Source organism: Seonamhaeicola aphaedonensis (assembly GCF_003386195.1).
GTDB classification, from domain to species: domain Bacteria; phylum Bacteroidota; class Bacteroidia; order Flavobacteriales; family Flavobacteriaceae; genus Seonamhaeicola; species Seonamhaeicola aphaedonensis.
Window position 1 is genome coordinate 1 of sequence record NZ_QRDX01000003.1, and the last position, 57671, is coordinate 57671.

The 57671-nt window shown below is 34.2% G+C and carries 46 protein-coding genes and 2 pseudogenes (1 of these 48 running past the window's edge); 6 read left to right on the plus strand and 42 right to left on the minus strand.

The genetic code is table 11. The features are described from left to right. A pseudogene (locus DFQ02_RS15315) lies at positions 1-158 on the minus strand (type IX secretion system membrane protein PorP/SprF); the annotation flags it as partial. Between the two features lie 163 nt (positions 159-321). On the opposite strand from DFQ02_RS15315, the gene DFQ02_RS05800 reads away from it, so the two are divergent. The 3 genes from DFQ02_RS05800 to DFQ02_RS05810 all read left to right on the plus strand — a co-directional run bounded on the left by DFQ02_RS05800 (position 322) and on the right by DFQ02_RS05810 (position 4356). After that, entirely contained in the window at positions 322-1224 is a 903-nt protein-coding gene (locus DFQ02_RS05800; protein WP_116040066.1) for a NifU family protein, read from the plus strand. Positions 1225-1365: 141 nt separating this feature from the next. Further along, positions 1366-3402, plus strand: coding sequence for a thioredoxin domain-containing protein (locus tag DFQ02_RS05805; RefSeq protein WP_116040067.1), 2037 nt, complete (start codon positions 1366-1368; stop codon positions 3400-3402). Positions 3403-3543: 141 nt separating this feature from the next. Further along, positions 3544-4356 (plus strand): mechanosensitive ion channel family protein, encoded by an 813-nt coding sequence (locus DFQ02_RS05810; protein WP_116040068.1) that lies wholly within the window; start codon positions 3544-3546, stop codon positions 4354-4356. Here the strand turns inward: DFQ02_RS05810 and tsaB are convergent, their stop codons facing one another. The 27 genes from tsaB to DFQ02_RS05945 form a co-directional block, all read right to left on the minus strand. Then, a complete protein-coding gene (gene tsaB, locus DFQ02_RS05815; RefSeq protein ID WP_116040069.1) occupies positions 4357-5028 on the minus strand; it encodes a tRNA (adenosine(37)-N6)-threonylcarbamoyltransferase complex dimerization subunit type 1 TsaB in 672 nt (223 codons plus the stop codon). It lies immediately after the preceding gene. 6 nt (positions 5029-5034) lie between these two features. Next, positions 5035-6459, minus strand: a complete 1425-nt coding sequence (locus tag DFQ02_RS05820; RefSeq protein ID WP_116523805.1) for a TolC family protein — start codon at positions 6457-6459, stop codon at positions 5035-5037. 7 nt (positions 6460-6466) lie between these two features. Further along, on the minus strand, positions 6467-7597 hold the full coding sequence (locus DFQ02_RS05825; protein WP_116040070.1) for an efflux RND transporter periplasmic adaptor subunit: 1131 nt from the start codon (positions 7595-7597) through the stop codon (positions 6467-6469). Positions 7598-7611: 14 nt separating this feature from the next. Continuing rightward, positions 7612-8862 (minus strand): ABC transporter permease, encoded by a 1251-nt coding sequence (locus DFQ02_RS05830; protein ID WP_116040071.1) that lies wholly within the window; start codon positions 8860-8862, stop codon positions 7612-7614. Then, entirely contained in the window at positions 8855-10084 is a 1230-nt protein-coding gene (locus DFQ02_RS05835; protein WP_116040072.1) for an ABC transporter permease, read from the minus strand. The genes DFQ02_RS05830 and DFQ02_RS05835 overlap by 8 nt, the downstream gene beginning before the upstream one ends. Further along, positions 10077-10778 carry an ABC transporter ATP-binding protein gene (locus tag DFQ02_RS05840; RefSeq protein WP_116040073.1) on the minus strand — a complete coding sequence of 234 codons (702 nt, stop codon included), beginning with the start codon at positions 10776-10778 and terminating at the stop codon, positions 10077-10079. The genes DFQ02_RS05835 and DFQ02_RS05840 overlap by 8 nt, the downstream gene beginning before the upstream one ends. A gap of 88 nt (positions 10779-10866) precedes the next feature. Continuing rightward, on the minus strand, positions 10867-11085 hold the full coding sequence (locus tag DFQ02_RS05845) for a hypothetical protein (protein WP_116040074.1): 219 nt from the start codon (positions 11083-11085) through the stop codon (positions 10867-10869). A gap of 46 nt (positions 11086-11131) precedes the next feature. Continuing rightward, positions 11132-11659, minus strand: a complete 528-nt coding sequence (locus DFQ02_RS05850; RefSeq protein WP_116040075.1) for a DUF420 domain-containing protein — start codon at positions 11657-11659, stop codon at positions 11132-11134. Positions 11660-11696: 37 nt separating this feature from the next. After that, positions 11697-12455, minus strand: coding sequence for an SCO family protein (locus DFQ02_RS05855; protein WP_116040076.1), 759 nt, complete (start codon positions 12453-12455; stop codon positions 11697-11699). Between the two features lie 59 nt (positions 12456-12514). Beyond that, on the minus strand, positions 12515-13231 hold the full coding sequence (locus tag DFQ02_RS05860) for a hypothetical protein (protein ID WP_116523806.1): 717 nt from the start codon (positions 13229-13231) through the stop codon (positions 12515-12517). 102 nt (positions 13232-13333) lie between these two features. After that, entirely contained in the window at positions 13334-13714 is a 381-nt protein-coding gene (locus DFQ02_RS05865; protein WP_116040077.1) for a cytochrome C oxidase subunit IV family protein, read from the minus strand. 22 nt (positions 13715-13736) lie between these two features. Beyond that, entirely contained in the window at positions 13737-14720 is a 984-nt protein-coding gene (locus tag DFQ02_RS05870; protein ID WP_116040078.1) for a cytochrome c oxidase subunit 3, read from the minus strand. Positions 14721-14867: 147 nt separating this feature from the next. Beyond that, positions 14868-15449, minus strand: coding sequence for a cytochrome c oxidase subunit 3 (locus DFQ02_RS05875; protein WP_116040079.1), 582 nt, complete (start codon positions 15447-15449; stop codon positions 14868-14870). Between the two features lie 3 nt (positions 15450-15452). Continuing rightward, complete coding sequence (cyoE, locus tag DFQ02_RS05880; RefSeq protein ID WP_116040080.1) at positions 15453-16346, minus strand: heme o synthase; 894 nt, start codon at positions 16344-16346, stop codon at positions 15453-15455. A gap of 106 nt (positions 16347-16452) precedes the next feature. Further along, positions 16453-18552 carry a gliding motility protein RemB gene (locus tag DFQ02_RS05885; RefSeq protein ID WP_116040081.1) on the minus strand — a complete coding sequence of 700 codons (2100 nt, stop codon included), beginning with the start codon at positions 18550-18552 and terminating at the stop codon, positions 16453-16455. A 130-nt stretch (positions 18553-18682) separates the two neighbouring features. After that, a complete protein-coding gene (locus tag DFQ02_RS05890) occupies positions 18683-19450 on the minus strand; it encodes an energy transducer TonB (protein ID WP_116040082.1) in 768 nt (255 codons plus the stop codon). Positions 19451-19605: 155 nt separating this feature from the next. Further along, positions 19606-20325, minus strand: a complete 720-nt coding sequence (locus DFQ02_RS05895) for an energy transducer TonB (protein WP_116040083.1) — start codon at positions 20323-20325, stop codon at positions 19606-19608. 61 nt (positions 20326-20386) lie between these two features. After that, the gene (locus DFQ02_RS05900) at positions 20387-20761 is read right to left on the minus strand and encodes a VanZ family protein (RefSeq protein ID WP_116040084.1); all 375 of its coding nucleotides are present in this window, start codon (positions 20759-20761) and stop codon (positions 20387-20389) included. Next, complete coding sequence (gene gcvH, locus DFQ02_RS05905; RefSeq protein WP_116040085.1) at positions 20754-21134, minus strand: glycine cleavage system protein GcvH; 381 nt, start codon at positions 21132-21134, stop codon at positions 20754-20756. Before gcvH ends, DFQ02_RS05900 begins: the two co-directional genes overlap by 8 nt. 64 nt (positions 21135-21198) lie before the next feature. Then, positions 21199-28437, minus strand: a complete 7239-nt coding sequence (gene sov / locus DFQ02_RS05910) for a T9SS outer membrane translocon Sov/SprA (protein ID WP_394342995.1) — start codon at positions 28435-28437, stop codon at positions 21199-21201. 6 nt (positions 28438-28443) lie between these two features. Next, positions 28444-29025 (minus strand): Holliday junction branch migration protein RuvA, encoded by a 582-nt coding sequence (gene ruvA, locus DFQ02_RS05915; RefSeq protein WP_116040087.1) that lies wholly within the window; start codon positions 29023-29025, stop codon positions 28444-28446. Positions 29026-29072: 47 nt separating this feature from the next. Continuing rightward, a complete protein-coding gene (locus DFQ02_RS05920) occupies positions 29073-31370 on the minus strand; it encodes an NADP-dependent malic enzyme (protein ID WP_116040088.1) in 2298 nt (765 codons plus the stop codon). A 130-nt stretch (positions 31371-31500) separates the two neighbouring features. After that, complete coding sequence (locus DFQ02_RS05925) at positions 31501-33066, minus strand: alpha-amylase family protein (protein ID WP_245940211.1); 1566 nt, start codon at positions 33064-33066, stop codon at positions 31501-31503. A gap of 7 nt (positions 33067-33073) precedes the next feature. After that, a complete protein-coding gene (locus DFQ02_RS05930; RefSeq protein WP_245940212.1) occupies positions 33074-34084 on the minus strand; it encodes a carbohydrate kinase family protein in 1011 nt (336 codons plus the stop codon). Continuing rightward, entirely contained in the window at positions 34038-35387 is a 1350-nt protein-coding gene (locus tag DFQ02_RS05935) for an MFS transporter (RefSeq protein WP_116040090.1), read from the minus strand. The genes DFQ02_RS05930 and DFQ02_RS05935 overlap by 47 nt, the downstream gene beginning before the upstream one ends. 1 nt (position 35388) lies before the next feature. Continuing rightward, on the minus strand, positions 35389-35760 hold the full coding sequence (locus DFQ02_RS05940; RefSeq protein ID WP_116040091.1) for a glutaredoxin family protein: 372 nt from the start codon (positions 35758-35760) through the stop codon (positions 35389-35391). A gap of 96 nt (positions 35761-35856) precedes the next feature. Beyond that, positions 35857-38484 carry a TonB-dependent receptor gene (locus DFQ02_RS05945; RefSeq protein ID WP_116040092.1) on the minus strand — a complete coding sequence of 876 codons (2628 nt, stop codon included), beginning with the start codon at positions 38482-38484 and terminating at the stop codon, positions 35857-35859. Positions 38485-38654: 170 nt separating this feature from the next. Here DFQ02_RS05945 and DFQ02_RS05950 point away from each other — a divergent pair, with 170 nt between their 5' ends. Then, positions 38655-39692 carry a LacI family DNA-binding transcriptional regulator gene (locus DFQ02_RS05950; RefSeq protein ID WP_116523808.1) on the plus strand — a complete coding sequence of 346 codons (1038 nt, stop codon included), beginning with the start codon at positions 38655-38657 and terminating at the stop codon, positions 39690-39692. Here DFQ02_RS05950 and queG read toward each other — a convergent pair. The 10 genes and pseudogenes from queG to DFQ02_RS06000 form a co-directional block, all read right to left on the minus strand. After that, positions 39689-40612: a tRNA epoxyqueuosine(34) reductase QueG gene (gene queG / locus DFQ02_RS05955; RefSeq protein ID WP_116040093.1), complete on the minus strand. Its 924-nt coding sequence runs from the start codon at positions 40610-40612 to the stop codon at positions 39689-39691. The genes DFQ02_RS05950 and queG overlap by 4 nt on opposite strands. Positions 40613-40649: 37 nt before the next feature. After that, on the minus strand, positions 40650-41672 hold the full coding sequence (ruvB, locus tag DFQ02_RS05960; RefSeq protein ID WP_116040094.1) for a Holliday junction branch migration DNA helicase RuvB: 1023 nt from the start codon (positions 41670-41672) through the stop codon (positions 40650-40652). Between the two features lie 123 nt (positions 41673-41795). Continuing rightward, positions 41796-43586: a cytochrome c oxidase subunit I gene (locus DFQ02_RS05965; RefSeq protein ID WP_116040095.1), complete on the minus strand. Its 1791-nt coding sequence runs from the start codon at positions 43584-43586 to the stop codon at positions 41796-41798. Positions 43587-43614: 28 nt separating this feature from the next. Then, the gene (locus DFQ02_RS05970; protein WP_116040096.1) at positions 43615-44694 is read right to left on the minus strand and encodes a cytochrome c oxidase subunit II; all 1080 of its coding nucleotides are present in this window, start codon (positions 44692-44694) and stop codon (positions 43615-43617) included. Positions 44695-44725: 31 nt separating this feature from the next. After that, positions 44726-46102 (minus strand): quinol:cytochrome C oxidoreductase, encoded by a 1377-nt coding sequence (locus DFQ02_RS05975; RefSeq protein WP_116040097.1) that lies wholly within the window; start codon positions 46100-46102, stop codon positions 44726-44728. Between the two features lie 20 nt (positions 46103-46122). Next, positions 46123-46674 (minus strand): c-type cytochrome, encoded by a 552-nt coding sequence (locus tag DFQ02_RS05980; RefSeq protein ID WP_181896364.1) that lies wholly within the window; start codon positions 46672-46674, stop codon positions 46123-46125. A 9-nt stretch (positions 46675-46683) separates the two neighbouring features. Next, positions 46684-47217, minus strand: a complete 534-nt coding sequence (locus tag DFQ02_RS05985) for a DUF3341 domain-containing protein (protein ID WP_116040098.1) — start codon at positions 47215-47217, stop codon at positions 46684-46686. Between the two features lie 39 nt (positions 47218-47256). Continuing rightward, positions 47257-48678: pseudogene (gene nrfD / locus DFQ02_RS05990) on the minus strand (NrfD/PsrC family molybdoenzyme membrane anchor subunit); the annotation flags it as partial. Positions 48679-48706: 28 nt separating this feature from the next. Further along, positions 48707-51796, minus strand: coding sequence for a TAT-variant-translocated molybdopterin oxidoreductase (locus tag DFQ02_RS05995; RefSeq protein ID WP_116040100.1), 3090 nt, complete (start codon positions 51794-51796; stop codon positions 48707-48709). Positions 51797-51825: 29 nt separating this feature from the next. After that, positions 51826-53118 (minus strand): c-type cytochrome, encoded by a 1293-nt coding sequence (locus tag DFQ02_RS06000; protein WP_116523810.1) that lies wholly within the window; start codon positions 53116-53118, stop codon positions 51826-51828. A gap of 210 nt (positions 53119-53328) precedes the next feature. On the opposite strand from DFQ02_RS06000, the gene DFQ02_RS06005 reads away from it, so the two are divergent. Beyond that, on the plus strand, positions 53329-53730 hold the full coding sequence (locus tag DFQ02_RS06005) for an SPOR domain-containing protein (protein WP_116040101.1): 402 nt from the start codon (positions 53329-53331) through the stop codon (positions 53728-53730). Positions 53731-53759: 29 nt separating this feature from the next. Here the strand turns inward: DFQ02_RS06005 and pckA are convergent, their stop codons facing one another. Both pckA and DFQ02_RS06015 read right to left on the minus strand, forming a co-directional pair. Continuing rightward, on the minus strand, positions 53760-55376 hold the full coding sequence (pckA, locus tag DFQ02_RS06010; RefSeq protein WP_116523811.1) for a phosphoenolpyruvate carboxykinase (ATP): 1617 nt from the start codon (positions 55374-55376) through the stop codon (positions 53760-53762). Positions 55377-55437: 61 nt separating this feature from the next. Then, the gene (locus DFQ02_RS06015) at positions 55438-55833 is read right to left on the minus strand and encodes a DUF423 domain-containing protein (RefSeq protein ID WP_116040102.1); all 396 of its coding nucleotides are present in this window, start codon (positions 55831-55833) and stop codon (positions 55438-55440) included. A 139-nt stretch (positions 55834-55972) separates the two neighbouring features. Between DFQ02_RS06015 and DFQ02_RS06020 the strand changes: the two genes are divergently transcribed. Next, positions 55973-56443: an Lrp/AsnC family transcriptional regulator gene (locus DFQ02_RS06020; RefSeq protein ID WP_116040103.1), complete on the plus strand. Its 471-nt coding sequence runs from the start codon at positions 55973-55975 to the stop codon at positions 56441-56443. Between the two features lie 61 nt (positions 56444-56504). Here the strand turns inward: DFQ02_RS06020 and DFQ02_RS06025 are convergent, their stop codons facing one another. Further along, entirely contained in the window at positions 56505-57347 is an 843-nt protein-coding gene (locus DFQ02_RS06025; protein ID WP_116040104.1) for an alpha/beta hydrolase family protein, read from the minus strand. Further along, on the minus strand, positions 57344-57671 hold the 3' portion of the coding sequence (locus DFQ02_RS06030; protein WP_116040105.1) for a PD-(D/E)XK nuclease family protein. 2423 nt of this gene lie beyond the right edge of the window; only the last 328 of its 2751 coding nucleotides appear in the window; its start codon lies off the right edge, out of view; the stop codon is at positions 57344-57346. Before DFQ02_RS06030 ends, DFQ02_RS06025 begins: the two co-directional genes overlap by 4 nt.

Below are 57671 nucleotides of genomic sequence, written 5' to 3' on the forward strand. Positions count from 1 at the left end.
CTAACTTTTGCACAGTTAGCTGCACCCGCCATAGATGGATGAATTAAATAATAATTATCCGTTAAATAATCAGTATAAATGGGTAAGCCTTCTTGTGAAATAGCAGTGTTAGTAAATAATGCTACCACTAACACTCTTATTATATTTTTTAATCTCATAAACTTTATTACCAAGTAGGTTCAGTGTTATACAAACGTCTTGATTATTAAAAAATTACAAAAAAAAAGGATAAAGACATACTTTACCTTATAAGTTGACACTACTTCAAATATATGCATATCTAAAGTTTTCTTTTAGTATTTTTGTGAAAAATTAGCTAAAATGAATACTTTCAAGGTTTCTGTGCAAGAAACGTCAAATAACAATATTATAAAATTTGAGGTAAATCAGTTTATTACCAAAAATCAAAGCTTTGAATTTAACAACATTGATGAAGCAAAACCCTCTCCATTATCTCAACAGTTGTTCTATTTACCTTTTGTGAAAAAGGTTTATATCTCAGGAAATTTTATAGCCGTAGAACGCTATAACATTGTTGAGTGGGAAGACGTACAAGATGAAGTAGCCGAACAAATTGAAGCTTACTTAAACGATGGTGGAATTGTTATCAATGAAGCCGAGGCTCCTAAAAAAATACCTGTTACCGTTTACGCCGAAGCTACTCCAAATCCGTCGGTAATGAAATTTGTTGCCAATAAAAAAATTGTAACCAACCTGTGTGAGTTCACGTCTATTGACGAAGCTAAACTCTCGCCTCTAGCGACAGAATTGTTTCATTTTCCGTTTGTAAAAGGTGTTTTTATTGAAGAAAATTATGTTTCAATTACTAAGTATGATATTACTGAATGGCAAGATATCACCATTCAATTGAGAGAATTTATCAAACAATTTATTGAAAGCGGAAAACAAGTGGTGCTTCCAGAAGCTGCTGAAAAACTTGAACAAACTACAAAACAAAAAGATTCAAATTTTGAAGCCTTAGATGATGTTTCTAAACAAATAGTAAATATTTTGGAAGAGTATATTAAGCCAGCTGTTGCCAGTGATGGTGGGAATATTCAATTTTTATCATATGATAAAGACACTAAATATGTAAGCGTGCTACTTCAAGGTGCTTGTAGCGGATGTCCTTCATCAACATTTACCCTAAAAAATGGTATAGAAAATATACTTAAGCAAATGCTTCCAGATAAAGTGGATGCTGTTGAAGCTATCAACGGATAATTTTAAATGTTTTTAGAATTATAAAGAGGCGTTCATGAAATGAACGCCTCTTTAGTTATATCTTTATTTTTCAGGAACTTTTGAACACACCACTACTTCAAATTAGTTTATTGATAAAAAAATGGTTATAATGTAAATGATATGAAATATAAATACACTAACGACCTTATTAACGAAACAAGTCCGTATTTGCTTCAACATGCCCACAACCCTGTAGATTGGAAAACTTGGAAGAACAATGTTCTGGCAAAAGCAAAAGCAGAGAAAAAACTTATACTTGTTAGTATAGGCTATTCTGCATGTCATTGGTGCCACGTTATGGAACATGAAAGTTTTGAAGATGATTTGGTGGCCTCTGTAATGAATAAAAACTATATAAACATAAAGGTTGATAGAGAGGAACGACCTGATGTTGACCAAGTATACATGAATGCTGTTCAAATTATGACTGGTAGTGGCGGTTGGCCATTAAATGTAGTGGCTTTACCAGATGGAAGACCCGTTTGGGCGGGCACTTATTTTCCAAAAAATCAATGGATAAACATTCTAGAACAAATATCAAAACTTTACTTAGAACAACCTGACAAACTTTACACCCAAGCCGATAAAGTTGAAAAGGGACTCAAGTCTATTGATGTGATTAAAACCAATACAGACCAACCAAAATTTGATATTGAATTTATAGAATCAGCCGTAAAAAAATGGTCATTTATGTTTGACCACAAGCTTGGTGGACTCAATAGAGCACCTAAATTTATGATACCCAATAACTATCACTTTTTATTGAGATATGCTTACCAAAATAATAATCAAGAACTTTTAGATTATGTAAATCTCACTTTGACTAAAATGGCTTATGGTGGTTTATATGACCAAGTTGGAGGTGGTTTCTCTAGGTATTCTGTAGATGAAAAATGGCATGTACCTCATTTTGAAAAAATGCTCTATGATAATGCGCAATTGGTAAGTTTATATGCCGACGCTTATCTCATTGATAAAAATGAATTATACAAAAATGTTGTTGAAGAAACACTTCAATTTATAAAAAGAGAGTTAACCACTCATGAAGGGGCTTTTTATTCTGCCTTAGATGCCGACAGTTTGAATGGACTTAACGAATTAGAAGAAGGTGCTTTTTATGTTTGGAATAAAAAAGAACTCAAAACTATTTTAGAAACTGATTTTGACTTGTTTTCTGATTATTACAATATTAATAACTATGGTTTATGGGAACATGACAACTATGTTCTTATAAGAAAAGACGATGATGTTTCCATCGCTAAAAGACATAATATAACTAAAGAAGCTCTTAACAAAAAAGTAAAATCATGGAAAAGTAAACTGCTTAACATTAGAAATGAACGTTCAAAACCTAGATTAGATGATAAAACTTTAGCCTCTTGGAACGGTTTGATGTTAAAAGGCTATGTTGATGCCTACCGGGTATTTCAAAATGATGAATACCTAGAAATAGCACTAAATAACGCAAATTTTATTTCCAATAAATTAATAAGAGAAGATGGTGGTCTCAATCACACTTACAAAGAAGGATTGAGTAAAATTAATGGTTATATGGAAGATTACGCAACCATAATTGATGCCTTTACTGCGCTATATGAAAACACGCAAAACACAAAATGGCTCCATACCGCCAGAAATTTAACTAATTACACGTTTGACCATTTTTATGATGTTAATAAAGGTATGTTTTTCTTCACTTCAAATGAAGACACTGCTTTAGTTTCAAGAAGTATGGAGTATAGAGACAATGTTATTCCAGGTAGTAATTCTATAATGGCTAAAAACCTTTTCAAATTAGGACATTATTTCGATAATGATTATTACAACAAAACAGCTATGACTATGTTAAATAATATAAAGCCCGAAATTCAGGAATATGCCTCGGGTTACTCAAACTGGTTAGATTTAATGTTGAATTATACTAATCCGTTTTACGAAATTGCTATTTTAGGTGAAGACACCAATAAAAAAATAAAGGAGCTTAATAAAACCTACATACCAAACAAACTAATTGCTGGCAGCACCAAAAAGAGCAGCATGCCTTTACTTTTAAACAGGTATAATTCTGATAAAACATTAATTTATGTTTGTGTAAACAAAACCTGTAAACTTCCAGTTATAGAGGTTACTCAAGCCATTGGATTAATGAAAAAATAATATTTTTTGTGACCTTAAACGCTTTCGTGGGTCACATCAAATAGAAAATCAAATAAATATTTTACTATTTTTTAATCTTTTAAAAGTTGAATTAATTTAAAGTAGTTATTAATTTTACAATTCAAAAACATAAAACAAATTATGGAAGTAAGTAAGTATCTTGAAATTGCAGAAAGTTTTATTGTAGAATACGGTATCAAAGTTGTTGGTGCTATTGCCATATGGATAATCGGTTCATGGATTATTAAAAGAGTTAATAGAGGCATTGCTAAAGTAATGACAAAACAGAATTATGACGAAAGTTTACAAAAATTCCTCCTTAATCTTATTGGCTGGGGCTTAAAAATCTTACTATTCTTAGCTATTCTTTCCCAACTTGGGGTAGAAACCACCTCGTTTGCAGCCATTTTAGCAGCTGCAGGTTTAGCAATTGGTATGGCACTTCAAGGATCTCTTGGTAATTTTGCAGGTGGTGTATTAATCATGATTTTTAAACCAATCAAAATTGGGGATTTAGTTGAGGCTCAGGGAGAAATAGGTGTTGTTAAAGAAATTGAAATCTTCACTACAAAATTAACAGGATTGTCAAACAAAGAAATTATTATTCCTAATGGCGCCCTTTCAAATGGAAACATTATCAATTATACTAGCGAGGGAACAAGACGTGTTGATTTAGTATTTGGCGTTAGTTATGACGCTGATATTAAACAATCTAAAGAGGTTATGATGAATGTATTAACCTCACACCCTAAAGTATTAAAAGATCCTGCACCTGCTGTTACCGTTCTAGAATTAGCAGATAGTTCTGTGAATTTTGCTGTAAGACCTTGGTGTAAAACGGAAGACTATTGGAATGTTTATTTTGATGTTACCGAGAATACCAAATTAGCGCTTGACAAAGCAGGTATTGAAATTCCATACCCTCATCAGGTTGAAATTCAGAAAAAAGGATAATTAAGATTTTGGTTTTAAAGCCACAAAATCTTTTAAATAATATGGCTCAAAATAGGCGACGTCTTCGGTGTTGCCTATTTTATATTTATTGTAGGCTAAAGCGCTCATTTCATTAGCAGAGGGTAGTCTTTCTTCAATAAAAACAGCATTATCATTTTTAATAATTTCCTTTGTTTTCATAACTCCATTCCCAATAAAGTATACTGTATTTTCTTTTAAATAGTCTTTAAATGACTCGGTTACTAATATTTCGGCTTGGGTATTTCTTATTTGATTGTGATTTGAATTGTAGACAGCCGAATACACCTCAAGCCTTCTAGCGTCTAACATAGACACTATAACTCCCTTTTTACAGTTTACTTGTTGTGCTAAAACATCCAATGTAGGAACAGAAATTAATGGTTTATCTAAGGCAAAGGCTAGCCCTTTAGCTGCAGAAACACCTATACGTAAACCTGTATAAGACCCAGGCCCCTTACTAATGGCAATAGCATCTAAGTTGTTAGCACTAACTTTAGCAGTGTTTAAAACCTCTTCTATAAATATATGCAACTTTTCGGCATGCGAATAGCCATTTTTATAGTCTTCCTTTAAGGCAATAGTCTTGCCGTTTTTTGAAAGTGCCACAGAGCAATTAGTTGTTGCCGTTTCTATGTTTAAAATATAAGCCAAAAATGATTACTGTGTTATTGGAATTCCAAAATAGAACTCTAAAATTTTTAATCTAAAAATATAGTCGTACTTGGTTCTAACTACTTCAGCCTGAGCATTTTCAAATTGAATTTTAGATTGATTAAAATCAAATGAATTCGTTACTCCAAGCACGTACCTATCATTTATATATTTAAAAGCTTGCTCTCTAGCATTGGCTGTTTTTGTGGCCGCATCAAAGGCTTGTTTTGCATTTTTGGCATCATTATAAGCCTGATATACAGCTGCTTCTAAATCAAGATTTGCTTGCTCTAATTGAAATTTAGACCGCTCCAAATTCACTTTATTTCTTTCTACATTATTTTTTGATACAAACCCGTTAAAAATAGGCACATTAAGTTGCAATCCAAAATTATGACCATCGTTTCTAGCAAATTGATCAAATAATGGATCTGGACCACCTATAATAGACCTAAAATTTGGAGCTAATACGTTTTGATTAGTTCCTTCTACAGTACCAATTACAGATGTTGGATTGTTAGAGTCAAGCTCAAAACCAGAAACTTGGTCGCTATAAGATGCCCTTGTACTGTAACTGTAAAATCCCAAAAGGGTTGGTAAAAGAGCGCCTTTTGCTAACTTTACATCGTATTCTGCTAACTCTAAATTTGCTTGAGCAATTTTGATATTATTTAGTTCTTGCTTAGCACGTTCTGCTATAACTGATGGACTTTGTTCTAAAATATCCTCGGTTATTAAATCATATGAAATTATTTCAACATCAAAGTATTGATAATCATTTAGTTGCAATAATTGGGCAAGGTTTAACTTAGATAAAAATAAATTGTTTTGTGCAGAGATAATTTGTTGCTCCTGATTGGCATCTGTTGCCTGTAATTCGAGAATATCGCCTTGAGGAATAACACCAGCATTTATAAGCTCTTGTGTTTGTTTTAAATTCTCCTTTGTCAATTGATTTTGACCATTCAATACTTTTAGCTGTTCTCTATTAAAAAGAATCTGCAAGTAAGCATTAGCAATAGCTAAAGCTGTGTCATCTTTCATTCTATCTAATTGATATTGGCTTGCCAAAATTGCTAAATTAGAACGGTGCAATGAATTTATGTTTCTTAAACCTCTATAAATATCTATATTGGAATTTAAACCAAAAGAGGTAAACTGAGTAGTGAGATTTTCTAACAAACCTGTGGTTATGTTTTGGTTTAAACCAATATTCCAAGAATGGTTACCTGATGCATTCAAAGACGGTAAAAAATTACCAAAAGCATCTTTTTTATTAATCTCTGCCTGCTCAACATCTAAACCAGATTGTTGAACTGAAATATTATGCTCCATAGCATATTCTACGCACTCCTGAAGCGTCCATTTTTTTTGTTGCGAAAAACTTAAAACAGATAGTAGAAGTAAGCCAATTAAAAATACACTTTTCATAACCTTGTTATTTTTCTTCCTCATCTTCGTTGTTATCTTTATCATCTGATGCCCTATTCCATACTTTTAATTCATCCCCCTCTTTAACACCTTCTACAACCTCCACATTAATTCCATCTGATAATCCTAATTCAATATTTTGTTTTTTGAATTTACCTTCTGCCACCTTAATTTCAACGAATGGTTTTTCTGTGATTCGGTTATATTGCACAAGTGCTTCTTTAATACTTAGAACACTATCCTTGTTTTCAATATCAATTTCGGCATTGGCACTATAACCCGCTCTTATATTATTATTAGCTTCAATTTCAACATCTGCTTTAATAGTAAATTGAACTGCGCCTGCATTATCGGTTGTGCCTTTTGGTGCTACAAAAACCAATTTGGCCGGAAACCTTTTCTGGTTTAAAGCCCCAATAACAATATCAATAGCCTTCCCTTCTTCTAACAATGCCACTTCAGATTCATCAACCTGACCCTCAAAAATCATTTTATTCATATTTGCAACTGTGGCAATGGTAGTTCCTGAGTTAAAATTATTACTTTGAATTACCTGATCACCTTCTCTTACAGGAATTTCTAAAACGGTTCCAGATATTTGCGCCACAATATTTGTATTGGCAGAAATTTGACCAGATATAGAACCTTGCTTAACAATTTGATAATCATTTTTTGCTTGTCTTAAAGCTTCTTCAGCTTGATTTAAAGATAACTCACTATTTTCAAGATCTTGTATTGAAATGACACCCTTCTCTAAAAGAATCTTATTTCTTTTAAAAAGTGTATTAGCATTATCAAAGGATAAACGTGCTGTATTTACCCTACTATTTGCGCTTGCCAAAGATTGCTCATTAGGTACGATTCTGATTTTGGCAATTAAATCACCCTTTTGAACAAGGTCTCCTTCTTCAACAAAAATAGCATCAATAATTCCGGTGATTTGAGGTTTTAATTCTATTTCTTCCTCTGGATTAAGACTTCCTGTAGCTACTATTTTAGAGTTAATTGTAGTGAAAAAAGGCTTTTCAACATCAAAATCATCGCGTTGGTTTGAATTGGCATCTTTAAAATATTTTAAAACAGCTACAAATGCAAGTAGCAATACAATACCTAAAATAACTTTTACTGATTTATTCATTTTTATTTTATTTTTTACTCTTCTCTAAGGGCATCAATTGGCTTAACGCTAGTTGCTTTATTCGCAGGAATTAAACCTATTAAAGTACCCAGAATTACAACGATTAATAATGATAAAAAAACCATTCCTATAGAAACCGAGGGGTTCCGCATCCAAGGTTCATTACTGTTTAACATGGCATTATTAATCAACATTAAAATAACACCTCCTGAAATAATCCCTATAAATCCGGCAATAATTGCCAATGTAACCGACTCTACAATTATTTGTCTCTTTATCATTATTGGGGTGGCCCCTAATGCTCTGCGGATTCCAATTTCTTTAGTACGCTCTTTAACTGTAATTAGTAAAATACTTCCTATGGCAAATACCCCAGCAATTAAAGTGGCAATACCCACAAACCATGTTAGAAATTGCATACCTTTTAAAAAGCCTGTGAACTGACTAAACCTATCACCTAAATTAAAACCGAAAAAAGCCCTGTTATCATTAGGATTTACTTTTTTCAGATTTTTAAGTAGTAATTTTACGTCTGCTTCTACTTGATTGATATTATATTCAGGCTTACCAGTAATCATCATCCAATCAATTCTATCGCCACGATTGTATAGTTGTTGAAATGTTGTAAATGGCATATGGACATCTAACTGAGGACCACCAAAATTGACCAACTTAAAAACTCCAATTACTTTGAAATTAGTCTTGCTAACTGAAATTAATTCACCTATAGGGTCTTCATCTTTTTCAAATAACTGTTTATAAACATCTTCAGAGATGACTACCACTTTCTTTTGTTCATCAATATCACTTTGATTTATAAAACGTCCTAAGGTTAAGTCTGGTTTAGCTACCTCATTTAGTATAGGGAAATCTCCAGTAGTGTTAAATGAGCCAGAAAATATTTTTCTACTTAAAACAGCATTACCCATTATTCTTGGGACTACCAATTCTATACCCTCAACATTTTCTTCAACCTTTTTTACATCATCTAACCTCAAAATAACGGGTCTACCCTCTTCATAACCTTTAAATGGCATACTTGTTTTACCACCTCCCACAAATACACTATTAGTAGCAAAATCTTCAAAAAGCACATTAAAGTTATTTTCAATACCTCTTGCGGAACCCAGAAGACCAATAAGTAGCAAAATACCCCACCAAACACCTACCATAGTCAAAATAGACCTAAGTGTATTTTTTTTTAGGCTTCCCTGTACTTCTTGCCAAGTATCTTTATCAAATAAAAAACCAAATATTTTAACCATTACGAAGCGCTATTATTGGTTTAATTCTTGATGCTTTTTGTGCGGGAACAAATCCTGCCAAGGTTCCAGCTGCAATTAATACAATTGTTGCTGTTAAAATGATATTAGGATGCACTTCTGGATTAGTGATATAATACTCTTTTAAACTAGGGCCTACCCATTTTAAAACACCCACTCCTATTAGCAAACCTAAATATCCTGCCAAGGCAGTAATTAAAACAGATTCTATTAAAATAATTGAAACGATTGATTTTGGTGTGGCCCCTAATGCTTTACGAATACCAATTTCTTTAGTACGCTCTTTTACAATAAAAATCATAATATTGCTAATACCAACGATACCTGCAATTAAAGTACCTAAGCCAATAATAAAAATTAAAATACCTAGGCCACCTGTCATGGTTTCAATACCTTTTGTTTGTAATGCCATATTGTTAACTCTAATAGCACGCTGGTCTGTTGGAGCCACGTTCTTTCTTTTTCTTAGATTTTTAGTTAAATCTGTGCCAAAAGTTAATGCCTCATCCGAAGACATTTTTCTGTTATAGGTAAGATTAATTTCTCCTACTGCATCCTTACCAATATAAATTTGTTGTACGGTAGTGGTAGGTAAATAAGCTAAACGCTCTTGAGAATCGCCGCCGTTGTCTGTAAAAACTCCAACTACTTTATAATTTATACCCTCTAAATTTATATATTGACCAATGGCTGAAATTTTGCCAAATAAATCCTCTTCAATCAATCTACCAATAATAATGACTTTTAAATGGTTTTTTATATCATTGAGATTTATAAACCTACCATCTTTAATTTTAACCTTTTCAATATGTTGAGCATCAGGGTGAACACCTATCACATTGTAACTTCCTTTTTTATTGATATATGAAACTTGAAAATTACGGTTTAGTTTTGGAGTTATATATTCAATCTTGTTTCTATATTCGTTTTTTATATGTTCAAAATCTTCATTATAGAGAGATACTTTCCTGCCTACTTGAAGCCCTTTGTATGGTTTTGATGTTCTTCCACTGTAAATATAAATAGCGTTATCTGCAGTTTTTACAAAAAGTTCATCAAAAGTATTTTCTAAACCATTAGCAATACCAAAAAGTATAGTAAACAGCATAATGGCAAATGCCACTGTAAAACCAGACAAAAGGCCTCTGGCTCTATTTTTATTGATACTTTGAAATATTTCCCGCCATAGATCTAAATCAAACATGTTGTTTGGCTCTTACTTGTTTTATTGTAGTATCTTCCATTATAACCCCATCACGAAGTCTTATAATTCGTTTACACATATTAGCAATATCCTCTTCGTGAGTTACCATCAAAATAGTTTTGCCCTCATCGTTTAATTGCTGAATGAATTCCATGATTTCATAAGAAGTAGACATATCTAAAGCACCTGTGGGTTCATCAGCCAATAATAATTTAGGATTTGCAGCTAATGCTCTAGCAATGGCCACACGTTGGTTTTGTCCTCCAGATAATTCTTTGGGTAAATGATGCGCCCAATCTGCTAACCCAACCTTTTCTAAATGAAACATGGCCAGCTCCTGACGCTCTTTACGTTTCATTCCCTGGTAATATAAAGGTAATGCTACATTCTCCATGGCATTTTTGTAGTTGATGAGATTGAACGACTGGAAAATAAACCCTAAAAACTTATTTCTATATTCTGCTGCTTTTTTCTCGGTGAGGTTTTTAATTGGCAAACCATCTAGAATGTAATCTCCAGAATCTGCATGGTCTAACATGCCAATTATATTAAGTAATGTGGATTTTCCAGATCCAGATGACCCCATAATAGCTACCATTTCCCCTTCCTTAACCAATAGGTTTATTCCTTTTAGAACATGCAAATGGGAGTCTCCTATAGGATAGGATTTGTGTAATTGTTTTATTTCTAACATTTTGTGTAGATTACTGTAGCTTGAATAGTCTAAAAATAAGACTCATAATACAAAGAAATGTTACAAATAATACACTATAAAGTTTTTATTATTTTTTTAACGTACCGTACTTTCTGTAAATAAAAAATATGATGCCTCCTATAAGTATATAAGGAACGGCCATTAAATACTTAATACCATTATTTATGCCTTCTGCTGCACTCTGGGTTTCCTCGCTCTCTAAAACTGCCCTACACATAGCACATTGTGCATTGGTCTTTAAAAAAAAGAGAATAGAAAAGAGAAAAAAGAGAGCTTTATTTTTCATGTCATTTTTAATGAGACAGTATATTATTTGTGGTTATTACAACTTATTAATAATAGGGTGATATCATTATATAAACCACCACACCAGTAATAGCCACATAAAACCATAATGGAAACGTAATTTTTGCTATTTTTTTATGTTTCTCAATGTTATTTGTGATAGCTCTCACATACGTAATTAAAACAAAAGGAATTACCGCAATAGACATTAAAATATGCGTTAATAAAATAAAATAGTAAAAATATTTGGTAATACCATCCCCACCAAACTTTGTAGAATCACTGGTCATATGGTAAGCGATATACATAAGCAGAAATAATACAGACAACACAATGGCGAAGGTCATTAACAGTTTGTGCAACTTTACTTTTTTGTTTCTAATAGCTATAAAGGCTAATACTAATACTAACGCAGTAACAGCATTAATGCAAGCATAAATAGGTGGTAAAAAAACAGGTAGTTCATAATCTATTCGAATGCCAAAAAGAGCCGCAACAGCTAATGGAATTATAATAGATAATGCTACAATCAATTTATTATATTTTTTATCGTTTGAAACCTCTTGTTGTCCCATAATTATAAAATTTTTTGCTTTGTTATGAATCACCAAGCTATTCGTTTAGTAATTTTTTAATATCCTCCTTTAAGGCACTTATTTGTTCGCTTTGACCTTCATCATTTACCTGCTCTTCTTCAGAAGTTATACCCTCGTAATAAATAATAGGATTTCCAGATGCGTCCTTTCTACATCTTATAAATCCGTTTTTATCTACTAAAGCAAAATTACCCGAATGCTCAAAACCGCCCTCTACATCTTTATTTTCTGCAGCATAAATGTAAAACCCTTGGTTTGCTAATTCATAAATAGCTTCTTTTTCACCTGTCATTAAATGCCAATGCTGGTTAGTAATTCCATAACTATCGGCATAAGACTTTAAAACTTCTGGAGTATCATATTCTGGATTGATAGTGAATGATGCCACACCAAAATTTTCAAAATCCTCAAATTCATTTTGAATTTTAACCAAATTATGATTCATTCTCGGACAAATGGTTGGGCACGTTGTAAAAAAGAACTCAATAACATAAACCTTACCTTCGTAATCTTTGTTAGTGATAGTCTCACCGTTTTGATTAATAAAACTAAACTCAGGTACTTGTTTATTATTGCCATCTTCTCCTTGTAAAAAAAGCAAGTCTGATAATTTAGATTTATGCTTTTCAATTTTACTAATATTTTCACTTCTACCTTCTGTAGTGCTGGTTTCATTATTCAAAATCCTATCCATGATGTCATCAAAGAAAATCATTCCAAAAACCAAAATTATAAATGCAATACCTATATATGAATAGTTTGTTTTTTTGCTCATGCTCTTTTAGTTAGTCGTGGATAGGTTTCAATTACTATCGGAATCACTTTCAACTTACCTTATTGTTCTTTAGATTTTAAATCGTTAGCTCTTCTTATATCAGAATTGAACTCTCCTTTACGCTTTTGTCTGTATTCGGTAAATAAGATGCGCATATCTTCACTCATTTTATTTTTGATGATAGCCACCTCAACACAATTATAACCATTTAATCCATAAACAGGTTTATCTTTTTCAATCTCGCGGTCTTCTCTATCATCTAATCGTCCGCGTTGGTTAAGCTCTTTATCAATAATATACACATAATCTGTTGCCAATTCATTTTCTAATGGTATAGTACTCTCTAAACTTCGATAAATTTTTAAGATATCGTCAGGGTAACCAAAAACAAAATGCCAAAATTTAAGGTCTTCATAATGGCTAATTTCTCGTTTTAGTTCTTTGGCAATATTTTCTGCTCCTGTAGGCAATACAATGACTACTTGAAATTTCTTAAAACCTTTAAACTTATCATAAACCAACTCCTTTAAGTTTGAAGCAGCTGTAGATTTATCCATTGGGTTATTACCAAAAAAACCAAGAACCGTGATATGTTCTTTAAGCTGGATGGGTTCTTCAGAATCAGCACTGAAAGCGCTCAATTCTAATACCTTTTCATTTACAATGTCTAATGGGGTATAGTTATGTGTAGCTGGATAAAGTAACAACAAAAAGGTTACTGGAAGGAAAAATAAAACCCCTAAAACTATATACCTCCCAACTTGCTTTAAGTCCATTAAATAATTGCTTATTAAGTCTTGAAATGAATCATGCAAAAATAAAAAAGGTGGTTCTTATAAACCACCTTTTAAACTATATTTTAACATAGATTATATTATTTAAAAGTCTCTTTTTATAAACCCATCTTTATACACGTCAAAAACGTAACCACCTTCTTGTAATAAAATGAATATTAAATAAAGTATTAAGAAAATGGCGGTCCAAACCACCATACGTCTTAATGATTTGGTTTCATCACGCATGTGCATGAAATCCCATGTTATATAATATGCTTTCACAATGGTTAGAATGATAAAAATCCAGTTTAAAAGCTTCATTCCTAAAACATGAGCCATTAAACTATCTGGTTTATATATACCTAATATAACCTCAACTGCAGTTACAATAGATAATAATATTAAAACTCCCCAAATTTTTTGAGTGTTGCTCTTAAATTTTATTAAACCTCTTAATATTGCTAAGTTATGCGCGTGTGCCATAATTTTTAATATACTTTTTTAATTAAACTAAGTAGAAGAATGTAAATACAAAAACCCAAACTAAATCTACAAAGTGCCAATAAAGACCAACTTTTTCGACCATTTCATAACTTTTACGTCTTTCGTAAGTTCCTAATATCACATTAAAGAAAATAATGATATTAATAACTACACCAGAAAATACGTGGAAACCATGAAAACCTGTTATAAAGAAAAAGAAATCTGCAAATAGTGGCGAACCATATTCATTCACGTGAAGATTTGCGCCTTCCACTACTAATGTACCGTTTTCTTTTATTTGTTTTAAAGACTCTTCTCTTGATAAAACGGTTTTTTCGCCCTCATCATTAATGATTTGAGTTCTTACTAGTATATTCTCGTTAGCTTCTAAACCAGCATACACTTCATCTACTGTGTATGATGGTAAAGATCCTTCAGAAACAAACCATAAACCATTATCACGAGTATGAGCAGTTCTTTCATCATGTGTGTCAGCAATTGCAAAATCTCTTAAAGCTACTCTATGTCCATTGGTATCTACAAATTGTAAAATATTACCTCCTTTAGTTTGAATAGCTCCATAATCACCTTTAATAAACGTTGCCCATTCCCAGGCTTGAGACCCAACGAATATTAAACCACCTATAATGGTTAAAAACATATATAGGGTAACTTTAGCTTTATTTAAATGATGTCCAGCATCTACCGCTAACACCATGGTAACAGACGACATAATAAGGATGAACGTCATAAATGCCACATAAATCATTGGCAATTCTTGACCATGTAAAAACGGTACGTGTGTAAATACCTCATCGGCAATTGGCCATGAATCGATGAACTTAAATCTAGAAAAACCATAGGCTGCTAAAAACCCTGAAAATGTTAGTGCATCTGAAACGATGAAAAACCACATCATCATTTTACCGTAACTTGCTTTTAAAGGTTGATTGCCACCTCCCCAAGTTTTCCCTTCTGCTTCAGCATTTACAACTGTAGTACTCATATATAAAGGTTGTTATTTAAAAGTTGCACAAAAATAATCATTTTATTTATCTAACGAAATATAACCTATAAATTTTAAACTATGATAAATATCAGTTTCATAAAACAAAAAAAAGAATGTTCTTTTTCCTTAAAAATGTGCTTTTTTTTAATTCACGAAGTATAGAAACAAAAACAAGTAAATCCACAGTATATCAACAAAATGCCAAAATGTAGCAGCTAGTTCAAACCCAAGCAAATTTTCGGCACTATACTTCTGTTTAAAATGATTATAAATTACTACAAATAAACAAATTAAACCAGCTACCACGTGTAATATATGCACCACTGCAATTAAGTAAATATAAGATACCTTAACATTACTTGTTGGCCCTGTCCAATGATAGCCCATATTTATAATTTCATTAAACCCTTTTAACTGAAACATTATAAAAGCTACACCCAGAACTAGGGTAATTAATAACCATAATGTAGTAGCTGGTCTGTTGTCTTGTTTTAAAGTCTTTTTTGCTGCTATGAATGAAAAACTACTAACAACTATTAAAATGGTACTTATAACAAAGGCATCTGGTAATTGAAAATCCTTCAACCAGTCTGGTCTTGATTTACTAACAAGAAAGGCACTAGTCCATCCCATAAAAGACATAATTAATGAAATGATACCAAACCAGAGCATCATTTTTTTAGCTCTTGCTTTCTTTTCTTGCGGAGTTCCTTGAGTTAAATCCATGAGTTATCTAATAAATTTATCAACTACATATACTATTTGTATCAATGTAATATAAGACACACTTGCTAACATTAATTGCTTTGCTGCTTTTTCGGTCATTTCTTTAAATAACCTAAACGCATAATACACCATTCCTAAACCTAAAGTACCAACTAAAATAGCTGCCACCACAGATAGTTTTAAAGTTCCTGTAAAACCAAAAACAGGTATAATAGATACTACCAACGTCCATATACAATACATGATGGTTTGTACTGCGGTACCTCTATCCTGCTTTCCAGTGGGTAACATAAAAAAACCTGCTTTTTCATAATCATTGTATAAAAACCAGCCGATGGCCCAAAAATGAGGAAATTGCCAAAAAAACTGAATGGCGAACAAAGTGCCTGGTTCAATACCAAAATCATCGGTGGCTGCAACCCAACCCAACATAAAAGGAATGGCTCCTGGTATAGCCCCCACAAAAACCGCTAAGGGGGTTTTGGTTTTTAAAGGCGTATACACACAGGTGTATAAAAAAATAGAAATAGCACCAAACATAGCTGTTTGCTTATTAATGGTGTATAAAACAACAATACCTAAAAGGGTGAAAATTGAGGCTATTATAAATGCTGTTGTGACCGACATACGGCCAGCAGGGATTGGTCTATTTCTAGTACGATGCATTAAAGCATCTAAATCCTTTTCAATAATTTGATTATAGGCATTGGAAGCCCCTACCATAAAATAGCCTCCCAAAGCTAAAAGCACCAAAGTTTTAAAATCGATAATATCAACACCTAATAAATATCCAGCAAGTGATGAGAATACCACACTTAAAGAGAGACCCATTTTTGTAATTTCCTTAAAATCTGAAATTACCGAAGGTGTTGCTACTGAAGTTTTTGACCTACCCAATACTCTGTTTGTTTTGCGAGTGCAAAGATACTTTATTAATGTATTTTGGCAATGGGTTTATTTGCAAAATAAGATAAGATGCTGAAACTAGTTCAGGATGACAACACTAAAAATCGAAATACCAATTAAACAAATCGGTTCTTAAACCAAAATTAAACCAAACAGTATTATTACTAAAGGTGGTCGTAGTAGTAGCATTAGGGTCAAAATTTCTGACCGTAATGTCTGTAAACAATTTTAGGTTTGAAGCGGGATTAACCACATAACCAGCCTGTAAATTGCCATAAAAAGATTTGGTTTTTATACCCTGCCCAATTTCAACACCTGTATCGAAAGGCCTATCGCCTTCTACTCTATAAATATCGCCCCCGTAATTAAAATTATCCGTTCCGTTGTTAAAATCTAAACCTCGGTTCCCAAAAATAAATCTAGCATCGGCAAACCATCGGTTAAGACAATAACGACCAATTAAAATCAATTCACTAAAATTGGCACCCCACAAATGTGCCAACGATTGATTATTATGGGCATAATTCAAAACGATGGTATTGTGTGAATAAGTGTAAGGTCTAACTCTGTTATATTCTAACTGCAAAAACAAATTATCAACCTTAAAAGCATTGTAATATTTAATCCCTATTTGGTAACCATACTTGTTTTTCCAACTTTTTTCACCGCCTTTAATATCGCTTAATGAGAATTCATCTAAGATAAATTGTGCATAGGCATTTACGTTATCACTAAATTTATATTTTGCTGTAGCTCCTAACAAAGCATTGCCAGCACCTTGCCCAGTTTCAAACTCAATGGCTCTGTAAAAAATAATAGGGTTTAAATAATTTACATCAAAGCCTCTGTCATTACTATTCGTCCAAAGCACCGATTCAAACAAACCCAAATTAAATCGCTTAGACACATTCCAACTCAAATAATGGTTAGCTACATATTTGGTTAAAAAGGCCTTATCTTGAACCACCTCATCACGAACATCCTTCATCCACATAAACGTATTGGTGTACTTTAATTTCCAGAATTTAGTGTTTAGCTTTAAAAATGGGTGTGGACTGGTTACATCGCTTAACAGTAACGAACGGTAGCCATCACCTATAAAATTCTTACCATGCCCAAATTGTATATTCAAAAAATTACCTGGTGAATACGATAAGTAAGCCTCAGCCACAGGGTAATCATAAGAATCTGTTTTAAACCGTTTAGCAATACCACGCCCTGGAATAATGGCAGGATCTGGCCCAAATGCTTTTAAGCTTTCAGCATACCTATTTACGTAATCTGCAAAACGCCCCTGACTTTCAAACACTGCCGAATAAAAATTAAACTTTTTACCCAACCCACCTTGAACTACAAAACCACGTGTGTTATTATAGGTTGAGCTAAAATCGGCTTCTGTGTCTTTACCAATTTGTAAATCGAACACAGGATCTATTATAAACCAATAATCTTTTCCTTGAACCTGAACTAAGTGTTCATTCCATAGCTTTTTACCTGCCCAAGTTTCAGTGTTTTTTAGAAGTGCTTTGTGCTGGGATTCAAAGTCATAATACTTAGAAACTTCACTATATAAAAATGGTTTAGATGCCGTATGACTATTGGTGCCAAGTAAATTCATTGCCCTATCAAACTGGGCATAGTCACTATGTATAAACTGTATATTTAATTCACTTGAAAAACGTTTATTATCATAGGCCTGCAATCCTTTATTAACTCTATCAAATTCTTGTTTTGAAACTTCTTCTAATTTAGAAACCTGTTTCTCTGTTTTTAAATCTTGTGTGATTGGTTCCTGTTTTACCAACGGAATTTGAATTGAAATGGCGTATTGCTTAAAGGTATTTCTACCATTATAGGTTGCCGGGATAATTTTAGGAAAATCACTAAACACACGTTTAGTCTCATCCTTTAATTCTTTGTAGATGCCATCTACATATATAACTTTAAATGTTCCCGTAACGTCTACTTCAAAAAGCACTGCTATTTGCCCTTTATATTTCTCATCTAAAATTTTTTGTGGCACTTCAAATTTCTCATAGATAAGAGTGTATACATTTTTATCAAAACAACGTTGTAAAGCATTAATTTCGACACCCTCACAATCTGGAAAGATTGGTGGTTTTTCATTTAAAAAATCGTCTTGTGAAAACCCGACAATTGGCAATAAAAGTAGACATAGGACAACAAATCTTATCATGGAAAAAGATTAAGAATTTATTTAAAGTTGAAAGATAGTATATTTTTTTTGACAAGACGTTTGAGAATAATTAAAAACCGCTACCAAGAGGTTTGATAGCGTTGATAGATTCTAAAAGTTATGCTATAGATTAGTTTTGTACATTAAAGTTGATAGGTAAATTGTATTTTACTGCTACAGGTTTATCTCTTTGCTTTCCGGGTGTCATATCTGGAATTAAGTCAACTACCCTTTTGGCTTCTTTACCAAGCAATGGATGTGGAGCCCGTGTTTTAATATCAGATACTCTGCCTGTTTTATCAATTTTGAATTGCACCTGTATTTTTTGAACACCTGTAAGTCCTAATTCATTGGCTAACTCAATATCAAATTTGCGCTGGATGAGTTTGGTTATTTTATCAGACATACACTTACTTTTAGCTTCTCTTCCTTTTTTCTTTTCACAACCCGGAAAAATGGGTACTTCTTCAACTTTTATAAAGTCTATTGGTGGCTCGTCAACAGGGGGTTCAACTAAAACAATATCATCCGGATTTAGTGGTGGATTATCTCTTATAATAGGCGTTTCAAAAATCGTAGGGTAATCATCTTTAATAGGAACAAATTTTGTGGGATTTACGACTCTTTTTTGAATAATAGGTTCATCTTGTTTTGGTTCTGGTTTAATTATGGGAATTTCAATACTAAAATTATCATCAGGTTCCCACCTTTCAGTTATTATTGGAATGGTAGTTTCAAATGTCATTTCAAACAATCCGTAGGTAACCAACAGACAAACTATTAGTCCAACTTGAAAGTACAGGGTAGAGTTTTTTTGTAAATTTGCGTCATGCTTTTTTGATTTTTTCGCAGATTCATTTTGCCGAATGAGACTGCGAGAGTCTTTTAGATTTCTCATAATTAATTACAGTTTGTAGCCCACAAAAAGTAGGCTGGTTAATATTATGTTAAAATCACAAGAAGCATACCAAAAAGAAATCCCGTTACAAAATTTGTAACGGGATTCTATATGATAGCTTAGACTCTGCTAAGTAGCTTTAAAATTTAGTTCAATTAATCCTGAACTTGGAATATAATTGGTAACGAATATGGAACATTTACAGGTTTACCACGTTGCTTACCAGGTTGCATTTTTGGAAGCAAACCAATAACTCTTTTAGCTTCTTTTTCTAAACCAGGGTGTGGTGCTCTGGCTCGAATACCTGTTACAGCACCTGTTTTGTCAATCTTAAAGATTACATTGATACGTTGTCTTCCAGACAAACCTAAATCCCCAGCCAAATCTGTATTAAACTTTTTGTTTACAAAATCAGATATTTTCTTAGACATACAGGCTCTTTTAGCATTATTATCACCCTTTTCACAACCAGGGAAAATTGGTACGTTCTCAATAACTGCAAAAGGCACGTCGATATCTTCTTCAACTTCTTCTACTATAACTTCCTCTACTTCAACAATTTCAGTTTCTTGATCAACTTCGGTTGACTCGATAACCGTTTCTTCTACTTCTTCTTCATCCTCTACAATTTCTATAACCTCTGGTGCCGCTGGTGGCGGTGGTGGCGGTGGTGGCGTTTGTATTTGCTCTGTGATTGGAATTTCTTCTTCCAATTCTTCATCCAAATTCAATTGACCTATATCGATATCAGACTTATCATAGGTTTTATAATTAATGGCATAATTTGTTAAAAATAACATCAACGCTAAACCAATTGCGAAGTAAAGAGAACTATTACGCCCTACGTTAGCTTTTGTACTTTTTTTCGGTTCCATAATTAATCGTTTATCAAGGTTGCTAAAATAACTATTTATTTATCAAAAAAGCAAGAGTTTGCTAGTTTTTAACGTGTAAACTTTTTGCTTTCATTAATATTACTAATGCTGCCAATGCTCCTAAAGTATTAGCAAAAACATCATAAATATCTAATGCTCTATATACTGTTAAGCTATCTTGTAATACTTCAAGAATTATACCAAAAATAACAGACAATAATACTGCTGATAAAAGTGCTTTTTTAATTTTTACTTTAAACGTGAATGAAAATGAAAAAAACCATGATACTGTTAATACCGCATAGGTTAGAAAATGGAAGATTTTGTCGCCAAACGATATTTCAACTTTAGGAAAGTTATCAAGTTTAATTAAACTAGCAACAATTATAAATATGGTATAGACAATGGTAGCTACAAAAACACCCCTTTTAAGCACCTATTAAGGTTTTATAATCATCTGCAGACATTAGGTTTTCTACCTCAGACAAGTCTGAACACTTCACTTTAATCATCCATCCGTTTCCATAAGGGTCTGAATTTACACTTTCAGGCTCATCTTCTAAAGCCTCATTAAACTCAATTATTTCACCGGAAAGCGGCAAGAATAAATCCGACACTGTTTTTACAGCTTCAACAGTACCAAAAACCTCATCGGCTGATAAAGTTTCATCTAATGTTTCAACTTCAACATAAACAATATCTCCTAATTCACTTTGTGCAAAATCTGTAATACCTATGGTAGCAATATTGCCTTCAATACTAACCCACTCGTGGTCTTTTGTATATTTTAATTCTGATGGAATATTCATTTTAATTATGTTATTATTTTAAGCAAAAGTATTTATTCAAAATAGAATTTCAAACTTATAATAGTTAATTACCAAAATTATATCTGAGTGTTAAACCAGACCTAATTGTAGTTTGCGGAAATGCTGTTGATATTGCATACTCTGAAAATGCATAATCAAAATAAAAGATACCGGTTAAATTCCTACTAAACGCATAATCTGCAGTATATTTCAAGCCCCAAATGGTTTGGCCAGAGGTTACTTGATTGTTTTCTAAATCTAGATATCTAATTATGGTTTTGTTATCTCTAACAGAAATATCCATTTTCATATCTAAATCACTTACAATTCGCTTTTGTGGACCTGCTAGTTTTGAGCGGATACTTAAATCTTTGATTCTGTACCCTAACCCAAGCGTATATTCATTACCCAAAACTTCAGTAAGTAAATTATTATCAAAACTCAATGATAACATTCTATCTCTTCTTATTTCAGTAAGGATTTTTATTGAGTTTTTCATCTCGAAATCTAATCTTACCAGCGGACTAAATGATTCTACTAAATTAACACTACTAAATATACGTTCACTTTTAAAATTTCCAGATTGGTCTAATGCTTCTTGTGGCTGACTAGCATAATCAACTTCTGGTATTGGGGCCTCATTGTCGTCAGGGTTTGTATTTAAATTTAAATTAGTTCTAAATTGGCCAATAGTATAACCAGAGCGGTATCCATGGGTTAATGAAAAACGCTTAAATCGTTTTTTGAACCAGTTGAATTTCATAAAACCGGTATATTTTAAATCCCAGTTAGGAATTGGCACATCTCTAAAGGCCGTTAACTTAGCATTGCTAGCATCTTGACCTTGATAGGCCGCCAAAAATGCTGGCAACAATACCTTTTGACTGTTTTTACCAAAACCTAGCGGAAAACCATCATCTGGATTTCTGGCATAGGTAGTGGTACCATAAAACTTTTCGGCCAAACGTTCGGCTATTTTAAGTCTGTTAGCTCTAAAATCATTAAAGACATCAGAGCTTGTTTCATCACTTTTGCTAAATGCCGTTTTTATTAGCATTGTAGAAATATTAAAATTACCAAAAGTATTTGGTGTTAATGACTGGTACTGAAAAGCACCTCCAATATCATCAATTCTATAATTTTCTGTATAGTTTTCATAATAAGCTCTACTACCTACCACATCAATTTTTAAATCCCTAATGGGTTCTAAAGTAGCAGCGTAATCAAAATTCTTGGTATGAGTTGTTGAAAATTGCTGATTAAACTCTGGGAATAGCGTTAACCAACCTCTTTTAGCCGCTTCAAACCTCACGTCGCTTTGACTCCCGAAAGTAAATCCTGCCGAAGGTTTTAAAGTTCCAATAAATCCAGGCGTTTGAGTGTAACCTGGTAAAAAGGTTCCGTTGTTCTCAGAATAATTAAATTGAATACGCTTGATACTGGTTAAAATATCAACCCCAGCGTTTAAAATTTTAGTAGCTTGTTTGTTTTTAGGCCTTTTTTGGTTGGCATTGTTAGTATTTGCTCCAGGCGGTCCGGTATTAGCTCGCCTAACATTTCTAACGGGTCTTTTTACCAAACCAATGAATTTATACAAACTATTCATATCTAATGACGAATTGATTGTATGCATATTAGAATTTTGAATGGTATTTCCTAAATCATAAGTTTGCCCATTCAACTCTATATTACCATAAAGATCTGATCCTTTTTGCCATTGGAACGTACCGTTATACTGATAAGTTGCATCTATAAAACTAAAGGCAGGAATCTTTTTAATAGGTAATTGATATGTTAATCCTAAGTTTTGTACTTGCCTATTAGGATCACCTACATCAAAGAAACCATCCCAAACATCTAAATCTTTATCTTGCTCTCCAGCAATTAAATCATCATTAAGAAAGTAATTTCTAACAATGTTATTATTGGCGGCCGTGAAGTTAAATTGTAATGCCTCTGTTACATTATAATTTATGGTGTATTGAAAATCAAAACTATAATTCCTTCTAAACAATTCTTCAATGCCAATATTAGAACCTCCCAAATCTATCTCTCTGTACTTTTGTCTATTGAACTGTCTATTAATATCTGTATTAACTGTAAAACTTGTAGGTAATAAATTAAAGTTAAAATCTTTTAATAGTTTCCAATACTTTCCAGTAAACAAAGAATCATTCTTTTTAAATGGCTCTACTTTTATTGGGTTGAAATTGAACGCATAATTGGCACCTACTCTAACCGTTTTATTAACCGAGTTTTCTATCTCAAAATCTCTATGTTCTACTTTATTATAAGAATAGTTGAGTGTTAAATTCTCCACATCATAAAAACGCGGTATTTTTTCTTCTGAAGTCCTTACTTTTCTAACACCTATAAAATTGATACTTTGACGCTTTGTATAATCCTCAGATTGTTGCTTAATAGTCTCACGCTCCTCGTTACTGTTAGCCGCATTTAATCTGGATTCTAAAGTTAAATCTTCATAAAACTGATCGTACTTTGGCGTTATTAACTCTTCGCTTTGAGCATAATTAAATGGCACTTGAATACCCCATCTTTTTGGCAATAGTTGCCCTACTTGTACATTAGTGACAACATCGTATTGTTTAACATCTTCTAAACTACGTTGACTAGGCCCTTGCTCTAAAGAGCCAAACCCGGAAGTACTTTGTCTTCCCGTCGCACTAATGGTGGCGAAATCTGCCACATTGGCATCCATACTTACAACAGCAGCCCAACCACCTTCGTTGTCCATATCAGATAAACGCAGTTCATTAAACCAAACCTGAGCACAAACATCATTTCTATTCGTAGCATTTTTTACACCAACCATTAAGGCTCTTACATCTCCAAAGTTTGGATTTCCTTTAACTCCTATTCTATGCTGGCCTGCCACATAACCAGAAAAAGGATCTGTCACTAAAACTAAATCGTTACCTACAACATCGTAAAATGTAGGATCTTCATCAGAAAGCGTACCATCTGAAATACCATTAGACTTAATCTGTCCCAATAACTCAATTGGTAAATTAATTTCATTTTCTTCTGGCCAAAGCCCTTCCCTAGTTGTTGAAGTAGATACTTGTAATGGCAATTCTATTTGATAAAAGTTATCGTTTAAATCGTTACCAATTCTAATAAATCCAACTACTTCATTACTTGCTAGACTTGTACTTTCATCACCTTCGGCATGCATAAACATTCTTAAACGTTTAAACTGACGCATATCGATGTTAATGTTTTTGAAAACAGCTCTGGAGTCTTCAGTTTCTAAATTACAAACATCAACAACTAACGATTGTTCGTTTTGTTCTATAACGGTATTGTTATTAAACAATTCCTCAGGTTCAATCCCTGGCGGACGTTTATAAATACCTTCGTTTTCAATAGTTCCAATAACGCCAACAGAAAAATCTGTTTGAGGATCTTCAGGTGTTGCATCATTTTTATCTAATGCTTGATTAAAACGTCTCCAGTCACTTCTAACTAAATCAAGTGTACCAAACCTGAAAACGGTTTTTTCTGAAAACTCTTTAAGATACATACGCACAAACCTAACCGATCTTAAATCACTAATACCTCCAACCGACTTAACGTGACTACCTTGAACTGGAATTCGTAATTGATACCATCTTATATTTTTAGTTTCACCATTTGGCAATGTTCTTGGTCTGTTTTTAAAATCTCTAATAAAATCTCTTAAAGGATTAGTCGCAGGTAGGTTTTCAAATTCTCCTTGATCTAATGGTAAATTTTGTCTGGTAATATCAAGTTCATACTCATAATAACTATCAATCGTATTCATAGTATTATCACGATTGATATCCTCTACATCAGGCTGCGTATTAGCGCCTCTATCGGTATTGGTAAAGGTATCAGGCGTATTACCTTGAACGCCATTGTATTGCTTATATCGCTCAAAAATATTCCCTGAAGCATTTAAGAAATAGGTGTAGTTATCATTTGCTGGATCCGCTCCAAAATTTGATCCAAAAACAGCAGCTTCCTCGGCGTCATCATAGCCATCATACCCTACATCTTGATTATCCCTTTTATCTCCTGTAGTATCAAAAGCATAAATTAAGGATTGGTTTTGGGGCACAACGGTTCCCCAAGTTGTTGTGGGCAATAAACTCACATCTCCGTCATCTGGTAACCCATTTTCATAAAGCTTCCGACCATCTTTAATAATATCTTCAGAAACATTACCAAGATTGAACACCAACTTACCCCCTGGATTTGAGGGATTTTCCTGAAACGGATCCTGTAACCAAAACTCAATATATTCTACGTTGGCCTGCTCTAAATCTGTTGAAGTTAACTGCCTTGTAATTCCAGCCCAACTTTCACTAGGATTATTTATGATTCCACTGGATGCTGTAGGATCAAAGTTATAAGGCCCTCTTTCATTAGGATAAAAGGCTAAATCTAATGTAAAAATAGTAGCGTTTTGTCCTTGAACTAAATCTCTTTGAGGAAAAAGTTCATCAATGAATACTCTACTTGTAAATATATCTGACACATCATTATCTGACACATCTCCCGGACGTTGACTACTGTAAAAGATAGGATCTACGGTGTACCAGTTTAACATGGCTCTACCATACCCGTTTTGAATACCATTGTTATCATCACCTGGTGAATTTATTAAATCTAATGGTCTACTAGACAAAAACCAGGATTGTTGCGCTCTTAAATCTATGGCGTTTTGGGTTCCTTCAAAATCATCAATATACGAGGTAGCTTCTCCATTAAGATTGGTCCTTTTTGGTGCCCCAGGGGCTAAATAAGCAAATTCACCTCTTAGAGAAAGATTAGATTCGGCATCGGTATCAATATTAGGTAATTTATTAACCAACCTGGTTAAAAAAGGTACTTTGGAAGCATAGTTCCCATTCATACCAAAAATAGTATTATTAATGGGTTCTGTACCGTAATTAGCCTTTTGGGTTATAGGACGCTCGTTAAGGTTTAAGAGTGTGGCACCCAACACAAAATCATCATTAAACTTATGCTCTACATTTAGCCCCGTAAAGCGCCTGGTTTGTTGCCCGAAGACAGCATTGTTCTCTGTTGATACTTCAATAGGCGTATTTGATGCTTTGAGGGCTTCATCCAAAATCTGAACACGTCCTAACTGATAATTAACCGTATAATCAATACCTTCTACAAGCACTCTACCTCCAGCAGTGACTCTTACCGAACCTCTAGGTACATTAAAAGCACCCAATGGTATTCCATCGCCTCCAGAGGACTTGTAGCGCCCTCTTAGTTTAAACTTATTTTTTTCAACCTCTTCCAGAGCGGCTGTTTTAGTACTTTTATATAGTATGTCATATACATACTTTTTCTGATTGTCATTATAGCTTAAATCGTCTTTATAGTCTCCACCACCTAATACATTAAAAAGGTACTCACCAAAAGGTTCTGCACTAGTAAACACAATTTTTCCATTTTGGGGGATTACGGTTATTCCTGGATAAAAATCAAAAAAGCCATCTCCTTTGGCTTGTGGGTCATTATTGAAATTAAGTTTATCCAAATTAAAAACCCTTAATAATGGTACATTTTCCAGTAAATTCTCTTCAGGTGTACTTGCACTAACCGGATTTCCATTAATATCTAAGTCAAAACTGGCTCCTACTGGTGTTATGAAATTTAAAGGAGACGCTTCGTTATAGAAAATATTTAATTTGAAATCGTCAGGACTTAAATTATAAGCACCCGTGTCATAGATATTCTTCATCATCAAGTTCCATACCGGTTGGTCTACATTAGTTACGGCACTCTTTAACATTTTCAACACCAAATTGGTATTTACTACAGCTGTTACTTGTCCTGTGTTATTCGTTGTAACATTGGTTGCATCTACACCATCATTGGCAAACTCACCAACTTGATATACCGCCCCTCCAAGTGTATATTGGAATGCCACAGCCAAAACTTCATCATTATTCAAACGTTGATTTAAAGAAATATAACCTAGCTCCCTATTTAAAGTATATTCTTGACCATCAATTAGTTTTCTAGCATTTTCCAACTTACCATAATCAAACCCTTCTCTCATATTAGGAACTAAAAATCCAGATTGTACAGTAGCCACATCTCTGATGGCATCCGTCAATTGAGAGTTTGCCCCCCCAATATCTGTAGGATCAAAAGCATTGTTTTTGTTATCTGGTAAGGCATCCGGCAAAAATATGTTAACTCCAGATCCTATTTTGTCTGGATCACTACTAGACTCTCCTATATCTTGAAGCGCTACAATATTTCTAACGTTGTCTGTTCTATTACTTCTGTTGGTTACCCAAACTTCAATTCTTGTAATTTGAAGCCCTTTATTGTTTATAAATGGGTAGTTTGCTAAAGAAGCATCGTAAGTATCTTTAAAGTACTGTGCTAAAAAGAAATGACGATTCTCATCATAATCACGAATAAATAATTCAAACTCTTCAACAGTACCCCCTCCTTGTGCAACTACGGTGTTGGCTTGCGATTTTTGTTCTGAAAAAACGCCTGTTACTGTAGTTCTTCCAAACTGTAGTTGGGTTTTGACCCCAAACAAACTCTGTGCCCCTGTAATTAAAGAACTGTTTAAAGGCATGTTTACATTACCAACTTCTATTTTTTGAATGATATCATCTTCTGTTGGAGTGTATTCTAGCTTGATAAGGTTTTGAAAATCAAAAGTAGATTGGGTATCATAATTGGCATTTACCTGAAGCCTGGTCCCGACTTTTCCAATCAAACTCAAATTGATTCTTTGATCAAAATCAAACGTAAAATTACTTCTATTCCTAGGTGAAAATGAAGGATTATCTTGTTTGGAAAACAATATTCCTAAATCCATTTCAACAGATCCTTGAGGCGCTACTTCAATAGTGTTACCACCAAAAATAGTTTCAAAAAGATCCGACTTAACATAAAATTCAGGCAATAGGTTTTTTTGTCCTTCCTCACCTACTTTCCCACTTAAGGCATCAATCTTTTCTTTGTAGTAAGACTTAATATTTTCTTTAGCAACGAGCCGATAATATTCTTTTGGAGTTAAAATAACAGGATATTTTATATTAAAGTCCCCTATCTTTTCTGTGTATATGTAGCGATTTGTTACAGAATCGTATGTATACTTAGATTCAATACTATTAGGGTTTGGAGCCTTGATAGTCCCCAAGCTATAACCTGTTTTAACCGAATCCTGAGGAGTTTCCTGGGACCATAAAACCATCGAACAAAGCAGTACAAAAACTGTAGATGTGAATTGTTTAAGCGATTTATAAAATTTGAGGTTGGTTTTGTTCAAAATCTATTATAAATTTTTTAAAGCCTGCTTAATTATGGTTTCAACATTTGCATCTGGTTGTGCTGCCATAATTTTATCCACAACACGTTCAGCCTGCTTCTTGGAAAAACCAAGAACTTCTAAAGCAGATAACGCTTCATCTTTACTGGTATTGCCTTGAGAAACCGAAACTTCATCAATATCGTAGATTTTTAAAATTTTATCCTTCAAATCCAAAATAACACGTTGTGCTGTTTTAGCTCCAATACCCTTAATAGATTGAATTAGACCTACATCATTATTGGCAATCCCTTCTCTAACTTGTATAGGAGTTAGAGATGATAACATGGTACGTGCCGTACTTGCACCCACGCCACTCACTGAGATTAACAACCTGAAAATCTCTCTTTCGGCAACAGATGAAAACCCGTACAGGGTATGAGAATCTTCCTTAACTTGAAGATGTGTAAACAATTTTAAGCTTTCGTTATCTGGAATTTGAGAGAAGGTGTGTAAAGAAATGTTAATCACATACCCTACGCCGTTGCAATCAATAACTACATGTGTTGGATTTTTCTCTACAAGCCTTCCTTGTATGTGTGTAATCATTTGTATTTCCTTAACCCACCAAATGTAATAAAATTATTTGCACTATATTACCTCTTTTTACCATTTTCTGATACTTGCTTTTCTTTCTGTTGGGCATCTATTACAGCAATAGCAGTCATGTTTACAATCTCATCTACACTAGCTCCTAGTTGCAAAATATGCACTGGTTTTCGCATCCCCATCATAATAGGCCCAATGGAGTCGGCTTCATGTAATTCTTTTAATAATTTATAAGTAATGTTTGCAGAATCTAAATTTGGAAATATCAACGAATTCACTTTTTTCCCTACTAATTTGGAAAACGGAAATTTTTCTCTAAGCATTTCATCATTTAAAGCAAAATCCGTTTGAAGTTCTCCATCTACATCCATTTGTGGAAAATGACGATGTAAATAAGTTACCGCTTCTCGAACTTTAGAAGCTTTCTCATTAATTGAAGACCCAAAATTAGAATAACTAACCATAGCCATTACAGGATTCATTCCAAATAATTTTATTACCGAAGAAGTCATTTGAGCTATTTTTGCTAAATCTTTGGCACTAGGATCAATATTAATAGAAGTATCACTTAAAAACAAAGGGCCGCGTTTGGTCATCATTAAGTTGGTTGTTGCAATTCTAGATACACCATGAGCCATCCCAATAAGTTCTAGCATAGGTTTTACAACCGTTGGATAACTGCGTGAATACCCTGAAATTAATGCATCGGCATCCCCTTCATTAACCATCATAGCCGCAAAATAGTTACGCTCGCGCATAAGTCTCTGTGCCGAATAATAAGTTACACCTCTTCGTTTACGATGGTCCCAATACACCTTGGCATATCTATTCTTTCTGGGGTTTTCCTCTTCTGTTTTCGGATCTATAATAGGGATATCTGCATCAAAATCAATCTCTTCCATAAGCTCTCTTATGGTCTCTGTTCTACCTAATAAAATAGGTTTAGCAATACCCTCTTCATAGGCTATTTGAGCAGCTTTTAATACATCTAATTGGTCTGCCTCAGCAAAAACAACCCGCTTTGGGTTTAACCTTGCTCGGTTAAGTAATAATCTTACTAGCTTATTATCAGACCCTAAACGCTGTAATAAATCGTCTTGGTACTTTTCCCAATCCTTTATAGTTTTTTTAGCAACTCCAGTTTCTATAGCAGCCTTAGCTACTGCAGGCGGCACTTCTGCAATTAAGCGCGGATCGAAAGGCTTAGGAATGATATAATCTTTACCAAATGTTAATCTTGTTTCCCCATAAGCTACATTAACCTGTTCTGGAACTGGTTCTTTGGCTAGTTTAGCTAATGCTTTAACTGCTGCCATTTTCATTTCTTCATTAATAACAGTAGCTCGCACATCTAAAGCACCTCTGAAGATAAATGGAAACCCTAAAACGTTATTTACTTGATTAGGATGATCGCTACGTCCTGTAGCCATAATTATATCCTTTCTGGTGGCCACAGCCAAATCGTACTTTATTTCTGGATCTGGATTTGCCATAGCAAATACTATGGGATTTTTAGCCATAGAAAGTAACATATCTGGACTTACAATGTTTGCCATAGAAAGCCCAATAAAAACATCAGTATCTTTCATGGCTTCTTCCAGTGTATCTATTTTTCTATGAGTTGCGAATTCGGCCTTTTCAGAAGTAAGGTTCTCTCTATCTTTTCTTATAACACCCTTACTATCTAACATCACCATATTCTCCTTTTTAGCACCACATGCTTGATACAAACGAGAACAGGATATAGCAGCAGCTCCAGCACCACTAATTACAATTTTGGTATCCTCTATTTTTCTATTGGTGAGCTCAATAGCATTCAATAATGCTGCTGCAGAAATGATAGCAGTACCATGTTGATCATCATGCATTACAGGAATATCCAATTCTTCTTTAAGGCGTCTTTCAATCTCAAAAGCTTCTGGGGCTTTGATATCTTCAAGATTAATTCCTCCAAAAGTTGGGGCTATTTTTTTTACAGTTTCAATGAATTCATCAACATTTTCTGTATCCACCTCAATGTCAAACACGTCAATATCTGCAAAAATCTTAAATAAAAGACCTTTCCCTTCCATAACTGGTTTTGAAGCTTCAGGACCTATATTTCCTAAGCCTAGAACTGCCGTTCCATTAGAGATTACAGCAACTAAATTCCCTTTTGAAGTATATCTGTATACTTTACTTTTGTCCTTCTCAATCTCTAGACAAGGCTCTGCAACTCCAGGAGAATAGGCCAATGACAAATCTCTTTGACTAGCATACTTTTTTGAAGGAACAACTTTAATTTTACCAGGAGTGGGTTTTGCGTGATATATAAGGGCTTCGCGTCTTTTACTTTCTTCGCTCATAATGGATTTTCTTTTAACTTATACCTTTTTGACAAAAGCAGTGTTGAAAGGTCAAAGATAATAATCCTTAAAGGGATACACCTAATCTTTTAAAAAATCAATGTTTCTTTTTTAAGCCTAAAAAAACAGCCTAGAAAGCATAAAATTTACTTTCTCCTGATTCGGTGTAATCTATTGTGAAGTTATACGTGTTAAGATTTGCCTTAAGGTGTGCAAACTCATTTTCATTAACCCATTTGATATCGATAATTTTCTGTGAAGACGAATTGATTTGCACAGACCCTGAAAAAGCATTGTGATTATTTCTCAACCTCAACAATTTAAGCTGATCTAAAACAACCTTTTTCTTTAGTCCTGCTTCAATATTTTCTACTGAAAGTGTTGTTCTATTAATTTCCTTATGTCCACCGCTACCTGCATTATCGGCAGCTTTGTAATCATTTTTACCCGCAAAAATATCCAAATACCAAACTTGTGGTATGCCCGGCATAAATAATTGAACGGCTCTTGCCAATAATAATTTTTGCTCGCTTTCTCCTAGAGCACTAAAAAAAGTAGCATTTACTTGATAATAAGATATCTTTTTTCCTGAAGCATCGTAAAGGTTTTTCACGCGCCCTCCTCGCTCTAAAACGGTATTCATGATATCTTCTATATCTTCATCTTTAAGCAAACCTTTATTAAAGACACCATTTACTTGTTTCCCTTTTAAATCTAGAACAGGAATTCCATCATGGCATCCTAACATGTTAACGGTTTTGTATCCTTTTTGAATAATTTCCTTAGCCCAAGTCATTAATGCTTTACTATCCTTTTTTTCAATGGTATGAATCATCAAACCTGGTAGAAAAAAATCATAGATTTGATATCCTTCGTTAGCCACTTCATCATGCAAATACGAACCATATTCTGCATGGATTTCAGGTAACAGTTTTAAATTGTATCTATCGGCAATGTGTTTAATACGCTCTAAATATTCCCAAGTTCCTGGTTTATTAAAAAAGTTTGACTGACCAATCTCTTTATGCAAATAAGCAAAGGCGTCTAACCTCAATATTTTGCAGCCAAAGCCACTAATCTTTTTTAACGTTTCTTCATAAAACTCCCAAACTAGTTCGGATTTTGCATTCACATCCATTTGACCCAAGAGGCTTTTATCTGCATTTATTTTTTGATAAAAGGTATTCCAATAAGGTTGTTCCGTACCATCAGGGAAAGGTACTTTTAATATAGGTAAACCCGATTTCCGCATGAATAACTTCTCAAGATATTCTTTTTCAGGAATAATAACCCCATCATCCTTTAAATCGCCATGACCTTCCCAAAAGGTGTTCCAATTGATAAAAAAATCTTTGTATTTTGAGTGCTCCCCTTTTTCTAATAAATCTTTAAATTGAGGGGATGCTACCGATAAATGATTCAATACAATATCAAACTTTAATTGGATATTTAGTCGCTCTAAATCCTCTAAATCAGACTTAGACACTAAATCTTTGTTAAGGTTATAATCAATTATTGAAAACCCTCTATCCAAATCACTATTAAAAAATGTTGGCAAAATATAGAACAGTGAAAAAACTTCTTTAAACTCAGGCCTTTTAAGCATACTAATGGTATCGCTTAATGTATTGCCGATACTGTCTGGATATGCATTAAGCATAACCCCATTTGTAATATTAGAATCTTTTGACATCATTTTGATTTTATAAAAGTTCTGATAATATATTGATGTTATCTGGCAATCTACCAACGTTTTGAAGCTTTAACGCGGCAAGTTGTAATGCTACCTCTAGGCATTTTTCAATGGGTCTTTCTTTTATATAAGCAAATAAAAAACCTGACCAAAATGCGTCGCCAGCTCCTGTGGCGTCTTGCACAACCTCTATCTGTATTGCTGGTAGTTGGATAACATCTCTCCCCTTTTGAGATAATTTTACGCCCTTGCTCCCCAAGGTTAAGCATACAGTATCAACACCTTCGGAATGAAAGAAGTTAAAAATATCCTCATGTGGCAGTTTTTGTTCAAAAAGCCTAAGCATATCATCTTCACTAATCTTAACCAGTGGATTAAATTTACAATAGGCTTTAATAACCTTTAGCGCTTCTTCTTGACTATGCCATAATTTTTCAGCATAATTTACATCGATACTTAATTTACAACCCTGGTTAAAGGCTTCTTCTGCCTTATTTAAAATAGTTGTTTGTGCAGGGTTTTTACTTAACGCAAAACATGTAGTGTGATATATGTTTGTTTTTGACAGTAAGTCTGCTGAAATCTGATCTTCCAATATGTGTGAATCTGCCTTTCTAAAAGGTATAAAATCCGGTGTACTATCAGTTTTTGAGACAAAAACCACGCTTGTTGGTTTGGTGCTAATTGTTTTAATGTAATTTGTATTTACACCAACACCTGCGAGCCTCTCGAAAATATACTCTCCAAAACTATCGTTGCCTACGGTTGCCACCATTACGGATTTTAAGCCCAATCTGGCAGAGTTCATTGCCACATTTGCTGGCGACCCTCCTAAGTATCTATGATAATCTCTAGTATCACTGATAAGCACTCCTGTTTGGTGCCCTATGAAATCTACGAGCACTTCGCCAACACAAAGTATATCTATATCTTTATTATTATTTTTCAAAACTGTTTTATTTTCATGATTAAAACTAATGTGCGCCTCCTGCCGGAATGGAGACATCCTTAACTTCATCATTAGAATTTGGCTGTTTGAGCCTCAACGCCAAAACACCTGCTATGATAAAAAATACACCACCGAATAGTATGGCGTTTACCGCACTATTAGCTAATAGATGTTTTACTATTGGACCAAATGTTATGGTTTGGATTCCCATAGGGATAACAATCATCATATTTAGAATCCCCATATACACGCCGCGTCGCTCTTGAGGTACAATTTTAGACACCATAGAATATGGAATACCCATCATTGCAGCCCAACCTATACCAAATAGTATCATTGGTAGCACCACTAAAAGTGGATCTTGGATATAAGGAATGCTAAGCATTGCTATTCCCGTTAAAAACAGACTAAATACATATACTTTTTTACCTCCAAATTTTAAAGCTAACGGCACAAGTGCTAACGCGAACACTATGGTTGAAACATTATATGTCGTATTCATTTTGGCGGCTTGACTTAAGGCTTGGGACGCATCAAAATTCATACTCTCTCTAAACATAGGCGCTATAAACTGCCAGTACACGAATAAGGCATACCACTGAAACAAGTATACCCCAGATAATTTCCACATAAACTTAGGCATATCTTTTATAGCACCTACTATTTCTAAAAATGGTGTTTTCACCCTATCGGAAAGGGGCAAAGCATTATGTCTTTTTATTTCAGCAAACTCTTCATCAGATGGTGGTATTTCTGGCGTTTTTAAAACGGACCACAAAATGGTAGAAACCGATAATATAGCGCCAATAAAAAACGAATAATACAACCACTTAGGGATACCACTGGATACCTCAACTACTTCAGCAGCACCAAACCAATCCTGAAAAATAAATATGGAAGCATTTGCCAAAACAATACCTGCGCCAACAAATAAACTTTGCATTTGATAGCCAAAACTTAATTGGCTATTTGGTAACTTATCGCCTACAAAAGCCCGGTAAGGCTCCATTGCCATGTTATTACCAACATCAAGAATCCATAACAACCCAACTGCAAACCAAAGTGCCGGACTAAACGGAAACGCAAACAAACATAAACTACCTATGATAGCACCTATTAAAAAAAATGGTTTTCTTCTTCCCCAACGTGGTGACCATGTTTTATCTGAAATTGCCCCAATAATGGGTTGTATTATTAATCCCGTTACAGGGCCCGCTAAATTTAACAATGGTAATTGATCATGCTCTGCACCTAAGAATGAAAAAATAGGATTAACCGCCGTTTGCTGTAAACCAAAACTATATTGAATGCCTAGGAAACCCACATTCATATTAAAAATTTGCCAGAAAGATAATTTTGGTTTTACTATTTTCATTTTATTTAGTTTTTTGGATTAAACTTTTTAAAAAGCCTTCAAAATTCGCAACATTATTCATTTTTAACTTTCCGATTAAATCTACTACGGGAAGGGATATGGCATCAAGGGGTATTCCTGCTTTTTGCAATTTTTCTAACATCTCTTTTTGCTTTTCAAGATTTACATCAACATCATAATAAATGAATTTTATATGCTTTTCTTCTAAAAACATCTTGGTATCAGTACAATAGTGGCAGGTATCACTACCATAGATTATCATATCATTTGATGCCACGCCTTTAACTACTTTCCCGTCAGAGTGTTCAGCTTGACTGAAAACTATATGGCCAAAAGCTGAAGTAAATACCAATGATAAAATAATATTTCTCATACCCTTAAAATCTTAATTCGAAGTTAAAAAGAGTTGGACTTCACTACAAACCCCAACTCTTTTATTAACTATCTCAAATCAAACTAAACTTATATTTTAAAACTTATATTGTAGAGATAATGTTGTAGAACGACCACTGATCGATCTTGCTCTTACCAATCTGTTTGAACCAAAAGCACCATCGCCATTTCCTTCAACCTCAGTTATACCAACAGTATCAAAAAGGTTGTTTACACTAAGTACTAAAGAAAGTCCTTCAGTTAAGCCTGCTCTACCAATTAAGTTAAAGTACGCATACCCAGGCATTACCAAATCGTTATCATCTTGTGCATAAGATTTTGTTGTTCCTAATATGCTTAATGCCAAACCATGCTGACTGTTTTCTCCAAAATTATATGAAGGCGACAGGTTGTACACTAAATCTGCTTGTCTTCTAGGTGTGTTACCCTTGTTAGCACCCCCGTCAATTTCTGCTTTCGTCCATGTAAACGAACCATTAAAGTTAAAGTTATCTCCAAAAGCAAGTGCTGTTTCAGCCTCCAAACCTAAAGCCTTGAACGGGTTTCCAACAGATCTGTTTAACTCGTTACTTAATCCTTCGTCGGTATTACTCATAAATCCAGTTAGGTTAAGTACACCATTATTTAATCTTTTCTTGAAACCTACTTCCAATTGAGATACCTCATCATACTGTACATCTGCCTTACCATCTGTACCGTAGTTATTTCTATCTGCTGCTCTCCCAGAAGCACCAGAACTATACCTTGCAAAAACTGCAGAGCCTTCGTTTAATTTATAATTTAAACCAGCAGAGTAAGACACGAAGTTATAATCGTCATTTACTATTTGTCCTGCATTACCGGCAATAACTGGCACTACTTGCTCTATACCTTCGATAGTTCCGTTACCATCATAATCGTAATTACCTTGACTTGAAGGGCCATTAGCAATTGTACCATTTACGTTAACATTTTCAAAACGAATACTTCCATCAAAATTTAATTTTTCACTTATAGCTGCATCTACGCCTACATAAGGCGAGTTTACATTGTGCACCGTGTTATAGCGACGCTGGCAGCAATTACCCCAAACTGGTGTACCGTAGGAATATTGACCATTTCTAGAAAAACCATCAAAATCTGCTAATCTTGCTTCTCCACCACCTTTAACTTCAGAAAGAAAAGAACTCCACTGCCATCCAATTTTTGTGTTTTGTGTTGCTGTAAATAAACCAGCAGTTACACCAACGTTATCACTTAACTTTTTAGAAATTTTTACATCACTAAAAAAGTTGCTTAAATCATCTACAGTAACATCAAACATGTGGATAATTTGTGCTAATCCGTTAGAAGGGTTGAAAGCTTCTCTATCTCCATCAGCATATACCAATGCCCCTGTAGCGTTTGAAGCATCTCTTGCTATTGTTTCGATTTCAGCAACGGTACCTACAGCCGCTGTAAATGGTGACACCCATTCTCCACTATTATTAGAATAACGTGCCTTTCCAGCTATTTTCCAATTATCACCCAAGTCAAAAGAAAACTCAGCTCCTAAAGACTTAGATACAGGATTGTTCCCATTTCTCACATCGTTTACATGTCTTCCACCACCATCAAATGGATTTGTTCCTGCACTCTGTTGTAAATAAGCAGAATGTTGAGAATCGCTTGTAATATCAAAACCTGGTAAGTTAGAGTATGTTGGATTATCGTTACTTCCTTCCAATAACATTGGCATTGGTAAATACATTACAGATCTGTCGTTTAATAGTTTTGCGTAAGCGCGGATATAACCCTTGTCGAACCTTTTGGTTATATTGGCTTTAAATTGACCACCTTTATTACCTTGATACCCTATATCTCGCGGGCCTTCACCTGTTCTAATAAAACCTCCAAAATGATAGGACATGCCATTTTCTAAAGGTGCTCCATATTCAAAATCTAACCTGCTAGTTTGATAATCCAAACCAAAAGTTGTTCCTAAAGAGCCTCCCTCAGTAGCTCCAGTTTTACTAATCATGTTTATGATACCTGCTGGACCGTTGGAAGTTTGTGTAGATGCTGAACCACCTCTAATGGCCTCAACTCGTCCTATATTAGAATCTATCCTTAAAAAGTTATCAGCATTACCGAAAGATGTATCTCCAAATAAGTTTAGTGGTAATCCATCTTCTTGAATTTGAAAATATCTTGAACCCCCAGAAGAAATTGGTACACCACGAACATTGAAGTTAGCATTACCTTCACCACCTGATGATTCTGCACGTATACCTGGTATGTTTCTAAACAGTTCTCCCGCACTTCTTGGTGCAGCTTGCTCGATAAGTTCTACATCCATAGTAGAAACGGACACACTGGACTCTATTTTAGATTTTGGGTTAACAACACCCGTTACAACTATCTGATCTAAAGATTGTGCATCTTCTTTCATTATGATGTCCACTGTTATATCATTACCCTGAAACGTAATGCTTTGCGAAAACTTTGCATAGCCTAAAAACGTGGCAGATAAAGTATAATCTCCATTTTCTACATTACTAATGCTATAATTTCCATCAAAATCTGTGACAGCACCCTTAGTGGTGCTCTCTAAAATAACATTTACGCCTGTTAAGGGCATACCTGTTTCGTCCTTAACGTTTCCTGAAATTGACTGTGCAATTAATACACTTGTTGAAAACAACATCAACACTAATAAAAACGTACTTTTTTTAATTACATTCATTTTTGTCTTTTTTAGTTATTCAATAAATTATAGAGTTAATTTTTGTCAAATCTATATTTATAAGTCATTCATTTTTCAAATTTATTAACCGAAAACGTTTTCGAAAATAACGAAAACGTTTTCGGTTTGATTTTTTTTATATATCTTGGCTTAATAAGATGGCTATCTACATGAAAATTGTTACTCTAAAAGATATCGCAGAACAATTAAATATTTCTGTAACAACGGTTTCAAAAGCACTAAAGGATTACCCTGATGTTAGCAAAAAAACTAAATTACAAGTACGTGAACTTGCTAAAACCCTAAATTATAAGCCCAACGCTTTTGCTGTTAACCTAAGAACTAGAGAATCTAAAACCATTGGTCTAATTATCCCTGTAATTGTACATCATTTTTTTTCGAATGTTATTAAAGGTATTATTTCCCAAGCTGAAAAAAAAGGATATCTGGTTATTATTCTTCAATCTGATGAGTCTTATGAATTAGAAAAAAAGCAAGTTGAACTTCTATTAAGTCAACGTGTAGACGGCGTTATCATCTCTTTGGCAAATGGAACCGCTAAGTATGACCATTTAAATGAAATTATTGCTCAAGACAAACCTTTAGTAATGTTTGATAAAATTGCCAAAATAGTTAAATGTTCAAAAATTATAATTGATGATAGAAAAGCGGCTTATACAGCAACAAAACATTTAATAGATATTGGTTGTAAGCGTATCGCCCATTTTAGAGGTGCATTATTACCTCAAAATTCCATTGATAGATTTTTAGGTTACAAGAAAGCTTTGTTGGACAACAACTTACCCTATGATCCGTCTTTAGTATATATCTGCGAATGCGGTGATATGAGTTTTGAAGAAGGCAAAAAAAATGCAAAGCAATTATTAAAGGATCATGATGACGTAGATGGCATTTTTATAAATACAGATTTGGTTGCCATAGGTGCCATGACAGAATTCCAACAAATGGGTGTAAAAATACCAGAAGACATCAGTATTGTTGGCTTTAGCAACTGGTTTATGTCTTCCGTAATATCTCCAGGGCTTACCACCATTAACCAACCAGGATTCGAAATGGGAAAAGCCGCATTTAAACAACTTTTCAAGGAAATCAAAGCGCGTAAAAAAGGCAAGTCGCTTGAACCTAAAACCATTGTTTTAGAAACAGATTTGATTACTAGAGCATCTACAAAAAATACTATTTCTTAATCTTTTAGGAATTTAATATTTCTTTTTAATCCCGAAAATTTGGTGCGCTTTACTGCGGATTTTTTAAAAAATTTTTGAAATGTCTCTTTAGTTATTTCTTCCCAATCTTTTTTGGACATTGACAATAATTCTGGATGTGGATTAAACAATGGTTCTGAATGTGCTTTAGAAAAACGGTTCCAAGGGCATACGTCTTGACACACATCACAACCAAACATCCAATCTTCAAACTTTCCTTTAAACTCCGAAGGGATATTTTCTTTTAGTTCTATAGTGAAGTATGAAATACATTTACTACCATCAACAACATAAGGTTCAACGATAGCCTCTGTTGGGCAAGCATCGATACATGCTGTACAAGTACCACAATGGTCGGTTACTGGCGTATCGTATTCTAATTCTAAATCAATAATTAATTCGGCAATAAAATAGAACGACCCTACTTGTTGTGTTAATAAATTACTATGCTTTCCTATCCAGCCCAAGCCTGATTTTGCTGCCCAAGCTTTATCTAAAACTGGTGCTGAATCTACAAAAGCGCGTCCATTTACCTCACCTATTTCGGCTTGAATAAAATGTAATAATGATTTTAACTTATCCTTAATAACAAAATGATAATCGGTTCCATAAGCATACTTTGATAATTTATAGCTATCAGGGTTTTGAACCTGTTTTGGATAGTAATTTAGAAGTAATGAAATTATACTTTTAGAGCCTTCCACCAATTTTGTAGGGTCTAATCGTTTATCAAAATGATTTTCCATATAATGCATGCCTCCTTGCATATTTTGCTGAAGCCATTTTTCTAATCTAGGCGCTTCTTCTTCTAAAAATCGAGCTTTACTAATACCACAAGACAAAAAACCGAGGCGTTTTGCTTCGGTTTTGATAAGATGGGTATGTTTAGTTTTTGAAGTCATAATGAGCTGCTGAAACTAGTTCAGCATGACACGAGTTTCAAAATAATCCTCCTTGAATATTACCTTTTATTTTTCCCAAATGTTTGTAGGCTAGCTCCGTTACTTCACGTCCGCGTGGTGTTCTCATAATAAACCCTTGCTGAATTAAAAAAGGTTCATAAACCTCTTCAATAGTCTCAGGACTTTCACTTACAGCTGTTGCAATCGTAGTAATTCCTACAGGACCACCTTTAAATTTATCAATGATGGTAGATAAAATTTTGTTATCCATTTCATCTAAACCGTGCGCATCAACATTCAATGCCTCTAATGCAAATTTTGCGATTTTAATATCGATGCTGCCATTACCTTTTATCTGTGCAAAATCACGAACTCTACGCAATAATGCATTGGCTATACGAGGTGTTCCTCTACTTCTACCTGCAATTTCAATTGCTGCTTCCATAGAAATAGGTACATTTAAAATAAAAGCACTACGTTGTATTATTGTAGTGAGCAAATCTGTTTTATAGTATTCTAACCTGCTTTGAATACCAAAACGAGCACGCATTGGAGATGTTAACAAACCCGATCGAGTAGTAGCGCCAACTAATGTAAATGGGTTTAAATTGATTTGAACCGTGCGAGCATTAGGCCCAGATTCAATCATAATATCAATTTTGTAATCCTCCATGGCGGAATACAAATATTCCTCTACAATGGGGCTTAATCGATGAATCTCATCAATAAACAGCACATCTCGGTCTTCAAGATTTGTTAGTAATCCTGCTAAATCTCCAGGTTTATCTAAAACTGGTCCAGATGTAACTTTTATACCTACCTCTAACTCATTAGCCAAGATATGCGCTAAAGTTGTTTTACCCAACCCTGGTGGACCATGAAACAAAGTATGATCTAAGGCTTCGCTACGTAGGTTAGCTGCCTGCACAAAAACCTGAAGATTTTCTAAAACCTGATCCTGACCTGTAAAATCATCAAAAGCTAAGGGTCTTAATTTTTTTTCAACGTCTAACTCTTGAGGAGAATAATTTTCGTTGGATGGATTTAGGTTTTCGTTCATTTAGTTCCCTTATTTTGTAAAAGTACTGAAACCATTTTGATCGTTATTGCAACAGCACAAACAAATATAAAGAAAAAGCCTTTCTAATTTAGAAAGGCCTTAATCTATTATAATATTAAGATTTTAATGCTGAAGTTCTTCTTCACCGTCCTTTAACGGAATATTTTGAGGGACAAAGTCTTCATCATGACCTGGTTTACTATAGTCATAAGACCAACGGTATACGTGTGGTATCTCACCTTCCCAGTTTCCATGGATATGCTTAATTGGTGCGGTCCATTCTAAAGTAGTTGAGCGCCAAGGGTTTTGAACTGTTTTCTTACCATAGTACATACTAATAAAGAAATTGTATAAGTAAACTATTTGTACAACACCCCCAATTAAGGCAAATATTGTAATAATTACATTCACGTTTGAAACATCATCAAACAATGGAAAATTACTATTTGTATAATACCTGCGTGGTAGTCCTGCCATACCAATAAAATGCATTGGGAAGAATACACCATAAGCACATACAGCGGTTACCCAAAAATGAATATACCCTAAATTTTTATTAAGCATTCTACCATACATTCTAGGATACCAATGATATATTCCCGCAAACATACCGTATAATGCAGATATACCCATTACTAAGTGGAAGTGTGCTACTACGAAGTAGGTATCATGAACATTAATATCTAGTGCACTATCTCCAAGAATAATTCCTGTTAATCCACCAGTAATAAATGTAGAAACAAAACCAATTGAAAATAACATGGCTGGATTCATTTGTAGGTTACCCTTCCATATGGTCGTAATCCAGTTAAATGCTTTTACAGCAGAGGGAATTGCAATTAACAGAGTAGTAAATGTAAATACAGAGCCTAAGAATGGATTCATTCCTGAAACAAACATGTGGTGTCCCCATACAATTGTTGAAAGGAAAGCAATTGCTAGGATAGAGGCTATCATAGCTCTGTATCCAAAAATTGGTTTACGTGAATTTGTTGCCATAATCTCAGAAACCAATCCCATAGCAGGTAATATTACGATATACACCTCAGGATGCCCTAAGAACCAAAACAAGTGCTCAAATAAAACTGGCGATCCACCTTGATAATGCAATACTTCGCCCTGAATGAATATATCTGATAAGAAAAAGGATGTACCAAAACTTCTATCCATTATTAATAATAATGCAGCTGATAAAAGTACTGGGAACGAAATAACACCAATAACTGCAGTGATAAAAAATGCCCAAATAGTTAAAGGTAATCTTGTCATAGACATCCCTTTAGTTCTAAGATTTAATACGGTTACAATATAGTTTAATGAACCTAGTAACGATGATGCAATAAATATTGCCATAGATACTAACCATAATGTCATACCTGTTCCAGAACCACCTTGGGCCATTGGTAATGCTGATAATGGTGGATAAATAGTCCAACCAGCAGCTGCAGGTCCTGCAGATACAAATAACGAAATTACCATCACTACACTAGATAAAAAGAATAACCAGTATGATACCATATTCAGGAAACCTGAAGCCATATCGCGTGCTCCAATCTGAAGAGGAATCAATAAGTTACTAAACGTACCACTCAATCCGGCAGTAAGTACAAAGAATACCATGATGGTACCATGAATAGTCACTAATGCTAAATATATATCGGCATCCATAACACCCTCTGGTGCCCATTTACCTAAAAGCGCTTCAAATATTACATTTGGTTGTTCTGGCCATGCAATTTGCATGCGGAACAACAATGACATAATTACACCAATAACTCCCATAATTGTACCTGTTACCAAGTACTGTTTGGCAATCATTTTATGATCCTGACTAAATATATATTTAGTTACAAACGTTTCTTTATGATGATGTCCGTGGTCGTCGTGTGCGTGAGTATCTGCGTGTGCTGACATAATCTTATCTCGTTTTTTCTTTTTTAAATTAGTTAATTAGAGAGTTTTTGAATTCTTTCTGTTCTTTTAACCATGCATTAAATTCTTCTTCTTCTTCTACTACAATTTTCATTTGCATATTGTAATGTGATTTTCCACAAATCTTATTACATATTAGAAGATAATCAAATTCATAGCGTTCTAAAGCTTCCTCGCCTTTTGCTATCAACTTTTTACTATTCTCAACTCTAATTTCATTAATATTAGCAACCTTGTCTTTCATTTGTTGCGTCGCACGCATTTCTGCAGTTGTTTTAGTAGGTGTAAAACCAAACTGAGTAATCATTCCAGGTACACAGTTCATTTGTGCTCTAAAATGTGGCATATAAGCAGAGTGTAAAACATCCTGAGAACGCATTTTAAATAGCACCGGTCTGCCTTTAGGTAAATGTAATTCTGTAGTGATGATATCGTCTTGCGCATTAGGGTCAGCTTCATCTAAACCTAAAATATTAGCACGGTCAATATCTATTAAACGAACATTGGCTTTACCTAACGTATTATCTGCTCCCGCGTATCTTGCTTTCCAGTTAAACTGTTGTGCATATAACTCAATAACAATTGGGTCATCACTTTCATCAACACCCATAATATTAATCCAAGTATTTAATCCGTAAATAATTAACCCTGCTAAAACAATTACCGGAATAATAGTCCAGATAGCTTCTAATTTATTGTTATCTGCAAAAAATAAGGCTTGTTTTCCTTTTTCACCTTTATACTTAAATGCGAAATAGTGTAAAAGGAATTGAGTAACAGTTTGCACAAAAAAGATAATAACCAAAGATATTATCATTAAGTTATCGATGGTAGGTCCATGCTCTGAAGCCGAGTTAGACAACAAAGGTAAATCTCCCCACTTTACACAGCTCACAATGGTTATCACATAGATAAAAGCTAAGAAACCCATCATTAAATATCCGTTTAAGGAATTATCCTTATCTGTGGCTACTCCTGGAATCTCATCGCCTGCACTACTCTTAGCTTGTGCTAAATCGAATATTTTAACCATTTGCCAAATGGCGATTAAAATAAATACTAAAACTATAATTGTTAATAAAGCAGTCATTGGTATTGTTCGTCTTTATTTAATACTTTTATTAATAATGAAAATCTTCGCTTTCCTTTCTAAATGGGTATCTTTTTACAAGTAAAGGTGCTTTTGTTAAAGCAGTAAATACAACTAAAATAAATAACCCAGCGAATAATAATATTGAGCTAATTTCTGGAATACCGATAAACCATCTGTCTCCAACCGTAGCCGGCATAATCATGTTAAATATATCTATGTAATGACCGAATAAAATAACCAGACCTGTCATTACAACAAACCAAGGAATACGTTTGTAATCGGCGTTCATTAACATTAATATTGGGAATACAAAGTTTAAAGCTACCATTCCTAAAAACGGTAATTTGTAATCATTAAATCTTGCTATAAAGTAAGTTACCTCTTCTGGTATATTTGAATACCAAATAAGCATGAATTGTGAGAACCATAGGTATGTCCAGAAAATACTAAATGCAAACATGTATTTAGCAACATCGTGCAAATGGTTTTCATTCACAAAATCTAAATAACCTCTAGATTTTAAATATAGTGATATGAGTGCAATCACAGTAATACCACTTACAAACATACTCGCAAACACATACCATCCAAATAAGGTTGAGAACCAGTGAGGATCTACACTCATAATCCAATCCCAGGACATCATAGATTCTGTGTAAATGAAGAATACTAAAAATCCGGCTGCAATACGGAATGATTTTTTAAAATTCTTATTATCATCAGCAGTATCTTGAGCAATTGAAAACTTGCGAGAAAAATGACGGTATAAACTCCAGCCAGCAATAAATATGATAGCTCTAATAGCAAAACCACCTACACTTAACCAACCTGATTTTCCATCAATTAATTTATCATAATGCTCACTTTCTGGATTGGTGACATCTGGATTCATCCAAATGAATAAACTATCATGACCTATGAAATGAGAGGCTAAAGCAATAATTACAACTATTACAGCTCCAGGCAACAGATACGATGTAATACCTTCCATAACTCTAAAAAGTACAGGAGACCATCCGGCTTGTGATGCTACCTGAATAGCATAGAATGCTAAAACGCCAAGTGCTATCATCATAAAGAAGAATGCAGCCACATATAATGCCGCCCAAGGTCTATTAGCAATTTGGTGCTGTACATGCTCAACATGTTTTGTATGCTCATCACTTGCATGGGCTTCGTCACTATGAGAATCATGTGATGCTGCGTGGGTATCATGAGATGCTTCTGCATGAGAATCGTGAGTAGTTTCTCCGTGACCACCACCATGATGTGCTTCGGATTCTAATAAGTGCTCAACTTCTTCAAAAGATTTATGAGATGTCATAAAACCATAACCTATACCTAATAGTCCTAAAACCATTAGAATGATAGAAAATGTCTTTAATTTTTTTGAAAATGTATACATATCTATATAATCTTATCTTCTTACTTTTCTAAATCTGCTTTTAACTTTAACACGTATGAAACCACTTGCCAACGCTCCTCTTCGTTTAATTGATTAGCGTAACTTCCCATAGCATTCTTACCGTAGTAAATTACATGATAAATACTGCCTTCGGTAATGGCTCTTCCGGCATCATCATAACTTGGAATACCCAATATTTTTTCACGCTTAACTAAATTACCCTTTCCATCTCCTTTAGTTCCATGACAAATACCACAGTAAATATCATATAACTCTTTCCCTCTAACTAAATCTACTTGAGTAGAATCTAAAGGATTGGTTAAAGTAGCTTTTGCCAAATCATAACCTTCAGTAGTATTTTCAATATCGAAAGGTACATGACCTCTAGGTACAGTGCCTTCAGCAGGTAATTGAGCTTCTAGCCCATTACGGAACGCAGCTTCACCATAAGTTTCATACCCTCCAGATTCATACATGTTAGGCATGAATTGGTAATTAGGAACTGTATCTTTTTTACATGATACTGCTACAAACACGATTGCTATTGCTAATATTTTTATTAAGCTTTTCATATTACTATATTAATGCGCTTCTTTATCTACTAAATTAATTTCTACAGCCCCAGTTTCTTTTAGCAAATTTTCTAACTCACTTTCATTTCCATGAACTGCTATCTCCATTAAAAAATGGTCATCAGTAGTTCTAGGGTCTGGGTTTTCGGCTTTCTTAAATGGCCACATTCTGCTGCGTAAATAAAATGTAATAACCATTAAATGCGCCGCAAAAAATACTGTTAACTCAAACATAATTGGGACAAAAGCTGGCATGTTTTCTAGATAACTAAAACTAGGTTTACCACCTATATTTTGTGGCCAGTCTTTTATCATGATAAAATTCATCATGATTATTGCCACAGTTAAACCAACCAAACCGTACATAAAAGCTGTAATGGCAATACGTGTTGGAGCTAATCCCATAGCTTTATCTAGTCCGTGAACTGGAAACGGTGTATATATTTCTTCTATATGATGTTTCTCTGCCTTAACCTTTTTAACAGCAGACATTAATACATCATCATCAGTATAAATAGCGTGAATTACTTTTGAAGCTTCCATATGCTACTTTTAGTTATTTGTTTCGTTATTGTTACCTCCTGAAGTTCTTGCATCAACACCAGTACCCACTAAACTTTTTCCTGCCTCACGTAAGTTCTTGTATTTTTCTCCAGATGATTTTAAAATTGTTTTTACCTCGGCCTGCGCAATTACCGGGAATGTTCTTGAATATAGTAAGAACAACACGAAGAAGAATCCTATGGTTCCTATAAATATACCTATATCAACAAATGTTGGAGAGAACATCGTCCATGAAGACGGTAAGTAATCTCTGTGTAACGAGGTTACGATAATTACAAAACGCTCAAACCACATCCCAATGTTTACAACAATTGAGATTACAAAAGAGAACATGATGCTCGTTCTTAATTTCTTAAACCACATAAACTGCGGTGAGAATACATTACAAGTCATCATTGCCCAGTATGCCCACCAGTAAGGTCCTGTTGCTCTGTTTAAGAACGCGTATTGCTCATATTCTACACCAGAATACCATGCAATAAATAACTCTGTTATATAGGCTACACCAACAATAGAACCGGTAATCATGATAATAATATTCATCAATTCTATATGCTGCACAGTAATATAATCCTCTAGATTACATACCTTACGCATAATAATTAATAAGGTATTTACCATAGCAAATCCTGAGAATACCGCACCAGCAACAAAATATGGTGGGAAGATGGTTGTATGCCAACCAGGAATTACAGAAGTTGCGAAGTCAAACGATACAATGGTATGTACAGAAAGTACTAAAGGTGTTGCTAAACCAGCAAGAACTAAAGATACTTCTTCAAAACGTTGCCAATCCTTAGCACGACCAGACCATCCAAAACTTAATAATGAATATATTTTCTTTTGAAATGGCTTAATGGCTCTATCTCGTAACATAGCAAAATCAGGTAATAAACCAGTCCACCAAAACACTAATGAAACTGATAAATAAGTAGAAATTGCGAATACGTCCCACAGTAACGGCGAGTTAAAATTCACCCATAGCGAACCAAACTGGTTTGGAATTGGTAATACCCAGTATCCTAACCATGGACGACCCATATGAATAATTGGAAACAAACCTGCTTGAACTACCGAGAAAATAGTCATTGCCTCTGCAGAACGGTTAATTGCCATTCTCCATTTTTGACGGAATAATAAAAGTACAGCAGAAATAAGTGTTCCTGCGTGACCAATACCTACCCACCAAACAAAGTTGGTAATATCCCAAGCCCAACCTACGGTTTTATTTAAACCCCAAGTTCCAATACCAGTAGATATGGTATAGATAATACATCCAATTCCCCAAAGAAAAGCTGTCAATGCAATTCCAAAAACAATCCACCATTGTTTATTTGCTTTTCCTTCTACAGGTTTTGCCACATCCACAGTCACATCGTGGTATGATTTATCGCCTGTAACTAAAGGTCTTCTAATAGGTGCTTCGTAATGAGACGCCATAATTATATAATTGATTCTTTAATTAGATTTATGCTTCTGTTGTATTTCTCACTTTGGTTTGATACATTACATTTGGTTTTGTGCCAACATGCTCTAACAAGTGATACATACGGTTATCTTTCTTAAGTTTTGCAACTTTACTTTCCTTATCATTGATATCTCCAAAGGTCATAGCGCCACTACTACAAGCTGCAGAACAAGCTGTTTGTAATTCTCCATCCTTAATTGGACGACCATCACGCTTCGCATCTAAGATAGTTTTTTGTGTCATTTGAATACACATAGAACATTTTTCCATCACTCCTCGAGAACGAACAACTACGTCTGGATTCAATACCATACGCCCTAAATCATCATTCATATGATAATCAAATTCATCATTACCAGAGTATAAGAACCAGTTAAAACGACGTACTTTGTAAGGACAGTTATTTGCACAGTATCTAGTACCAACACATCGGTTGTATGCCATGTGGTTTTGACCTTGACGACCGTGCGACGTTGCCGCTACAGGACATACCGTTTCACATGGTGCATGATTACAATGCTGACACATTACTGGTTGGAAAGCTACCTGAGGATTATCTGCAGCAGATTCCATTTCGTTAAACTCACTTAATGAGCTTCCTAAACCAGAAATTTCATCTTTTTTATGGTTATCACTCTCAAATGATTCTTCTGACGAGTAATACCTATCAATACGCAACCAATGCATATCACGAGATCTACGTACTTCTTCTTTACCAACTACCGGCACATTGTTTTCTGCATGACATGCTATCACACAAGCTCCACAACCAGTACAAGCATTTAAATCAATCGATAAATTGAAATGGTGTCCAATGGAACGATCAAACTCATCCCATAAATCAACCTCAGGTGAATCTACTGGAACTGGTTCGTGATTTAAAGATACCGTTGGAATGGCATTCCAGTACTTTTTATCTTTGGTATTAAATACTTCTAAAGTAGTTTCTTTAAGAATATCACCACGCCCCATTAAGGTGTTATGCAACTGAACACATGCAAACTCATGCATTCCTGAAGCAGCCTCAACAGTAATACTTTGTACATTGTTAAAGTTTTTATATAGAGCATAGGCATTTACACCTGTTTGCATTTCTTCTTTTAAACCAGCAGTTCTACCATAACCAAATGATAAACCTACTGAACCTTTAGCTTGACCAGGTTGAATGATTACTGGCACCGTAAGGCTAGTTCCATTAACAGTTACATTAGCATAACTTCCGTTTAATGCTCCAGTGGCCTCATGTTCATTTTTTAAGCCCAATACTTCAGCATCTGCTTTAGAAACTGTTAAGTAGTTATCCCAAGAGGTTCTGGTAATTGGATCCGGAAACTCTTGTAACCATGGATTATTGGCTTGTTGACCATCACCCATACCAGTTTTAGTATATAATGTTAATTCTAAACCTTCAGTAGATTTCACAGATGACGCTAAAGCACTCGCTGCATTACTTGCTGGAGTTTCAACATCGTCAGCAGTTTCAGTAGTATCCTCAATATCTGTAGCAATTTCGCCTACAAATATACCATCGTGTAAGGCTTGGTTAAATGAACCACCACCTAAAATATCTGTTCCCCAAGTTTCTTTTATGTAATCAGAATATGTTGAATCATTTTCAGTCCATTTTAACAAAGACTCCTGAAACTGTCTCGTATCAAATAGAGGACGAATAGTAGGTTGCGTTAAAGCGTAGTGTCCTTTCTTGATTTCTACATCTCCCCAAGATTCTAAATAATGAGGCACCGATGCTATGTACGTAGCCAAAGATGATGTCTCATCAGCTTTTAAAGAGAAAGCTACAGAGAATGTGTTTTTTAATCCTTCAGCAAAATCAGCAGCATTTGGCAATGTATATACAGGATTAACACCTGCCATTAATAACACACCTACTTTACCTGCTTTTAAATCAGATACTAAAGCAGCAACATCGTTATTACTACCTTGTCTTGTTTTAATAGGTGTTTTTGGATTGAATGCTTTACTAGCTAAAGCTTCATTTATTTCTAAAACAACGGTTTGAGCATTCACATCTTGTATCCCAGTAACTACTACACCGTTACTTCCTGCTTTTTTAAGTTGAGATGATACTTTTTGTACCGCATCTTCAATATGTTCTGGCAAACTTCCGGAAAAACCACCACCAACAACTAGACTGTATAATTTTGCTAAAGCTAATTTTTGTTGGCTAGGTGTCATTGGAACACGCTTATCGGCGTTAGCACCAGTTAAAGACATATTAGATTCAAACTGAATATGACGAGACATTTTCCCATGATCAGGAATTCTGTTCTTAGCATATCCAGAATCGAAACCACCACCTTGCCAGTCTCCTAAGAAATCAGCTCCAACAGACACGATAGTCATGGCTTTAGAGAAATCGTAATCAGCAAGACCACGTTCTCCATATTTTACTTGGTAAGCATCTAATGCCGCAGATTCTGAAACTGCATCATACACTACATGGCGAACATTACCATATTTTTCTTTGAATTCAGCAATTAATTTACTTGTTGATGGACTTGCAAAGGTTTGTGTTAACAACACAATGTCTTTACCCGTCTCAGAAGCTGCTTTTAATTGCTTTACAACTTCAGTATCCAATTCATCCCAAGAAACAGAGACATCTCCTTTCTTTGGACTTTGAACTCTTAAACTGTCATACAATCCTAAAACCGAAGCATTTACTCTAGCATTAGCACTTCCGTGCGTAAATGCTAAAGCATTATTTTCAATTTTAATTGGACGACCTTCACGAGTTTTTACTAAAACACTTGCAAAATCGAATCCATCGGCTACCGTAGTAGCATAGTAATTAGCAACACCCGGGATAATTTCCTCTGGCTGCACAACGTAAGGAATTGATTTTTTTACAGGACCCTCACAAGCAGCTAATGACGCAGCCGCTGTACTAAATCCTACATACTTTAAGAAATCGCGACGAGTAGTAGAACTCCCTTCCAAAGCTTCTTTATCTCCTAAAAATTCATCTACAGGAATTTCTTGAACAAACTCGTTTTGTTTTAGCGTCTCAACAATAGAACTATCTTTCAGTTCTTCAACACTTTTCCAGTATTTCTTGTTTGATGACATATGATATAATTGAATTACTTCTTACTTAATTAATAATGACACTTACCACATTCCAGTCCACCCATTTGAGCTACTGTTAACTTATCAACGTTATACTTTTTAGATAATTCTTCATGAATTTTCTCGTAGTATTCGTTATCTTCAACTTTAACATTAGTTTCTCTGTGACAGTTAATACACCATCCCATGGTTAATGTTGAATGCTGATATAAAACTTCCATTTCCTCTACTGGGCCGTGACACGTTTGACACTCTTGACCTCCAACTGTAACGTGTTGTGAATGATTAAAATAAACAAAGTCAGGTAAGTTGTGAATTCTAATCCATTTAACTGGTTTAGATTCACCTGTATATTGTTGTGCTGCATCATCCCATCCAACAGCTTCATATAGTTTCTTTATTTCACCATCATAGAATTCTTTAGAGTACTCTGGCGAAGTCTCACCGTTGTATTCATAGATAGATTTATGACAATTCATACAAATATTTAATGATGGAATACCAGAATGTTTACTTACTCTAGCAGATGAGTGACAGTATTTACAATCAATTCCATTATCTCCCGCATGTATTTTGTGCGAGAAGTGAATTGGTTGTACTGGTTGATATCCTTGGTTGACATCTATCTGCATTAAATAACCATACATGAAATATGCACTAGCCAATAAGAAGAAAATAGCTGTAACCAACATTAAAAATTGGTTTTCAACAAAAGCTTTCCATAAAGGCTTTCTTTTTGACACCTCTGGCAAGTCAATATTCTGAACCTCAGCAAATCTGCGTAATGTTTTGTTCACTAAATATAAACCAGCCGCTAATAAAATGAATAAGATCGCTAGAGCACCTAAGATAAGTTCATTTGAAATACCTCCAGAACCAGTATTACTTTCATTACCAGGAGTTAGCACCGGTGTATCGGGTGCTTTAGGAGGCTCAGCAGCTGTGTAAGCTAAAATATTATTAATATCCTCATCACTTAACTGAGGAAAAGCTGTCATGGCAGCGTTATTGTACTCTGCATATATCTTATTTGCATAAGCATCTCCAGATTTAATAAGCGCAGAACTGTTTCTTATCCATGCATAAATCCATTCTCTATCTAAACCTTGTTCATCCGCCAAGCGCTGCTCAACATTACGTAAAGCAGGTCCTGTCATTTTCTTATCTAGCTTATGACAAGCGGCACAATTGGCATTAAATAATGATTTTCCTTTTGCTGGATCTCCTTCTTGAGCGGAAAGCGAGGTTGTAAACGCTAATAAAATAACTAAGCCAAAACGAAGAATGTTTTCACTTAATTTACGGTGAATCACCTGTTTCATATTATTGGTTAAATTAACTTCTAATCTTTGGTATGATTTTTTCATGAAACATGACAAAAGTCATACTTTTAAAATCTCAGGCAAAAGTAATATTAAAAGTCGATTTTGGAAGTATTGGAGAGTTGTTAATTGTTAATTTAGAGGGATTCTAAATAATAAAAACAACCATATTTTAGTTAATATCGTATAAATTTGTAGAAATAATAAAAAATGTTGCATTTTAGTTCAAAACCCAAAGCCTTTATCATCATTTTATTTTTAATTTTCACTGTTACTTCTTTTGCTCAACAAGGACAGGTAGACATAAATCAAGATCATAAAATTGACCATTTGCTGAACGTCAAAAAAGAATTGAATAAAACCGAAAATAGCTCTGATAGGTATAAAATTCAGATTTACAATGGCAATCGATCTGGTGCTTATGCTGCCCAAAAAGAATTTCACGAAATCTTTAGTGATTGGAAATCTAGAATAGAATACGAATCGCCTAATTTTAAAATTTGGGCTGGCAATTTTAGAACACGTTTAGAAGCAGATAGAGCTTTGAAACGCATCAAAAAAGAATTTCCTAGTGCTTTTATTTTTAAGCCCAAGAGCACAATAAATAATTAAAGCAACTAAATAGAGAACGTTAATAACTTTTAAAACGCATACCGTTGAGGGCCGCCGCGTCTTATTTCCTCATTGCAATGTGATTCAAACTTTTTAAAGTTTTTGCGGAATGCATTTGTTAACTTAAACGCCATTGTATAATACGCATTATCATCGTTCCAAGTTTGTCTGGGACTTAAAACACTTTTTGGCACTCCAGGACAGGTTCTAGGTTGCGCAACACCAAACACTGAATGTATGTGATAATCATCATAGTTATAAAGCCCTAAATCTCCATTTAAAACAGCATTAATCATGGCTCTGGTATATTTTAATTCAATACGCTTCCCAACGCCATAAGGACCGCCAGTCCATCCGGTATTAACCAACCACACATTAACTTTAGCTTCTATCATTTTCTTACTCAACATTTCAGCATATTTTGCTGGGTGCAATGGCATAAAAGGAGCACCAAAACATGCCGAAAAAGATGGTTGAGGCTCCACAACCCCTGCTTCTGTTCCAGCAACTTTTGCTGTATAACCCGAAATAAAATGATAAGCTGCCTGACTAGGTGTTAATTTAGAAATAGGCGGTATCACGCCAAAAGCATCTGCTGTTAAAAAGAATATATTCTTAGGATTAAAACCTACTGATGGTACTTGAATGTTTTCTATAAAATGAATAGGGTAACTTACTCTGGTGTTTTGAGTAATTGAAGTATCAGCAAAATCCACCTCGGCATTGGGCTTTAAAACTACATTTTCAAGAATGGCTCCCTTTTTTATAGCATCATAAATTTCTGGTTCCTTCTCTCTAGTGAGATTAATAACTTTAGCATAACAACCACCTTCAAAATTAAAGATGTTGTTGTCATTTGTCCAACCGTGCTCGTCATCACCAATTAAACTTCTATTAGCATCTGTCGATAACGTGGTTTTTCCAGTTCCTGAAAGTCCAAAAAAGATAGCGGTATCTCCCTCTTTACCTACATTAGCACTACAGTGCATTGGTAGTGTATCCTTAAAAACTGGAAGTATAAAATTGAGCGCAGAGAAAATTCCTTTTTTTATTTCACCAGTATAACCCGTACCGCCTATTAAGGCTACTTTTCTTGTAAAGTTTAATATGGCAAAATTATGCTGACGCGTTCCATCTTCATCAGGGTTTGCCATAAAACCCGGTGCGTTAATTACGATCCACTCAGGCTTAAACCGCTTTAAATCTTCTTTCTCTGGCCTAAGAAACATATTATATGCAAATTGGTTGCTCCAAGGATACTCATTTATAACCCTAAGATTTAATCTATAATTAGGGTCTGCACAAGCATAACAATCTCTAACAAAGACTTCCTTATCAGAAAGGTAATCTACGACCTTATTATAAAGTTTATCAAACTTATCTGCTTTGAAAGGAATATTAATATCACCCCACCAAACTAGATCTTTGGTAATACTATCTTTAACAATAAATCTATCTTTGGGAGAACGCCCTGTAAACTCACCAGTATTTACAGCTAAGGCACCTGAAGAAACCTCAACCCCAAGTCCTTTTTCAATAGAAATATCATGTAATTGTTTTGGGGATAATTGGTAATTAATTCTAGCATTATTTATACCATAACTCTCTAAAGAAACGGTATTAATCTTTATATTTTTAATTGACATATAATTTAAAAATTTATTCATTTCTCAAAAATATGACAATATTACTGTATTATATGTATAATTATTTGATTTTTTTATTAATTCTTGAAAATTCAATAAACAAAAAACTCCAAGCTAAAACAAAGAGCAATCCACCAATTGGGGTAATAAAACCAATAGCTTTAAAATTAAAAGACCATAACGCATTGGTTGCTAAACCATAAATAGACCCAGAGAAGAAAACAACACCAAAAACCACTAAATAGAAAATTACTTTTTTAACTTTTAGTCTAATTAAAGAACTACCACCTATATACAGTAACAAAAGTGCATGATACATTTGATAACGTACGCCAGTTTCAAACGTTTTTTGAGATTCCATAGAGATTAATTCCTTTAGTGTATGAGCTCCAAAAGCCCCTAAAATAATTGCTAAAAGACCTAGTATTGCTGCGGTTAATAAAATTGGTTTTTTCATTATATTAAGTTTAAACACCTTACAAATCTAGTTAACTATTTGTATACATTAATATTTATGCAGACAATCAATTTCAAATTTTTAGTTTTAATTTGAAACCAAATGATTACATTTGCGTTCTAAACAGAAACTTTACTAAATGAAAAACAAAGAAAAAGCCCTTACAATTGACGGTATAGACAAAAAAATACTACGCGCTTTAATGGTAGATGCTAGAACACCTATTCTTGAAATTGCTCGTAATGTGGGGATTTCTGGAGCAGCCATCCATCAACGTCTACGTAAACTTGAAAAGTCTGGTTTAATTACCGGATCAAAATTTGTAATAAATCCACGAGTTTTAGGTTATACCACGGTTGCTTTTATTGGGGTATATTTAGATAAAGCTATTCACAACCCTGAAGCCATTAAACAACTTAAAAAAGTTCCCGAAGTTCTAGAATGCCATTACACCACTGGAAACTGGAATGTTTTAATAAAGATTATTTGTAAAAACAATGCGCATTTGATGCACTTACTTAATGATGAAATCCAAACAATTTCTGGAGTTTCAAGAACTGAAACATTTATTTCTTTAGACCAGCAGATTGACAGACAGATGAGAATTTAATTTATAAATTACACATAAATTTACAAACAACTCCAAGTAGCATAATTGCTTGGAGTTTTTATTATCTTAAAAATTCAATAATTGTATCAACAACTTCCCTAAGCTCTTTCGGGAGGTGATTTTCTCCCCATGGGTGGTGTGCATTAAACACATGATTAGCACCTTCAATAATTTTTAACTTACTTTTAGGGTTCCACTTGTGAAGGCTTTGGGCTTCATCAATTAAAACACTGGTATCCTTATCACCATGAATAATCAAATGAGGAATGTTTAACTTTGAAACTGCCTTTTCAATATGTAATCGGTCTTTATGATTCATAGTGTCTTCATAAAACTGATAAAAATGTGGCATTTGCTGTTGGGTTCGTCCGTTTAAAACATATTTAATACCTGATTTTTTCCAGTCTTCAATATTAGTGTTCGTTACAGATCTATTTAAAAAATCAGACACCCCTGCTAAACTGATTAGTTGCTTAATTCTTGAATCCTCATAAGCTTTAATTGAAACAATTCCTCCACCTCTGCTATGCCCCAACAGTATAAGATTATCTAAGTTGCCTAAAGTTTTGATAGTATCATTTTCAAAGCACCAATCTATAACAGATTGTAAATCGTCTAACTCTTTGGTATAATTGTTATTACCAAACGCATCTAAATCTGGAAAGTCTATAGGTTGTTTAATAGTACCACCATTATGAGAAAAATTAAACTTTAAAAAGCAAAATCCTGCCTTGGCAAAGGCATCTGCCATAAGATTCCAAGCGCCCCAATCTTTAAATCCTTTATATCCATGACAAAAAACAATTATTGGGTTATTTGTTGATTTTTCTAAGTAAGTGACATCTATTAAAATAGGTTTATTGTGTTTCCCATCAATAACAAAAATATCTTTTTTTAGCATCATACTTCTTTTTCAGTAAATGGAATTTCATTATTACAAATCTCTAAGATGAGTTGTTTTAATTCTGTGCTAAAATTATTAATTGTTTCTTGAGTAATTAGGGTGTCTTTTTTAGCATGAGGGCCTATTCTATCTTTTTTTGCAAATTTCAAGAATCCATTATTTAAGTTTTTAAACGATATGATACCGGCTTCAATAGGTAGTTTAATGCTTCCTGAAAGCTGCATCATGTAAGCATATAAAAGCACCTGAAAACTTTTACTGTACTTTTTATAATCTAAAGTAATGTCTTCCCAATTAACAACCTCCACTTCTGTCTGTTCTACT

Bases quoted from the DNA above. Each gene is read 5' to 3' on its own strand.
- DFQ02_RS05920 (WP_116040088.1), bottom strand. From the start codon at position 31,370: ATGAGCGAAGAAAGTAAAAGACGCGAAGCCCTTATATATCACGCAAAA.
- DFQ02_RS05985 (WP_116040098.1), bottom strand. From the start codon at position 47,217: ATGGAAGCTTCAAAAGTAATTCACGCTATTTATACTGATGATGATGTA.
- pckA (WP_116523811.1), bottom strand. From the start codon at position 55,376: ATGTCAATTAAAAATATAAAGATTAATACCGTTTCTTTAGAGAGTTAT.
- DFQ02_RS05870 (WP_116040078.1), bottom strand. From the start codon at position 14,720: ATGAGTACTACAGTTGTAAATGCTGAAGCAGAAGGGAAAACTTGGGGA.
- DFQ02_RS05855 (WP_116040076.1), bottom strand. From the start codon at position 12,455: ATGAGCAAAAAAACAAACTATTCATATATAGGTATTGCATTTATAATT.
- DFQ02_RS06000 (WP_116523810.1), bottom strand. From the start codon at position 53,118: ATGAAACAGGTGATTCACCGTAAATTAAGTGAAAACATTCTTCGTTTT.
- DFQ02_RS05995 (WP_116040100.1), bottom strand. From the start codon at position 51,796: ATGTCATCAAACAAGAAATACTGGAAAAGTGTTGAAGAACTGAAAGAT.
- ruvB (WP_116040094.1), bottom strand. From the start codon at position 41,672: ATGAACGAAAACCTAAATCCATCCAACGAAAATTATTCTCCTCAAGAG.
- DFQ02_RS05930 (WP_245940212.1), bottom strand. From the start codon at position 34,084: ATGATGAAGTTAAGGATGTCTCCATTCCGGCAGGAGGCGCACATTAGT.
- DFQ02_RS05840 (WP_116040073.1), bottom strand. From the start codon at position 10,778: ATGTTAGAAATAAAACAATTACACAAATCCTATCCTATAGGAGACTCC.
- DFQ02_RS05820 (WP_116523805.1), bottom strand. From the start codon at position 6,459: ATGAAAAGTGTATTTTTAATTGGCTTACTTCTACTATCTGTTTTAAGT.
- DFQ02_RS05860 (WP_116523806.1), bottom strand. From the start codon at position 13,231: ATGGACTTAAAGCAAGTTGGGAGGTATATAGTTTTAGGGGTTTTATTT.
- DFQ02_RS05805 (WP_116040067.1), top strand. From the start codon at position 1,366: ATGAAATATAAATACACTAACGACCTTATTAACGAAACAAGTCCGTAT.
- DFQ02_RS05935 (WP_116040090.1), bottom strand. From the start codon at position 35,387: ATGAAAATAGTAAAACCAAAATTATCTTTCTGGCAAATTTTTAATATG.
- DFQ02_RS05830 (WP_116040071.1), bottom strand. From the start codon at position 8,862: ATGGTTAAAATATTTGGTTTTTTATTTGATAAAGATACTTGGCAAGAA.
- DFQ02_RS05895 (WP_116040083.1), bottom strand. From the start codon at position 20,325: ATGGAACCGAAAAAAAGTACAAAAGCTAACGTAGGGCGTAATAGTTCT.
- DFQ02_RS05850 (WP_116040075.1), bottom strand. From the start codon at position 11,659: ATGGGACAACAAGAGGTTTCAAACGATAAAAAATATAATAAATTGATT.
- DFQ02_RS05925 (WP_245940211.1), bottom strand. From the start codon at position 33,066: ATGATGTCAAAAGATTCTAATATTACAAATGGGGTTATGCTTAATGCA.
- gcvH (WP_116040085.1), bottom strand. From the start codon at position 21,134: ATGAATATTCCATCAGAATTAAAATATACAAAAGACCACGAGTGGGTT.
- DFQ02_RS05875 (WP_116040079.1), bottom strand. From the start codon at position 15,449: ATGGATTTAACTCAAGGAACTCCGCAAGAAAAGAAAGCAAGAGCTAAA.
- DFQ02_RS05800 (WP_116040066.1), top strand. From the start codon at position 322: ATGAATACTTTCAAGGTTTCTGTGCAAGAAACGTCAAATAACAATATT.
- DFQ02_RS05950 (WP_116523808.1), top strand. From the start codon at position 38,655: ATGAAAATTGTTACTCTAAAAGATATCGCAGAACAATTAAATATTTCT.
- DFQ02_RS05945 (WP_116040092.1), bottom strand. From the start codon at position 38,484: ATGAATGTAATTAAAAAAAGTACGTTTTTATTAGTGTTGATGTTGTTT.
- DFQ02_RS05810 (WP_116040068.1), top strand. From the start codon at position 3,544: ATGGAAGTAAGTAAGTATCTTGAAATTGCAGAAAGTTTTATTGTAGAA.
- DFQ02_RS06005 (WP_116040101.1), top strand. From the start codon at position 53,329: ATGTTGCATTTTAGTTCAAAACCCAAAGCCTTTATCATCATTTTATTT.
- DFQ02_RS05885 (WP_116040081.1), bottom strand. From the start codon at position 18,552: ATGATAAGATTTGTTGTCCTATGTCTACTTTTATTGCCAATTGTCGGG.
- DFQ02_RS05825 (WP_116040070.1), bottom strand. From the start codon at position 7,597: ATGAATAAATCAGTAAAAGTTATTTTAGGTATTGTATTGCTACTTGCA.
- DFQ02_RS05980 (WP_181896364.1), bottom strand. From the start codon at position 46,674: ATGAAAAGCTTAATAAAAATATTAGCAATAGCAATCGTGTTTGTAGCA.
- DFQ02_RS05890 (WP_116040082.1), bottom strand. From the start codon at position 19,450: ATGAGAAATCTAAAAGACTCTCGCAGTCTCATTCGGCAAAATGAATCT.
- DFQ02_RS06015 (WP_116040102.1), bottom strand. From the start codon at position 55,833: ATGAAAAAACCAATTTTATTAACCGCAGCAATACTAGGTCTTTTAGCA.
- DFQ02_RS05975 (WP_116040097.1), bottom strand. From the start codon at position 46,102: ATGTATACATTTTCAAAAAAATTAAAGACATTTTCTATCATTCTAATG.
- DFQ02_RS06025 (WP_116040104.1), bottom strand. From the start codon at position 57,347: ATGATGCTAAAAAAAGATATTTTTGTTATTGATGGGAAACACAATAAA.
- DFQ02_RS05835 (WP_116040072.1), bottom strand. From the start codon at position 10,084: ATGTTTGATTTAGATCTATGGCGGGAAATATTTCAAAGTATCAATAAA.
- DFQ02_RS05845 (WP_116040074.1), bottom strand. From the start codon at position 11,085: ATGAAAAATAAAGCTCTCTTTTTTCTCTTTTCTATTCTCTTTTTTTTA.
- DFQ02_RS05940 (WP_116040091.1), bottom strand. From the start codon at position 35,760: ATGAGAAATATTATTTTATCATTGGTATTTACTTCAGCTTTTGGCCAT.
- DFQ02_RS05865 (WP_116040077.1), bottom strand. From the start codon at position 13,714: ATGGCACACGCGCATAACTTAGCAATATTAAGAGGTTTAATAAAATTT.
- DFQ02_RS05965 (WP_116040095.1), bottom strand. From the start codon at position 43,586: ATGTCAGCACACGCAGATACTCACGCACACGACGACCACGGACATCAT.
- DFQ02_RS05970 (WP_116040096.1), bottom strand. From the start codon at position 44,694: ATGACTGCTTTATTAACAATTATAGTTTTAGTATTTATTTTAATCGCC.
- DFQ02_RS06020 (WP_116040103.1), top strand. From the start codon at position 55,973: ATGAAAAACAAAGAAAAAGCCCTTACAATTGACGGTATAGACAAAAAA.
- ruvA (WP_116040087.1), bottom strand. From the start codon at position 29,025: ATGATTACACACATACAAGGAAGGCTTGTAGAGAAAAATCCAACACAT.
- queG (WP_116040093.1), bottom strand. From the start codon at position 40,612: ATGACTTCAAAAACTAAACATACCCATCTTATCAAAACCGAAGCAAAA.